Origin of the sequence: Microbacterium sp. AISO3 (assembly GCF_002204305.1) — a bacterium.
GTDB lineage: Bacteria > Actinomycetota > Actinomycetes > Actinomycetales > Microbacteriaceae > Microbacterium > Microbacterium arborescens.
Window position 1 is genome coordinate 219,974 of sequence record NZ_NHRF01000003.1, and the last position, 56,196, is coordinate 276,169.

Below are 56,196 nucleotides of genomic sequence, written 5' to 3' on the forward strand. Positions count from 1 at the left end.
GCCGAGGTCGTCGATGCCGTCGTGATCCCCACGGGGGCTGCGCGGCAGGACTTCCAGCTCGCCTCGCCCGGCGACGCGATCGCGCGCATCGTGGTCGGGACCGGTCCGCAGCTGCGCGAGCAGGCCCCGCTGGCTCTCGCCCCCGACGCGGTCGACACGCTCGAGGTCAGTGCGCCGCAGGGCCGCTCAGATCTCGCGCGCGACGTGCAGGGAGACGTCAACGTGGTCTTCCTCATCCTCGGCGTGATCGTCCTGCTGGCCGGCGGGCTTGGGATCGCGAATGTGACGACCCTGTCTGTGCTCGAACGCACCGGCGAGATCGGCCTCCGTCGTGCCCTCGGGTCCACCGGGAGGCAGATCGCCGGCCAGTTCGTCGTCGAGTCGATCGTCATCGGACTGCTGGGCGGCCTGATCGGGTCGGCCCTGGGCGTCTTCGCCGTGCTGGGCGTCTCCATCGCGCAGCAGTGGTCACCGGTGCTCGATCCCTGGGTCGCTCTCGGCGGCACGGTGCTCGGAGCCATCATCGGCCTCGCGGCGGGCGGCATCCCGGCTCGACGGGCCTCGCGTATCGAACCGGTCGTGGCGCTGCGCGGCAATGCCTGACCGTTCTCGCGCATAGCGCGCACCGGGCGCGAGCGCCAGCCCTCTCCGCCGCGAATCGTGCGGGTCTACCGTTGCTGGCGGTGGGGACGGGCGAAGACGAGGACGCGGGATGATCGACGGTGTCGCGAACGATGATGCCGTGCTGCCGGGCGCCCTCCTGGCAGGCCGGTATCGGGTGGTCGAGCCGATCGGGTCGGGCGGCATGGCGCGGGTGTTCCTGGCTCGCGACGAAGCCCTCGGGCGCCCGGTCGCAGTGAAGGTCCTGCGGCCCGAACTGTCCGACAGCGCCGCGTCGGATCGGGCGGCGATCGAGACACGACTGCTCGCCTCGCTCAACCACCCCGGCCTGGTGACGCTGTTCGACGCGCACCTGAACGACGAGCCGCGGTTCCTCGTCATGGAGCACGTGGTCGGGATGACGCTGTCGCAGCGCATCGCGGCGGGCGTCCTCGATGACGGCGAGCTGACCGCGCTCGGCTCTCAGCTCGCCGATGCCCTCCATGTGGTCCACGACGCGGGGATCGTGCATCGCGATGTGAAGCCCTCGAACATCCTCCTCGCGCGGTCGACCGTGCCCGGGGTCCCTCTGCGCGCGAAGCTCGCCGACTTCGGCATCGCGCACCTGCTCGACAGCGACCGTGTCACCTCGCCGAGCCTGCTGATCGGCACGGCCGCCTACATCGCTCCGGAGCTGTTGCACGGGGCGGATCCGGCACCCCCATCCGATATCTACGCTCTCGGGCTGGTGCTGGTCGAGGCGGCGACGGGCGAGCGTGCGTTCGCCGGGTCCGACGGCAATCGCGGACAGCTGCTCGCGCGACTGTCGCGCGACCCCGACATGCCCATGCTTCTCGACCACCGCTGGCGCGATCTGCTGTGCGCGATGACGTCGCGCCGACCGGAGGACCGCCCGACCGCCCTCGAGGTGATGTCGAGCCTGAGCCGGCGCGCGCCCGGCACGCCGGTCGGCGTGGCGCTGGTTGCTGCCGCGGCGGAAATGAGCGGGCACGAGACGCAGGCCGCATCCCGTGCCGCTCAGGCCGATGTCGCGACGGCGACATGGCCCGTCACCGCCTCGCGAGCGATCGACGTCAGGGCCCTCGACGCGCCGGTCCCAGCGTCCGCCGCCGTGCAGGCGCGCGGCCCGAGCGTGGAATCGGGGACCGAGCCGATGTTCGTGGGCCCGAGTGTTCCGGCCGCTGCAGCACGGGCATCCGAGCGGCGGCCCCGGTCACGCCGTCGCCGACGTCAGCGGACGGCGATCACCGTCGGCGCCGTCTCGATCGGAGCGATCGGGGTGGCGCTCGCCGCGCACCTGATGCTGGCACCGCCGCCCACTCCTCCGACGACGGACGTCCCCGTGCCTGCGGTGGTCGAGACCCCCGCAGGCAGCCCGACGGAAGACACAGGTGGCGTCGAGTCGCCACCGGACGAGGTGACGACGGCGACCGAGACGGTCGTCTCGTCGGACACGGGCGACGTCGCCGGCACCACACCGCCCGCTGACACCACGCCTGCTGACACCACGCCTGCCGAGACCGCGCCTGCCGACACCACACCGTCCGAGACCATCCCGGCCGAGACCGTGCCCGTCGGGGTCACGACGGTCGACCCGCCCGCCGGCCCCGCCGAGAAGAACGGTTCGGCCCGGGGCTCCAACAGCGGCAACGGGAACGGGCCCGGTGCAAACAGCGGCAAGGGACCATCGTCGCCGGGCTCGGGCAAGCCGGAGAACCCGGGCGGCTGAGGCCTCAGCGACCGGAACCGGCGGCGAGCTCGGCTCCCGCATGCGCGAGCTCGGCAAGGGCGGCCGCGCTGGACTCCTCGGCGACACCGGCCACGAGGTCGGTGATGATGCGCACGCGGCGACCGTGGGCGATCGCGTCCAGCGCCGATGCACGCACGCAGTAGTCGGTGGCGATGCCGACGATGTCGACGTCGACGACGCCGTGACGGGTCAGCAGGTCGGCGACGACATCCCCCTCCTCGGTCGTCCCTTCGAAGAGCGAGTACGCGGGTACGCCCTGCCCCTTCTTGACGTGATGGGTCACGGCGGAGACGTCGAGCTCGGGGTCGTACTCGGCGCCCGCCGTGTCGGCGACGCAGTGCACCGGCCAGGTGTCGACGTAGTCGGGCTCGCCGTCGGCGAAGTGCCCGCCGTTGTCATGATCGCCGTGATGCCAGTCGCGCGAGGCGACGATGATCTCGTAGTCGCCGGCGTGCTCGCGGAGGTGACGCGTGATCGCCGCAGCGACCGCGTCACCCCCGGTCACACCGAGCGCTCCACCTTCGGTGAAGTCGTTCTGGACATCGACGATGAACAGGGCACGGGTCATGCGTCGAGGGTACGCTCCGTCTCAGCGGCCCGCACGGCCCTTTCGCGACGCCACTGCTTCGACGGCCACCAGATGGCGGGGCCGATGTCGTGGGCGAGGGCCGGCACGAGGAGCGAGCGCACGACGAAGGTGTCGAGCAGGACCCCGAACGCCACGATGAAGGCGATCTGGGCGAGGAACAAGATGGGGATGACGCCGAGGGCGGCGAACGTCGCGGCGAGCACGAGACCCGCCGACGTGATGACCCCTCCTGTGGCCACGAGGCCCCGCGCGATGCCCCGACGGGTGCCGTGCGCAAGCGTCTCCTCACGCACGCGCGACATGAGGAAGATGTTGTAGTCGACCCCGAGCGCCACGAGGAACACGAAGCCGTACAGCGGGACGGCGGGATCGCCTCCCGGGAAATCGAACACGTGGTTGAACACGAAAGCGCTCACGCCCAGCGCCGTGCCGAACGACAGGATCGTGCTCAGGATCAGCAGAACCGGCGCGAGAATCGAGCGCAGCAGCAGCATCAGGATGAGCAGGATCACGACCAGGATGACCGGGATGATGACGGTCCGGTCGCGGATCGAGGTGTCGTTGGTGTCGACGTTCGTCGCGGTCGTCCCGCCCACGAGGACGTCGGGGACCTCATCGGCGAAGGCGGCCCGCAGATCGCGCACGGTCTGCTCGGCCTCGAGCGAGTCGGCCGGATCGGCCAGCGTCACCGACAGCAGAACGTCGCCCTCCGAAACCGTCGGCTCGGGCGCCGGTGCGCCCGGCGGCCCGGCGGCGGCGAAGACCGGCGCGCCGTCCTCGAGCGCCACCGAGACCTGTCCCGTGGGCGAATCCGCTGCGACGGCGGCGACCGACGAGATGCCGGGATTCGCGTCGAGCACGGTGAGCGCGTCGGCGAGACGGTCCTGCGAAACGATGACGGACGCCGGGCTGCCCGAGCCCGCGGGGAAGTGTTCGGCGAGAGCCGCCTGACCGTCGCGTGCTTCCGAAGCGCCCAGCACGAGATCGCTCGAGGGGACGCCGTTCGCGTTGAGCTGCAGGACCCCCGCTGCACCGACGAGGAGGACGACCGTGCTGGCGATCCAGACCGACCGAGCGCGACGTGCGACGAAGCGCGCTTGGCGCGGCCAGAGACCGCGGACCGGTTCGCGCGGGTCGTCGGGAAGGTCGATCGCGCCGGTGCGCGGGATGAACGGCCAGAACGCGGCCCGACCGAACAGCGCCAGAAGCGCGGGCAGGAAGGTCAGCGCCGACAGCATCGAGAAGGCGATTCCGATCGAGGCGATGGGCCCGAGCGCCTTGTTGCTCGCGAGGTCGCTCAGCAGCAGGCAGAGCAGACCCGCGATCACGGTTCCTCCCGAGGCGAGGATCGGCTCGACCGCACCCTTCCAAGCGCGCCGCGTCGCCTCCCAGCGCGACGCGCCCGACCCGATCGCCTCGCGATATCGGGCCGTGTAGAGCAGGGCGTAGTCGGTCGCCGCGCCGATGACCAGGATGAACAGGATGCCTTGGACCTGCCCGTTGAGCACGACGATGTCGGCCTTCGCGAGCCACCAGACCGTCAGCAGCGCGACGCATAGCGCGAACACCGACGTGAGCAGGACCAGGATCGGCAGCAGCGGCGAACGGTAGACGACGACCAGGATGACGAACACAGCCGCGAGCGCGACGATCAGGAGCAATCCGTCGATACCGAGAAATCCCTCCGCGAGATCGGCCGTGAAGCCCGCCGGGCCGGTGACCCACGCCTCGACACCCGCGGGCAGGTCCTGCTGGACGAGCCCGCGGATCTCTTCGACGATGTCGCGCACCTCCCCCGAGGCGTCGATCGGCACGAAGACCTGCACGGCGAGACCGTCTTCGGATGGGATGGGCGGCGACACCTCGCCGACCCCCTCGAGCTGACTGATGGCGGTTCCGAGTTCGCCGAGCGCTGCGAGCTGCGTCTCGTCGAGCGGATCGGAAGCCGCGGCCACCACGACCGCCGGAATCTCATCGCCGCCGGTGAAGTCGGTCAGCCGCTCGCTGACCTTCGTCGCGTCGGCGCTGGCGGGAAGGAACGAGGACTGATCGTTCGTGGCCACCTCGCTGACGCGACCGAAGTACGGTCCGCCCACCGACCCGCCGACGAGCCACACGAGCACGAGCAGGGCGGGGATGCCGATGCGCAGCCAGCGCGGGACATTTCGTTCGCTCTTCACGTAGGTAGCTTATCTAGCTAAATGTGGATGCACCAGTCCGATGGCCGACGTTGGCGCGATTCAACCGCGGGCGAAGAGGACGATCCACGACGCGACGAGCGCGGCCACACCCACGGCGAGGAATCCGGACGACAGGCCGACCAGGAGGCGATGCGCGGGCGGTCGCCGGGTCAACCGCATCCTCCCCCGCCATCCGTGTCGATACCAGATGTCTGCCCGATCGCGGCCCGCGAGGAGCGTCGCCGTGTGGTCGTCGACCCGCGCGCTGTTCGCTTCACCCTCGTCGTCGTACCAGCGCACCCAGGTGCCGTCGGGCTCGTGGTCCACGAGCGCATCCGCCGGAAGCCAGGTGCCGTCGGCGGCCCACAGCACGAGGAGCGCGACCGCGAAGAGGGCGGCGCCGCCGAATCCCGCCCAGCTGAGGATCTCGAGCACCGCGTCGAGGATCGCGTTCACGCGCGCCGCCGACTCGGGACGCGGGTCGCTCGGGTCATGCACTCAGTATGGTTGACGCCGGGCGCGGATTCACGACGGACGCAGCAGCACGGCCAGCGAGGCGAGCGTACGCTCGAGCTCGATCGAGGGCTCGAGGAGCCACTGGATCTGCAGACCGTCGGAGGCCGCGATGAGCAGGGCCGCGAGTTGTTCGGCCGGGACGTCGTCGCGAACGGTTCCCGCCCGCTGCTCCAAATGCAGGCGCTCGGTCAGCTCACGACGGATGCGCTCGAAGCGGGCCGTGAAGAACCGCTTGCCGTGCTCGCTCCCCGCTTCGAGCGCTCCGGCGACGAGGATCGAGTAGAGCTCGACGAGACCCGGGACCTCGAGGTTGTCGACCGCGGCGCGCGTCATCACGCCGACCGCCGTCTCGGGCGGAACCGGATTGCGCCGGCCGCGCTGCGTCTCGGCGTGCTCGTAGACCGCGACGAGCAGCTGCTCTCGCGACTCGAAGTAGTGCAGCAGCGCGGCGTGCGAGACCCCGATGGCCTCGGCGATGCGCCGCAGCGAGGTTCCCTGCAGGCCACGTTCTTGGAAGACCTCGATCGCACGGTCGAGGATCTCCTGACGTCGCGCCACGCCCTTGGCGTAGGCGCCCGGACGCCCCATCTCCGCGCGATCGTCGTTGCTCACACCGCGACTGTAACAAAAAACCTCCACCTGGATGTATTACGTGTTAGCGTGACGTCGTGCCACCACAGGCACCCCGCACGATGACGTACGAAAGAAGGTCGACTGTGACTCAGGTCCAGGCATCCGTCCAGCTCTATTCGCTTGCGAAGGAGTTCTCCGCCGACATGTCCGGCTCGCTGGTGAAGCTCGCCGAGATCGGATTCGCACACGTCGAGGCGTTCGACTTCGTCTCGCGCCCGACCGAGATCCGCGCGGCCCTGGATGCCGCCGGCCTCACCTCCCCCACCGGTCACGCTCCCCTGCTGACCGACGAGCTCTGGACGCCGGACGGCTCGATCCCGACGCCCGCACCCGAGGTCGTCTACGAGGCCGCGGCCACGATCGGGATGAAGACGGTCATCGACCCGTTCGTCGCGCCCGACCGCTGGCTCACCGAGGACGGCGTCGACGACATCGCCGAGCGCCTCAACGCGCAGGCCGAGATCGCCGCCGGATTCGGCCTGAGCGTCGGTTACCACAACCACGCGCAGGAGTTCGTCGCGTCGTTCGACGGTCAGAGCGCCTACGAGCGCTTCGTCTCGCTCCTCGACGAGCGGGTCACCCTCGAGCTCGACCTCTTCTGGGCCCTCACCGGCGGGCAGGACGTCCCCGCCCTCGTGACGAGCCTCGGCGACCGGCTCATCGCCGTCCACGTCAAGGACGGCGTCGTGCCGGCATCCAACCCCTGGGCTCCGGGCGCCGAGCAGTTCGGCTCGGACAGCCTCGACCAGCGCCACGCAGGCACGGGCGATGTGCCCCTCGCCGAGTCGCTGCGCGCGGCCACCGCTCTGAAGTACGCCGTCGTCGAGTACGACAAGGCACCCGGTGACGTCTTCGCCGACGTCGCGGCCAGCCTGGCGTTCCTGCGCGAGAACGGTGTCAGCGCATGACCGGGCCCGTCGGAGTCGGTTTCGTCGGCGTCGGTGTCATCAGCGACACCTACCTCGAGAACCTGGGTTCCTTCCCCGATGTGCGCGTCGTCATCCTCGGCGACCTCGACGTCGATCGCGCGAAGGCTCAGGCCGAGAAGCACGGCGTCGCCGAATGGGGTACGACCGATGACGTCCTCGCGCACCCCGACGTCGACGTCATCGTCAACCTGACGATCCCCGCCGTTCACGTCGACATCTCCTCGCGCGCGATCGCCGCCGGCAAGCACGTCTGGACCGAGAAGCCGCTCGGCCTCGACCGCGAGAGCACGGCGGAGCTCCTGCGCCAGGCGGATGCCGCCGGCCTGCGCATCGGCTCGGCACCCGACACGCTCCTCGGCCCCGGCTTCCAGACCGCGAAGCGCGCGATCCAGAGCGGCGTCATCGGCGAGCCCATGTTCGCGTCGACGACGTTCCAGACCGTCGGTCCCGACCTCTGGCACCCGAGCCCCGCGTTCCTGTTCGCCCAGGGCGCCGGACCGCTGCTCGACATGGGTCCGTACTACTTCAGCGGTCTCGTCAGCCTGTTCGGGTCGGTCGACCGGGTCGCCGCCGTCGGACGCAAGAAGCTCGAGGAGCGCACCATTCAGGCCGGGCCCAACGCGGGCACCGTCTTCCCCGTCGAGGTGCCCACCACGATGCAGGTCATCACCGCCTTCGAGGCGGGCCAGCAGGCGGCGAGCCTGCTGAGCTTCGACTCGGCCCTCGAACGCCACGGCGTGTTCGAGGTGCACGGCACCGAGGGCTCCATCGTGCTCCCCGACCCCAACCAGTTCGAGGGGCGCATCGCCTACGTCAAGGCGCGGAAGTCGATCTCGGACGGCAACTGGGGCGAGCAGGAGTGGATCGAGATCGAGCAGGAAGGCAAGCTCACCGGCCGCGGCCTGGGCCTGCTCGACATGGTCCGCGCGATCGCGGAGGACCGGCCCCACGTCGCCACCGGCGAGCTCGGCTACCACGTGCTCGACGTCATGCTCTCGGCGCAGGAGTCGGCCGCCTCGGGCGAGTTCGTCAAGGTCGCGAGCACCGTGGCGCCCGTACCGACCGTTCCGGTCGACTTCGACCCGTTCGCCGCGACGCTGTAAGCAGCGCGGCGTCCCGCACAGCCGGTACGCGAAAGGCCCGGACTCTTCGGAGTCCGGGCCTTTCGTTGTGGAGCCGCCTAAGGGAATCGAACCCTTGACCTATTCATTACGAGTGAATCGCTCTGCCGTCTGAGCTAAGGCGGCGCGCGTCGCTGTGCGATGCACGATCAGCAATGTTACATGCTCGGAGACCCCGTCGCGAACCGGCGGCGCGGCCGACGCCCTTATATCGGGAGACGCCGTGTTACGCGACGATTACTCCCCGTCCACCCGTGGCGCTTACCGTCGGAGGGCACCGCGATGAGGCGAGCGCGACCCCGGTCGCGCACGGGCGGGTCACCGCCCCGCGGTGCCCGATCCGAGGAGCACCACTCATGTCCAAGCGACTTCTGACCGCGGCCGCCCTGGCCCTCCCCCTGACCCTGCTGCTCGGCGCCTGCGCGTCGGACGCCGGCTCCGGCGACGCCGGTGACGCCGCACAGGACGGCCCGGTGCGCATCGGCGTCGTCGGCGCGGGCGACCCCTACTGGGAGACCTACAAGGAGGCCGCGGCCGACGAGGGCATCGAGGTCGACATCGTCGACTTCACCGAGTACACCCAGCCCAACCCCGCGCTCTCGGCGGGCGAGCTGGACCTTAACCAGTTCCAGCACATCATCTACCTCGCGACCTACAACGTGAACGCCGGCGACGACCTCGTAGCCGTCGGCTCGACCGCGACCTACCCGCTGGGCCTGTACTCGACGCAGTACGACTCGGTCGACGACATCCCCGAAGGCGCCACCGTCGCCGTCCCCAACGACGAGAGCAACCAGGCCCGCGGCCTGCTCGTGCTGCAGGCCCAGGGCCTCATCGAGCTCAAGGACGGCGGCACCGTGTTCTCCACGACGGCGGACGTCGAGCCCGGCTCGAAGGTCAAGGTCGAGGCTCTCGACGCCGCCCTGACCGCGACGTCGCTGCCCGATGTCGCCGCCGCGATCATCAACAACGACTTCGTCGAGGATGCCGGACTGAAGTTCGACGACGCGCTCGCGACCGACGACCCCAGCGACCCGAGCGCGCAGCCGTACATCAACATCTTCGCCGCCAAGGCCGAGGATGCCGACAACCCGACCTACCAGAAGCTCGTCGAGATCTTCCAGGACACCCAGGCGGTCACCGACGGACTGCAGGAGGCGTCCGGCGGCTCGGCCGTGCTCGTGAAGACGCCGAAGGACGAGCTCGCCTCCGCCCTGAAGCAGGTCGAGGACGACATCCGCGCCAACCAGTGACATCATGCGTGTGCGGCCCGCCCCACCGGACGGGCCGCACACGCATGTCCCGTTCGAGGAGCCCCCGCATGACCCTCATCCGCCTGTCCGGCGTGACCAAGCGCTTCCCCCCGTCCACGAAGGGCGGTGACCCGGTCGTCGCGGTCGATGACGTCGACCTCGAGATCGAGGCCGGATCCGTATGCGGCATCGTCGGGTACTCCGGCGCGGGGAAGAGCACGGTCCTCCGGTTGGTCAACGCTCTGGAGACACCCACGAGCGGCAGCGTCGAGATCGATGGCCGCGACATCACCGCGCTCCGCGAGCGCGAGCTGCGTGCCCTCCGCGGCGACATCGGCATGATCTTCCAGCAGTTCAACCTGTTCGACTCGCGCAACGTCGCCGGCAACGTCGCGTATCCCCTCGAGGTCGCCGGACGCTCACGCACCGAGGTCAAGCAGCGCGTCGCCGAACTGCTGGAGTTCGTCGGGCTGTCGGGCAAGGCCAAGAACTACCCCGAGCAGCTGTCGGGCGGACAGCGGCAGCGCGTCGGCATCGCTCGAGCGCTCGCCACGAGTCCCCGCATCCTGCTGGCCGACGAGGCCACCAGCGCGCTCGACCCCGACACGACGCAGGAGGTGCTCGCCCTCCTGAAGCGCATCAACACCGAGCTCGGCGTGACGATCCTCGTCATCACCCACGAGATGGAGGTCGTCCGTGCGATCGCCGACCGTGTCGTCGTCATGGAGCACGGACGCGTCATCGAGAGCGGCGACGTCTTCGACGTGCTCTCGGCACCGTCGCATGCCGCGACTCGCCGGTTCGTGGCCAGCATCATCGACGAAGCGCCCACCGGCGAGAAGCTCGCGGCGCTGCGCGCGCGGCATCCCGGCCGCATCGTCACCTTCACCATCCGCGAGGGCGAGTCGCCGCAGGCAGACGTCTTCGCGGCGCTGTCGTCCCACGGGGTGCGGTTCGAGCTCATCCACGGCGGCATCAACGACATCCGTGGGCGCGTCTTCGGGCATCTGACGCTCGCTCTGTCGGGAGAGACGGATGCCGTCGATCGCGCCGTGGCCGCGGCATCCGCCCACGCACCGCTCATCGAGGAGGACTCCCGTGGATAGGCTCATCGAGCTGCTGCCCGACCTGTGGCCGGCGACGGCCGAGACGCTCTACATGATCACGCTGAGCCTGCTGTTCGGCGGCATCGCGGGCTTCTTGATCGGCCTCGCGCTGTACGCCACGCGGGCCGGCAGCCTGTTCCCCAACCGTGTCGTGTTCGGCATCGTCAACGTGATCGTCAACACGTTCCGGCCGATCCCGTTCATCATCTTCATGGCCGCGGTCCAGCCCCTCGCCCGCGCGTTCAGCATCCGCGGCATCGGCATCGAGTTCGCCGTCTTCGCGATCTCGATCGCATCGATGTTCGCCATCGGACGCATCGTCGAGCAGAACCTGCTGACGGTGCGCCCCGGCGTGATCGAGGCCGCCCGCGCCGCCGGCGCGAGCCGCTCGCGCATCCTGTTCCGGCTGGTCCCGCGCGAGTCGCTCGGCCCGCTCGTGCTCGGTTACACCTTCATCGTGGTCGCACTCGTCGACATGACCGCCGTCGCGGGCGCGATCGCCGCGGGTGGCCTCGGCCAGTTCGCGCTCGTGAACGGCTTCCGCCAGTTCAACCCCTGGGTCACCTGGGCCGCCGTGATCATCATCATCCTGCTCGTGCAGGGGGTGCAGTTCCTCGGCAACGCCCTCGCGCGCCGCATCCTGCGGCGCTGACGGCCCGCCGCGTCGAGGGGTCTCGACGCCCGCGGTCGAGGTCCCACTTGGGCCGGGCTCGTGCCCGCCGAGGTCCCAGTTCGGCCGGGTATGACGGCACCGTTCCCGGCCGAAGTGGGACCTCGCAGGGGGGCTAGCCTGGCGGCATGCTTTCGGACGGCGATCTGGTGCGAATCGCGCGCGATCTCGCGGCGACTCCCGGTGTCATCGCGGTGGCGCTGGGGGGCAGTCGAGCGCGCGGGACGCACTCCCCCGACTCGGACGTCGACCTGGGTGTGTACGTCGACGGGCGAACAATCGACCGCGATGCTCTCTCGGCGGCGGTGTCTCGCTGGGCAACGACCTCGGTCAGAATCGGACCAGCCGGAAGCTGGGGCCCGTGGGTGGACAGTGGCGCGTGGGCGACGATCGCCGGCATGCCCGTCGACGTCATCATCCGCGACGTGGACCGCGTTCGAGCTCAGGTCGAGAGGGCTCGTCGGGGCGAATTCGCCTTCCACTCGCAGCCGGGACATCCTCTCGGATTCCTGGATGTCGCGTACGCCGGCGAGGTCGCGCTCGCGAAGCCCCTCGTCGACGGCGCGGGTTTCCTGCGCGACCACGCCGACGCCGTCGCCCCCTACCCTGAGCCACTGCGGCGGGCCTTCCTCGACGACCTGTGGCAGGTGGACTTCCTCGTCGACGCCGCGGCCAAAGTCACCGATCGCGGCGACACCGCCTACGTCGGCCTCTGCCTCAGCAATGCAGCAGTGCGGCTGGCGTACGCCTGGCATGCCCAGGCCAGAACCTGGGCCATCAACGAGAAAGGCATCGTCAGCGGCGTGACGCGTCTCCCATACGCGCCCGCTGACTTCGACATCCAGGTCGCCGCGGCCCTCAGCGCGGTCGACGCGTCACCCGAGGGCGCTCGGACAGCGACCGACCTGCTGCGCGCCCTGCCTCGCCCGTCCTGAGCGCCGCCGAGGTCCCACTTGGGCCGGGTATGGCCTCAGCATTTCCGGCCAAAGTGGGACCTCGCGCGGGAGGCAGACGGGCAGGGGCCTAGCGGCAGACGAGGCCGTCCTCGGGCACCGTGTCGTCGATGAAGAAGGCCTCGACTGCGTCGTCCACGCACGAGTTGCCCTTCTGGAACCCCGTGTGCCCCTCACCCTCTCGCGTGACGAGCACACCCGAGGCAAGCTGATCGGCGAGCGACTCGGACCATTCGTATGGCGTGGCGGGATCGTTGGTCGTGCCCACCACGACGATCGGCGCGGCGCCGTCAGCCGTGATCTCGCCACGGGTACCGGTCGGCGGATAGGGCCAGACGGCGCACGCGTCGACGCCCTCCCAGTACGGCGCGACCGTCGGCGCTTCCACCGCGAGGCGGGCCTTCGACGCGGCCTCGGCTTCGGGGTCGTTCTCGACCGGGTAGTCCATGCAGTTGTACGCGCGGAACGCCTCGGACGAGTTGTCCGAGTACTGCCCGTCGGGAGTGCGCGCGTAGTAGAAGTCGGCGAGCAGGAACGCCGTCTGCGGGTCGCCCGCCAGCGTCTGCGAGAGAGCCTGCCTCAGGATCGGCCAGTTGTCCTGCGAGTACAGCGCGGCGATGATCGCGGTCATGAGCGAATCCGCGCCGAGGCGCCGGCCATCGGATGCCGGCAGCGGCGACGCATCGACGCTCGCGAGCAGCGTCCCGAGGTCGGTCATCGCGTCGTCGACGGATCCGCGGAACGGGCAGTCCTCCTCTTCGAGGCAGGCAGCCATGAACGCGCGCAGCGCCGACTCGAAGCCGACCGCCTGGGTGGCGCTGACGTCGAGCGACGACACGCTGGGGTCGATCGCGCCGTCGAGCACGAGCCGGCCGACGTTCTCGGGATAGAGCTTGGCGTAGGTCGCGCCGAGGAAGGTCCCGTAGGAGTAGCCGAGGTAGTTGAGCTTCTCGTCGCCGAGCACCGCGCGCAGCAGATCCATGTCGCGCGCGGCGAACTCGGTCGTGATGAAGGGCAGGATGCCGCCACTGTTCTCGTCGCACGCGGCAGCGAACTGCTCGTTGCGCGCCGTCAGCTCGGCCTCCCACTCCGGCGTTCCGCGAGGCGCCGCCGGGATGTCGAAGAAGTACGCGTCGGTGCCCGCGGCGTCGAAGCAGGCCACGGCGCTCGATCGGCCCACGCCGCGCGGGTCGAACCCGATGACGTCGTACGCGTCAGCCAGGACGGAACCCACCGCGAACCGGGCGCTGTCGGCGATGAGGTCGTATCCGCTCGCGCCGGGACCGCCGGGGTTGACCAGCAGCGATCCGAGCGCGTCTCCCGATCCCGCCGCCCGCCGCACGACCGCGAGCTCGATCTCGCCCGCGGACGGATCGTTCCAGTCGCGCGGTGCGCGCACCGTCGTGCAGTCGTACGAGCCGGAGTCGGCCCCCTTGCAGGACTCCCACTCGAGTTCCTGACCATAGAACGGCATCAGGTCTTCCGAGACGCCGTCGGTGACAGGTGTCCGGCTCGGCGCCGGCGAAGCCTGATCGGGGCCTCCCTTAAACACGCATCCGGTGAGAACCGTCACCGTGGCCGCGGCGATGGCGACGACGGTGATCAGACGACGAGGAGCTTTCACGGTGTCCTTCCGCTGGCGACGGTGATGAGCATGCTCTCGAGGGCGAGCAGGGGGGCAGCATTGCCTTCGAGGGCGCTGCGGGTGGCCGAGATGCGGTCGAGCACGACGAGCGTGCGGTCGGGCGTCCACGCCGACGCGAGAGCGGCGAGCTCGCTCGTCAGCTCACGATTGATCAGGTCACCCTCGCGGCCGAACTGCAGCATCAGCGTGTCGCGGTACATCGACTCGAGATCGGTGAGGACGCGATCGATGCCGTCGCGCAGGCTCCGCGTAGCGCGCCGCTTCTGCTCGTCCTCGAGCGCACTGAGCTGACCGCGCACGGCGGGCGGCACGGGTGCCCCCGGAGCGACCCCGAGCGTGCGCCGCAACGCCTCACGTTCGGACTCGTCGCGTTCGGCCGTCAGAGCCTTGGCATCTTCCGTCGCGGCGCTCACGATGCGGCCGGCCGTCTCGACGGCGTCGGACACGCCGCGCACCGCCAGCACGGCGCGCAGCGTCGCGTCGCGGCGCTCACGGGAGGCGGCATCCGTCGCGAGACGCTGGGCCATGCCGATGTGGCGCTGGGCGAGACGGGCGGATTGCTCGGCCACCGCCTCGTCGACCCCCGTGCGCGCGGAGATGAGGCGTGCGACATCCGCCACGTCGGGCTCACGCAGGCGCAGCGTCCGCACGCGGGAGCGGATCGTCGGCAGCAGATCGGCGTCGCTCGGCGCGCACAGCACCCAGACCGTCTGCTCCGGGGGCTCTTCGAGGGCCTTGAGCAGAACATTGCTCGTGCGCTCGACCATCCGGTCGGCGTCTTCGACGACGATGACGCGGTACCGCCCCAGTGAGGGCGAGAAGTACGACCGTTCGACGAGGGCCCGAGCATCGCGGATGGAGATGACGACGCCCTCGGTGCGGAGCGCCGTGAGATCGGGATGCGTGCCGGCGAGCACCTGCCGCATCGCGGCCTCGTCACCGGGCTCGGCGATCAGAGCGGCCGCGAAGGCGTGCGCGAGCGTCGAGCGCCCCGAGCCGGGCGGGCCCGTGATGAGCCAGGCGTGCGCGAGCTGCGCGGGATCGGAGGCCGCGGCCTGCAGCGCTGCGACGGCCGAGTCCTGACCCCAGACCTCGCCCCACGGTGGTGCGAGCGGAGCGGAGGCGGTCATGGGTCCAGCCTACGGGGAGCCTCCGACCTCGGTTACCCCGCGGGCGCACGGCCGAGTGGACCGGCGGCGACGCAGCTCAGCCGCGCAACGAACGCTCGACCCGCGCCCGGATCTCGACGGACAGGTCGACGGGCGGACGGGACGCGTCGAGCACGAGGAACCGCTCGGGCTCTGCGGCGGCGAGCCCGAGGAAAGCGGTGCGGACGCGCTCGTGGAAGTCGGCCTTCTCGGCCTCGAGCCGATCGAACGGTTTGTCGTCGGCGTCGAGCCGTGCCCGAGCCGCGGCGGGGTCGAGGTCGAGCAGCACGGTGATGTCGGGCAGCGCGCCGTCGGTGGCCCACAGCGACAGGTCGCGCACCTCGCCGGCGTCCAGCACGCGTCCGGCGCCCTGATAGGCGACGGATGAGTCGAGGTACCGGTCCTGCACGACGACGGCGCCGCGCTCGAGGGCCGGACGGACCACGGTCGCGACGTGGTGAGCGCGGTCGGCGGCGTACAGCAGGGCCTCGGCACGCGGAGCGATATCGCCACGGTGGTGCAGAACGATGTCACGGATGAGCACGCCCACGTCGCTGCCGCCCGGCTCGCGCGTGCGCACGACCTCTCGGCCGCTCTCGCGGAGCCAGGCCTCGAGGGCGGTCGCCTGCGTCGTCTTCCCCGACCCGTCGCCGCCCTCGAGGGTGATCCAGAGCCCGCGGTCCGCGGTGCCGGTCACTTCTTCTTTGCCGCGGGCTTGGGCGTCGTCGTGGTCTTGCGTGCCGCCGTCTTGCGCTTGGGCGCGGGGCCCTTGGCGCGCTTGTCGGCGAGCAGCTGAACGGCGCGTTCGAACGTGACCTCTTCGGCGTTCTCACCGCGCGGGATCGTCGCGTTGGTCTCACCGTCGGTGACATAGGGCCCGAAGCGGCCGTCCTTCAGCTTGATCGGCTTGCCGCTGGTGGGGTCGGCCTCGAACTCCTTGAGCGCGCTCGATGCGGCGCGAGCCCCGTACTTGGGCTGCGCGTAGACGGCGAGGGCCTCCTCGAGCGTGATGTCGAACAGCTGCTGCTCACTCGCGAGGGTGCGCGAGTCGGTGCCCTTCTTCAGGTACGGACCGTAGCGGCCGTTCTGGGCCGTGATCTCGTTGCCCGACTCGGGGTCGACGCCCACGACGCGGGGAAGCGACAGCAGCTTGAGCGCCTGCTCGAGGTCGACCGTGTCGACGCTCATCGACTTGAACAGCGACGCGGTGCGCGGCTTGGGAGCCGCTTCCTTCTTCTTCGTCGTCTTCTTCTTGGCGGGGGCGACCTCGCCGGTCGCCTCGTCGACGGTCTCCTCGGGCTCGGGCTCGAGCTCCTGCACGTAGGGACCGAAGCGTCCGTCCTTGACGACGATGAGCTTGCCGTTCTCGGGGTTCTCGCCGAGAACGCGGTCGCCGGCGACGGGGGCATCGATGAGCTCCTGCGCCTTCTCGGGCGTCAGCTCGTCGGGCGCGAGGTCGTCGGGCACGTTGACGATGCGCGTCTCGCCGTCACCGACCGGAACGTCGAGGTACGGGCCGTATTTGCCGAACCGCAGCGTCGCGACGTCGCCGATGGGCGTCGCGTTCAGCTCGCGGGCGTCGATGTCGCCGAGGTTCTCGACGATGTTGCGCAGGCCCACGTGGTTGTCGGAGCCGAAGTAGAACTCCTTCAGCCACGCCTCGCGCGCCTGCTCGCCCCGGGCGATGGCGTCGAGGTCGTCCTCGAGCGCGGCCGTGAAGTCGTAGTCGACGAGGTCGGAGAAGTGCTGCTCGAGCAGCCGGACGACACTGAACGAGAGCCAGCTGGGCACGAGCGCCTGGCCCCGCTTGGTGACGTAGCCGCGCTCGAGGATGACGTCGATGATGCTCGCGAAGGTCGACGGACGGCCGATGCCCTTCTCCTCGAGCGCCTTGACGAGGCTCGCCTCGGTGTAGCGGGGCTTCGGGCTCGTCGCGTGGCCCTTGGGCTCGACATCCGACAGCGCGAGTGCGTCGCCCACGGCGACGGGTGGCAGCGACTGGTCTGCGGAGCGGTCGTTGTCGCCGCGCTTCTCGTCGTTGCCCTCTTCGTACGCCTCGAGGAAGCCCTTGAAGGTGTAGACGGTGCCGGATGCCGTGAACGCTGCGCGCTTGCCGCCGGCATCGACCTCGAGCGTGACGGTCGTGGTCTCGTACTTCGCGTCCGACATCTGGCTGGCGACGGTGCGCTTCCAGATGAGGTCGTACAGGCGCTGCTCGTCGCGGTCGAGACCGGAGGCGACGGATGCGGGCGTGCGGAACTCCTCGCCCGAGGGGCGGATCGCCTCGTGGGCCTCCTGGGCGTTCTTGGCGTTGTTGCGGTACGAGCGCGGGCTCGCGGGAACCGCGCGGTCGCCATAGAGCGCGACCGCCTGCGTGCGCGCCGCCGTCACGGCCTGCGCCGAGAGCGCGGTCGAGTCGGTGCGCATATAGGTGATGTAGCCCTTCTCGTAGAGACGCTGGGCGACGCTCATCGCATGCTTGGCGCTCATCGAGAGCTTGCGGCCGGCCTCCTGCTGCATGGTGGAGGTCGTGAACGGAGGCTTGGGGCTGCGGGTTCCGGGCTTGGCCTCGACCGCGGTGACGGCTGCGGTGGCCGCCTTCTCGATCGCGGTCGCGAGCTCGCGGGCGTCCTTCTCGCTGAGGACGACGACCGCCTTCTTCAGCGCGCCGGCGTCGTCGAAGTCGGTGCCCCGGGCCAGCGGAGCACCGTCGAGCCGCGCCAGGCGCGTCGAGAACGAGCCGCCGTCCTTCGCCGCGTGGGCCTCGATGTCCCAGTACGACGCCGAGACGAACGACATCCGCTCGCGCTCACGCTCGACGACCATGCGGGTCGCGGCGGACTGCACGCGGCCGGCGCTCAGCGCCTGACCGTCGCGGCCGGAACCGATCTTGCGCCAGAGCACGGGCGAGACATCCCACCCGTAGAGCCGGTCGAGGACGCGGCGGGTCTCCTGCGCGTTGACGAGCGCGAGGTCGAGCTCGCGGGTGTTGTCGGCGGCCGCGCGGATGGCGTCCTTGGTGATCTCGTGGAAGACCATGCGCTTGACGGGGACCTTGGGCTTGAGCACCTCGAGCAGGTGCCAGGCGATCGCCTCGCCCTCGCGGTCTTCATCGGTGGCGAGCAGGACTTCGTCGGCGTCCTTCAGGGCGCGCTTGAGCTCGGCAACGGTCTTGGTCTTGCGATCGCTGACCACGTAATACGCATCGAAGCCGTTCTCGACGTCGATGGAGTACTTGCCGTACGCCTGCTTCTTGTCGGCCGGGATGTCCTCTTTCTTAGCGAGATCCCGGATGTGCCCGACCGAGCTGAGCACTTCGTACTCGTCGCCCAGGTAGCCCTGGATCGACTTCATCTTGGTCGGGGACTCGACGATGACGAGTTTCTTGCCGCCTGCCACGAGTCTTCCTTTCTCCAGCGCACACCATACACGCGCCACACGATGGAGGACGCTGGGAACGGCGCGCCATATCCTTCCGTCGGCATGCCAGGCCGCGAGGGCCGCGCGGGCGCGCGCACGCACGCGGAATACACCCTCCACAGGCCCGTCTGCGACGACGCGATGCGACGCGGTGCAGCGGTCGATCACGCATTGCGGACGACCGGCACGCGCGGGATGCCGGGCGCCCCCTTACGATCGCAGCAAGCCGGGGTTCCTGATCAGTCCCACTCGGCCAGGGTCGGTGGCTGAGGCGACCGAGCCGCTCCCCGGGGTAGTAGATCGGCGAGGGTGACTCGCCACCCCTGAGTCACTCCGGCGGACCTGCTCGAGAGCGCGCCTGAACGGTGAACACACCGGCCGGCGAGGCGACGACGACGGTCACGGTCACGCCGTCCACCTCGCACGCGGCGAACGCCAGCCCGGCGCGCGCGACGACCTGGCCGGCTCGTTCGCACGGCGCTCCCCCGACGAACCCGAGCGCAGCATCGGCCGCCGCAAGCGCCGCGGTGTCGGCGGCCGCAGACACCCGCGCCGACTGGATCGCCGCAGCTCCCGCCAGCACGCAGCCTGCGGAGACCGTCGCCGTCACCGCGAGAACACCGATGGCCGTCGCGACGCCGGCCATCAGAGCCCTCCGGAGAGCGCGCAGGACTCCGCCCGCAGCGCTGGCAACGGCAACGGGATGCCGTGATGGGCCGTCACGATCGCACAGGTGAGATCCGCGTCGGACCGGAGCTCGAGCGCCGCGCCCCCGACCGCTGTCTGCACGACCGCTGATGCCCTCCCGGCGTCCTCGCCCCGCGCGACGAGCCGTGCCGCCTGAGCCGCCGCGTGCTCGAGACGAATCTGCGTGCCCGCCGCCGCCAGCGCGGCGACGGCGAGCAGCACCAGAAGCATCGCCGCCGGCACGACGACCGCGAACTCGGCGGCGGCCGAGCCGCGATCGTCACGGCGGAACCTCATTCGACGGTCAACGCCCGTCGTACGAGATCGGTGAGGATGCCGCGCACCTCGTCGCTGCGCATGATCACCACCAGCAAACCGGCGAAGGCCACGGCGGCCATCGTCGCGATGGCGTATTCCGCCGTCGCGGCGCCGGACTCGTCGGCGAACAGCTTGGCGGCGCGCGCCCGCGTCAATCGAGGAAGGGATCGGTTCATGTCTGCTCCGTTCTGTGGATGCGTGTTCGGATCGGGCACGGTGGGCACGGTCTGGGTCTGGTCGGACGCGATCGAGCTCGCGCAGGGGTGGCCGCGTCACAGCGTCACCGAGGCTCTCGTCATCGCGCTGAGGAGCATCGGTGCGACGCCGATCAGGAGGAACGCGGGCAGGGTGCAGACCCCGAGCGGCAGCAGCAGCCGCGATGTCAGCTGCGCCGCACGCATCCGCCCCTCGATCCGGGCGCGGTGGCGCTCGAGCTCCGCGGTGGCGCGCAGAAGGTCCACTGCGGGCACTCCTGCGGATGCCGAGAGGTCGAGCACCTCGCGGTCTGCAGCCGCAGCCGCGACGTCGACGGAGGCCAGCACCTCCTCCGCCCGGCCGATCGAGACGCCGCTCGACAGGGCGATCGCAAGCAGTTCGGCCGACATACCGGGAACACCGTCGACCGATCGGGCGCGCGCTACGAGCCGACGCGTCCACACCTGCGCTCCCACCATCAGCAGCGCCCCGACGACGAGGCATGCCGCACCCACGGGATGCCGCAGGGTGGCGAGCACGTCGAAACCGAGCAACAGTGCGAGCGCCACGGCGACGAGCGGGAGCCACCCGACAAGCCGGGCCGTCGCCGTGGGCTCGGCGAGCGCGACACGGATGTCATCGCGAGCCTGTTGGGCGTCACGCAGAGCCTCGGCCATCCCGCGCAGCGTGCGCGCCAGCGGAGCGCCCACGGTCGTCGCGACATGCCAGGCCGCCGCGACCTCGCGCCACGCGCCGGGTTCCGCAGCGATGGCGTCGGTGAGGGGTTCACCCGCCCGTCGTCGTTCGTGCACCCGCCGGGATGCGGAGTCTCCCGAGGCGGCCAGGTGCTCCCAAGCCGCATCGGGTGCGATCCCGGCTTCGAGCAGCACGGCGAGACGGTGCAGGACGGGCGCCGCCTCCGCTGCCGCGGCATCCGTCTCCACCGGAGGACGGCGCGAGGGCCACGGGAATCTCATTCCGGCTCCTCGATCCCGAGGCGCCCGTCTCGCAGGACCGGGCGGGCGATTCCCTCGACCCGGCGAACGCCGTCGACGTTCCCGACATGGACGATCGCGCCGATCGCGCTCACCACCTGGCGGGCGACGCCGTGATCGTCGAGGCCCGCCAGCGCACCCAGCGCCTCGAGCCGCGCCGGCACGTCGGCGAGACCGCTGGCATGCACGGTGCCGGCGCCGCCGTGGTGCCCCGTGTTCAGGGCGGTGAGCAGCTCGCGAACCTCCTCGCCGCGGCACTCCCCCACCACGAGCCGATCGGGTCGCATGCGCAGCGCCTCTCGCACCAGACGGGCCAGCGGTACCGCCCCGGCCCCCTCGAGATTCGGCTGACGGGCTTCGAGTCGCACGTGATGGGGGTGATCGAGCCTCAGCTCGGCGACATCCTCGATCGTGACGATCCGGTCAGTCGGGCTCGCGGCGGACAGGAGCGCTGCGAGGAGCGTCGTCTTCCCGGCGCCCGTGGCCCCCGTGACGAGGAGATTGGTGCGGTCCGCGACGAGCCGACGAAGGTCTGTCGCGACCGCGGCGTCGAACATCCCGCGCTGCTCGAGATCGGCAAGACTCAGCTGCTCGATTGCCGGGAGCCGGATCGAGATCACCGAACCCCCGCAGGCCACCGGCGAAAGCACGGCGTGCACCCGGATGCCGCCGGCCCAACGCACGTCGGCACAGGGTGTCGCATCGTCGATATGTCGTCCGCCGAGGGCGATCAGCGCGACAGCAAGAGCGCGGACCTCGCCATCGCTGGGCCGCCACCGGCCCACGTGCTCGGCGCCGCGCCCGCGGTCGACGAAGACGCCGCGCTCTCCGTTGACGAAGACGTCCGTGACGGCCGGGTCGATCAGATGCTCGCGCAGTGGATCGAGCGCAGCATCGTCGGGAAGCTTGCGCTGCGGCGCCGGAGTCGGCGCCGTTTGGCCGCGTGAGGCTGCGGCGGAGCCCGGGCGGGGAACGACGACGAATGCTGATGCCATGCCCCGACATTAGGAAGCGCCCGTGCCCGCGTTCGCGGGCCACCGCCATTCCTGGCACAGGCCGTGTCCTGCCAACGCTGGGGAGGAACCGGAACGAGAGACTGACATGGTGATTCAGGACGAGTCGATCGGTTCGGTTCACCGCAACAGAGATTTCCGATGGTTGTGGGCGTCGAATGCCCTGCAGGAGACCGGACGCCAGTTCGCGACACTCGCCCTGTCGGTGACCGCGGTGGCCGTCCTCGGCGCCGAGGCGTGGCAGGTCGGTGTCATCTCCGCCCTGGGTCTGAGCGCGTACCTCGTCATCGGTCTTCCGGCCGGCGTATGGGTCGATCGGTGGCCTAAGAGGCCCGTCCTCGTTGGCGCCGAGCTCATCCGGGCTGTCGTTGCGGCGAGCGTCGCGGTCGCGTACATCGCGGGCTGGCTCTCGGTGTGGCAGCTCATGGTGGTCGCCGCGATCATCAGCGTGACCTCGGTATTCTCCGACACGGCGCAGACGGCGTTCACCCCGGCCATCGTCGGGCCGTCACGGGTGTCCGAAGCCACGGCTCGAATCCAGTCGACCGACACCTCGATGCAGGTCGTCGGCCCCGCGCTGGCAGCGGCCGTGCTCACACGCCTGGCGGCTCCGCTCCTCTACGTCGTCACGTCGGTCACCGGCATCCTGGCCGCCGTCGCGGCCTCGCTCATCCGCGCACCGGAGCCCCGCGAGAAGGGTGTCACTCCTCCCCCGTTCTGGGCGTCGCTGATCGAGGGGATCGCGTTCGTCCGGCGGCATCGCGTTCTTCGGACCATGCTCGTCACGAACGCCCTCATCAACGCCGGCGCCGGCGTCTTCGCAACGCTGATCGTTCTCGTCGCGCTCGACGACCTCGGGATGACCGCGAGCGGCTACGCGCTCGCGAGCGGCATCGGAGCGACCGGCGCCATCATCGGTTCGCTCGTCGCCATGCGGATCCGCAACCGCCTCGGCCCCATCCGGACGATGCTCGTCGGATACTGCCTGCTTCCCGTGGCCGCGCTGATCCTGCCATCCGCGTACGTGGTGCCGCTTCCTTCGGTCGTGTTCGTCGCGGGGTCGAGCTTCGCCTTCGGCCTGATCGTCGTGACGACGATGATCAGCTCCGCCGGCCTGCGCGCCGAGGTGACTCCGCCTCAGCTGATGGGACGCGCCACCGCCGCGAACCGATTCGTCACGCAGGGCGCCATGCCCCTCGGGGCACTCGTCGCGGGCATCGTCGGCAGCGCGGCATCGAACGGTGTCGCCCTGTTGCTGTCGCCTCTGCTGCTGACACTCGCAGCGGCCGCGTTCGCCCTGTCGCCGCTGCGGCCCCACCGTGCGCTGCCGGACGAGTGGAAGCACCACCTCGCCGCGTGAAACCCGGGAGAAAAGAAGAAGGACGGCACCCCACATTGGGGGATAGGGGTGCCGTCCACGCAACGTCCCGCCGCTTGGGGGGTAGGTCGGGCCGCCACGGGCGCGATCGATGTCGCAGCCACGGATCAGCTTACGCTGTCGAACCCGCTGCGACCCAATCACCGCACCGCCGCGCCACTCTCGGCACGACCACCCACTATCGGCGGTAGTCTCCTGATCTCGCCGCGGTCTAGATTGACCGCACGCCGCCGTGCGCGGCGCCATCGACCGCGAAGGAGCGCGCCGTATGAGCAGCCAGATCGACCACCTGCTGACCGAGACCCGGCGTTTCGCGCCGTCGCCGGAGTTCGCCGCATCCGCCGTCGGCACCGCCGAGCTCTACGAGCGCGCGGCAGCCGACCGCGAGGGCTTCTGGGCCGACCAGGCCCGGGAGCTGCACTGGCACAAGCCCTTCACGCAGGTGCTCGACTGGTCCAACCCCCCGTTCGCGGAGTGGTTCGCCGACGGTGAGCTGAATGTCGCGTACAACTGCCTCGACCGCCACGTCGAGGCGGGTCTCGGCGACCGTGTGGCGCTGCTGTGGGAGGGCGAGCCGGGTGATGACCGCGCCGTGACCTACGGCGAGCTCACCGACGAGGTGAAGCGCCTCGCCAACGTCCTGACCGGGCTCGGGATCGAGCAGGGCGACCGTGTCGCGATCTACATGCCGATGATCCCCGAGGCCGTCGCCGCGATGCTCGCCGTCGCCCGCGTCGGCGCCGTCCACTCCGTCGTCTTCGGCGGGTTCTCGGCCGACAGCCTGCGGACCCGCATCGACGACGCCGGCGCCAAGCTGGTGATCACCGCCGACGGCGGCTATCGCAAGGGCAAGGTCTCGCCGCTCAAGCCCGCCGTCGACCAGGCGCTGGCCGACCGGGGCGCCGGCCCGCAGCTCACCGTCGAGCACGTCATCGTCGTGCGGCGCGGCGGCAACGACATCGAGTGGAATGACGAGCGCGACCTGTGGTGGCACGACGTCGTGCCCGCAGCCTCCCCCGATCACGAAGCGCAGGCGTTCCCCGCCGAGAACCCGCTGTTCATCCTGTACACCTCGGGCACGACCGGAAAGCCGAAGGGCATCCTGCACACCTCGGGCGGCTACCTGACGCAGGCCGCGTTCACCAACCGCGTCGTGCACGACCTGCACGCCGAGACGGACGTCTACTGGTGCACCGCCGACATCGGGTGGGTCACCGGCCACAGCTACGTCACGTACGGCCCGCTCGCCAACGGCGCGACGCAGGTGCTCTACGAGGGAACCCCCGACACGCCCCACTCGGGCCGCTCGTGGGAGATCATCCAGAAGTACGGCGTGACGATCTACTACACCGCCCCCACCGCGATCCGGTCCTTCATGAAGGTCGGCCGCCAGGTTCCGGCGCAGTACGACCTGTCGAGCATCCGCCTGCTCGGTTCGGTGGGCGAGCCCATCAATCCCGAGGCGTGGATGTGGTACCGCAAGGTCATCGGCGGCAAGAAGGCCCCGATCGTCGACACGTGGTGGCAGACCGAGACCGGCGCGATCATGATCTCCGCGCTGCCGGGGGTCACCGAGACCAAGCCCGGATCGGCGCAGGTCGCACTGCCCGGCATCTCGATCGACGTCGTCGACGAGGAGGGCAACCGCGTGGGCGAGGGCAACGGCGGGCTGCTCGTCATCACCGAGCCCTGGCCGAGCATGCTGCGCGGCATCTGGGGCGACCCTGACCGCTTCGTCGAGACCTACTGGGAGAAGTTCCAGAAGCAGGGCTACTACTTCGCCGGCGACGGTGCCCGCCTCGACGACGACGGCGACATCTGGCTCATGGGCCGCGTCGACGACGTCATGAACGTCTCGGGGCACCGCCTGTCGACCACCGAGATCGAATCCGCGCTCGTCGCGCACGAGTCGACCGCCGAGGCCGCGGTCGTCGGAGCATCGGACGAGACCACGGGCCAGGCCGTCGTAGCCTTCGTCATCATCAAGCAGAGCTACCTCGACGCGCACTCCCCCGACGGTCTAGCGACGTCGCTCCGGCAGTGGGTCGGCGAGCAGATCGGCCCCATTGCACGGCCCCGCGACGTCTACATCGTCGGCGAGCTGCCGAAGACCCGCTCGGGCAAGATCATGCGTCGTCTGCTGCGGGATGTCGCCGAGGGCCGTGAGGTCGGCGACACCACGACGCTGGCCGACACTGCGGTGATGTCGGTCATCAGCGCGCAGCTGAAGTAGCCCGCGACCGGCCTCGATCGCGTCACTCGGCGTCGCGGTCGAGGCCGCGCGCCCGGATCTCCTCGATGTCGAGGTCGGCGAGGATGCGCCTCGCCACGAGGTCGTCGATCGTGCCGTCGCGCCGCAGGCGCAGCAGCACCTCGCGCTTGCGGTCGAGCATCGCCAGCCGCAGCCGCGTCGCCTCCCGGTGCCGGATGAGCGGCGAGCGCTGCGTCAGGTCGATGTCGTCGCTGACGGCGAGCATCTCGAGCTGCGGCGCAGGCCGGTGCCCGTCCCCGTCCGATGGCCCGGGCGGCACCGGGCCCATGCGCGAGGCATCCTCGTCGGACGAGTCGTCGTCGATGTCGGCATCCGAATCGCGTTCCTCGGCCGCCCGCTGACGCGCGACGGCGCGGGCGTTCGCGAGCTCGAGGCGTTCGTAGCCCTCGTGACGGGCACGGTCGCGAACACGATCGCTGACCCCGTGCTCTGCGGCGAGGTCGTCGAGAGCTGCGAGGGCGGCGCCCGAAATGGCCCGCTGGGCGAGCTCGTACTCCTCGATCGCCGCATCGTCGGCGGGCAGCTTCGCCCAGCGGATGACGACGGGGAGCAGCGGCCCCTGCACGAGCAGCGTGAGCACGATGACGCCCGCCGTGACGAACACGATCGAGTCGCGCCCCTCGACCGGCTCACCCGACGCCGTCGTGATCGGCACCGACAGTGCGATGGCGAGCGAGACGGCCCCGCGGAACCCCGACACGGTGCTGACGACGCGCGAACGGTGCCGGAGCGACCTGCTCGACCCGGCCGCCGGACGCGAGAAGGGCGAGAACAGCCACTGGAACAGGTAGCGCACGACGAACAGCGCCACCCATGCCGCGACGGTGACGAGAAGCAGGATGCCGATCTCCGACGGCGAGATCTCGTGCAGAACCAGCTGCACCTCGAGGCCGATCAGCACGAACAGCGCACCGTTGAGCAGATACACCCCGAACGGCCAGGTGGCATCGGCGGCCCGGCGCGACATCGCCGTCGTGATGCGCGGCGACACCCAGGCGACGATGAGCCCCGCGAAGACGACGGCGAGCACCCCGGACGCCTCGATCAGCTCGGCGACCAGGAAGGCGACGAACGGGACGAGCAGCAGCGTCAGGTTGATCGTCAGGGTCGACTGCATCCGTCGCAGGGCGAGGAAGGCGAGGGCTGCGACCGCGATGCCGGCCGCCGCCCCGCCGAGGTACGACAGCAGCACCATGCCCGTGATCGAGAGCGCGCTCACCTGGTCGCCGAGGAGGAGCGAGACCGCGATGGCGTAGAGGACGAGGGCGGTGCCGTCGTTCGTGAGGCTCTCCGCTTTGAGCTTCATGAAGGTGCGGGCGGGCAGCAGCCGGCCGAGGGCGGCCACGGCGGTGGCGTCGGGCGGCGCGACGGCCGCGCCGAGCACGAGGGCGGCCTCCCACGGCACACCCAGCCACGTCGCGACGGCCGCGACGGCGAATGCCGAGGCGACGACGAGCAGGGTGCTCATCGGCACGATGTAGCGGAGCGACCGGCGGACCGAACGCAGCGACGTCGTCCACGCCTCGCGGAACAGCAGCACCGGCAGGAACAGCAGCAGCACCGTCTCCGGCGGCAGCTCGATGGCACGCAGCTCGGGGATGAACCCGAGCAGCAGACCGATCACGAGCAGCACCAGCGGCGTCGCGACGCGCAACCGCGGCGCCAGGACGGTTCCGACGAGAAGGGCGATGCCCAGCAGAACCGTGACCTCGAGTCCCTGCATCCCTACCGCCCTTCCGCGTGGTCCACACCAGAGCGTAGGGCCGCGAGCCACGGCACGGGCGGTGTTCCGCCCGAGGTTCGCGGCGGGCGGAGCGCCCGGCGATCAGACCAGGGCGAAGACGACCTCGACCTCGACCGGCGAGTCGAGCGGCAGCACCGGCACCCCGACCGCCGACCGTGCGTGACGACCGGCCTCGCCGAAGATCTCGCCCAGCACTTCGCTCGCGCCGTTGATGACGCCGGGCTGGCCGGTGAACTCGGGGACGGAGGCGACGAATCCGGTCACCTTCACGACCCGAGCGAGGTTGTCGACGCCGCCGGCCACATCCGCTGCGGCGGCGACGGCGTTGAGCGCGCACTGGCGAGCGAGGTCCTTGGCCGTCACGGGCGCGACGAGGCCATCGCCCTCGCCGACCTTGCCGGTCGCGGGCAGCGAGCCGTCGACCATGGGCAGCTGCCCCGACGTGTAGACGAGTCCGTCGTGCTCGGTCGCGGGGATGTATGCCGCGACGGGCGGAACGACGGGCGGAAGCTGGATGCCGAGCTCCGTCAGCCGTGCAGAGACGCTCATGCGCCCGTCCCCTCGAACTGCTGAGCGGCCTGCTGGGCGGCGCCGAGACCGGCGTTGGCCGCTCCGCCGCCGACCGGACGCTTGAAGTACGCGACGAGACCGCCCTCGGGGCCCGGCACGACCTGCACGAGCTCCCACCCCTGCTTGCCCCAGTTGTTGAGGATCGCCGCGGTGTTGTGGATCAGCAGGGGCGTGGTGAGGTACTCCCACGTCGTCATCGGGGCTCCGATCTTCGGCTTTCGCTCGCGCGCCGGCATGCGCGGAGGCACGCGCGCAAGGGGTGGTCCTGAGGCGGATGCCCAGGTATCTCGCTTACGATCACCCTATGCCTCACAAGAAACGCACGGCCACCGGTGTGCTCGGCGGTCTCGCCGGCCTGGTCGGCCTGAGCGCTGTGGCCGGGATCCTCGTCACCGCGACCGTGACCCCCGCCATCGCCGTGTCGGGTTACGCAGCGACCAGCGCGATCGACGTCTTCGACAACATGCCGAGCTACCTCGAAGTCGACGAGCTCATGCTGCCGACCGAGTTCTACCGTAAGGACGCAGACGGCAACGACGTCCTCATGACGCAGTTCTACGACCAGAACCGCATCCCCGTCACGTGGGACGAGGTCGCGCCGGTCATGTTCGACGCGATCACCTCGAGCGAGGACAAGAACTACTACACGCACGGCGGCGTCGACCTCGTCGGCACGGCCAGCGCGGTGCTCGGCAACCTCCGCGGCAGCGACACGCGCGGTGGCTCGTCGATCACGCAGCAGTACGTCAAGAACGTGCTGCAGCAGGCCTGTGAGAAGGAGGCCAAGTCGCAGGAGGAGGTCGAGGCGTGCTTCCGCTCGACGACGGTCGCCTCCGGCACCGACGGCATCGAGCGCAAGCTGCAGGAGATGCGCTACGCGATCCAGCTCGAGAAGCGGTATCCCAAGAACGAGATCCTGCTCGGCTATCTCAACATCGCGCACTTCGGTGGCACCGTCTACGGCATCGGGGCGGCGTCGCAGTACTACTTCGGCGTGCCCGCGTCGCAGCTCACGATCGGCCAGGCCGCCGCGATCGCCGGCATGGTGCAGGAGCCGAACACCTACCGTCTCGATCGGCCCGACAGCGAGTCGAACGGCGCCGCCAACGGCTACGAGCTGACGAAGGATCGCCAGATCTACGTCCTCAATCGCATGTTCTCGGACGGCAAGATCACGCAGGAAGAGCGGGATGCCGCCATCGCGGAGCCCATCACCCCCAACATCCAGGAGCGCCCGCAGGGCTGCCAGCTCGCCGCCGGCGCCGAGTTCTTCTGCGAGTACGTGCGCAACATCGTCCTCGATGATCCCGCCTTCGGCGAGTCGCTCGAGGAGCGCCAGCAGAACCTGCGCCGCGGCGGCATGAAGATCTACACGACCCTCGACCCGCAGCTCCAGGATGCCGCGCTCGACGCGATGTCCGTCGTGCCCGCGACCGACGACCGTCTGAACCTCGGCGCCTCCGGCGTCCAGGTCGAGGTCGGCACCGGCCGCGTGCTCTCCATGGTGCAGAACCGTCCGTTCGCGCCCACGGGGGACGAAGCGGGCACAGTGACCCCGGTCAACTACAACGTGCGCAACCAGGACGGCGGCGGCGGTCACTCCGCCGGCTCGACCTACAAGGTGTTCAGCCTCATCAACTGGCTCGAGCAGGGTCACTCCGTCAATGAGGTGCTCAACGGCCGCGTCGGGAACAAGCGGGTGCTCACGAGCTGCGACGGCGCGACGCAGAACGTCCGCACCGGCAACAGCGGCCGCGCGAACGAGATCGGCAACTTCCAGAGCAGCAACGGCTACTCCGGCACGATCAAGAAGTTCACCGAGGACTCGCTGAACTCGGGCTTCCTCGCGATGGCCGAGCGCATCTCGGTCTGCTCGACCAACCAGGTCGCGATGAAGATGGGCGTCATGCAGTCCAACGGCGAGCCGCTGGACATCAACAACAACCCTTACGACGTGCTGGGGTCCGCCGCGGTCGCTCCCATCGACATGGCGGAGGCGTACGCCGCGATCGCCGGCGGTGGCATGCGGTGCGAGCCGAAGGTCATCGACCGCGCCGTGAACTCCGCGGGCGAGGACATCACGCCGCAGACGAGCTGCGACCAGGCCATCTCGGCCAACGTCGCCGCCACAGCCGCGTTCGCGCTCGAGGGCGTCATGAACGCGACGGGTCAGGGCGCCCGAATCTTCGACGGTGTGCCGGTGTTCGGAAAGACCGGTATCCACGAGTACGAACACACCTGGATGGACGGCGCGAGCACCAAGGTCGCCACCGTGGTCTGGGTCGGCAACGTCGACGGCTTCGCGAAGCTCAACGAGTACCGCGTGAACGGCTGGCGCCTGGATCAGATCCGAAACGCGATCTGGCCGAAGATGCAGGGCGCGGCGAACGCCAAGTTCGGCGGAGACCGCTTCCCGACTCCGGACACGAACCTCACGAAGAACGTTCTGACCGATCTGCCGAACGTGGTGGGGCAGAACGTCGATGAGGCACGCGGCACCCTCGAGGCGGCCGGCTTCGCCGTGAACGTCGCGGACCCCACCGACTCGACCGAACCCGAAGGGCGGATCGTGTCGCAGGATCCGGGCGCGGGCCGCGCTCCGGGCGGCACCACGGTGACCATCACCCCGAGCAACGGCCAGGGCGCAACGGTGCCGCCGGTGACGGGCAACCCGCAGGAGGCGGAACGCCAACTGCGAGCGGCAGGCTTCACCAGCGTGACGACGGCGTGCACCGAGAAGGACGATTCGCCGCAACCGACGGTGACGGGCACCAGTCCCGCCGCGGGCGAGGCGGTCGGCCGCGGGACGCAGATCACCATCGAGTACACCGCGAAGACCTGCTGATGGCCGGCGTCCGCAGGACGCTCTCCACGATCGCCACCGCCGGCGCCTTGGGCGCCGGCGGTGCGGTCGTGTGGGGGGTCGGAATCGAGCGCTATCTGTTCACCGCCCGGCGTCACGAGGTTTCCGTGCTGCCGGCCGGTAGCCCGAGTATCACCGTGCTGCACCTCTCCGACGCCCACATGGCGCCGTGGCAGCAGCGCAAGCAGCGGTGGATCGCAGACCTCGCCGAGCAGACGCAGCCCGATCTGGTGGTCAACACGGGCGACAACCTCGGCCACACCCGAGGCCTCGACGGCATCCGCCGGGCCTTCGCTCCCCTGCGCGGCGTGCCCGGATTCTTCGTCCACGGTTCGAACGACGTGTACGAGCCGAGCGGACGGAACCCCCTGCGGTACTTCACGGGCCCGTCGCAGCACGCCAAAGCGGCGCCGAAGCTCGATACGGCGGCGATGGACTCGTTCTTCGCAGGCGACCTCGGCTGGTCCGAGCTCGACAACGCCGCCGCCACGGTGCGCGTGGCCGGCCTGCGGATCGACGGTATCGGCGTCGACGACGCTCACCGCGACTGGGACGACCTCGACGCGCTCCCCGGCGCTCTGGCAGCCCTGGAAGGCCGCAAGCGCGCCGACCTGACCCTCGGGGTCACCCATGCCCCCTATCGCCGCGTGCTCGACCGTTTCGTCGATCTGGGAGCCGACATGATCTTCGGCGGGCACACCCACGGCGGGCAGGTGCGGATCCCCTTCGCCTCCCGCGCCCTCGTCGCCAACTGCGACATCCCCCTCGACCAGGCGCGCGGACTGAGCTCGTGGGGCCCGACGTCTGTGCCGCTGAACGTCAGTGCGGGTCTCGGACACTCCATCTACGCGCCCGTGCGGTTCGGATGCCGCCCGGAGGCATCCGTCATCGTCCTCCGCGCCCGGGCGTGAGCCGATTCGTCTTCCGAGCGAGATCGGGGTAAGCTTGGAGGGTTGCCACGGGGTGTGGCGCAGCTTGGTAGCGCGCGTCGTTCGGGACGACGAGGCCGCAGGTTCAAATCCTGTCACCCCGACAGCGAAGAGGCTCCGCCGCGAGGCGGGGCCTCTTTCATGCCACCGGAGAACGGAGCACGGATGCCCATCCCCCGCCTGGTCGCCTTCGACCTCGACGACACGCTCGCTCCCTCGAAGAGCGCCATCGACCCGCGCATCGGACGCCAGCTGCTCGAGCTCGCGGCCCGCGTCGAGGTCGCGATCATCTCCGGCGGACAGCTCGCGCAGTTCACCGCTCAGGTCGTCGACCAGCTGCCCGAGACGGATGCCGAACTGCTGTCGCACTTCCACCTGCTTCCGACCTGCGGCACCCAGTACTACCGCCTCTCCCCCGCCGGCATCGAGACGATCTACGCCCGCTCGCTGACCGACGACCAGAAGACCCGCGCCCTCGCCGCTGTCGAGGAGGAGGCGCGTCGCCTCGGGCTGTGGGAGACCGAGACCTGGGGTCCCATCCTCGAAGACCGCGGATCGCAGATCACCTTCTCGGCGCTCGGTCAGCAGGCTCCCGTCGACGCGAAGATGGCGTGGGACCCGACCGGCGAGAAGAAGAACGCGCTGCGCGCGGCGGTCGCGGACCGCATCCCCGACCTCGAGGTGCGCGCCGGCGGCTCGACGTCGGTCGACATCACCGAGCGCGGCATCGACAAGGCATACGGCATGACCCGTCTCATCGAGCAGAGCGGCATCCCCCAGGACGACATCCTGTTCGTCGGCGACCGTCTCGACGAGAACGGCAACGACTACCCCGTGCTCGCGATGGGCGTGGCCTGCCACGCGGTCGAAGGCTGGGAGGACACCGCCGACTTCCTCGACCGGCTCATCCCCACGCTTCCGCTGCGCTGATGCGCTGAAGCGGACGACCCCGCACGACACGTGCTCGGGCCCCGGGCCGGCCAGCCGATCGGCTGCCGGCACCGGGGCCCGCTGCTTTGCGTCCCGTCGTCAGGCTCGGGATGCGGTTTTGGCGCGCGACGGGGCGCGACGCGGGGCTGAGCCTGCGATCGGCACGAGCCGCTGGAGCTGAGTGACGTGACGGGGCTCGAGCTCCTCGAGGCTCGAGACGCCGAGCAGCTGCATCGTTCGCTCGATCTCGCTGCGGAGGATCGCGATCGTACGGTCGACGCCCTGGCGACCGCCGGCCATGAGCCCGTAGAGGTATGCGCGCCCGATCAGCGTGAACTTCGCACCCTGCGCGATCGAGGCGACGATGTCGGCGCCGTTCATGATGCCGGTGTCGACCATGACGGTCGCGTCCTTGCCCACCTCGCGCACGACCTGCGGCAGGAGATGGAACGGCACGGGGGCGCGGTCGAGCTGGCGACCGCCGTGGTTCGAGAGCACGATGCCGTCGACCCCGAGGTCGATGAGCCGCTTGGAGTCCTCGACGTTCTGGACGCCCTTGACCACGATCTTCCCGGGCCACATGCCACGGATGACCTCGAGGTCGTCGTAGCTGATGGTGGGATCCATCGCGGCGTTGAGCAGCTCGCCGACGGTGCCCCCGGTGGTCGTGAGCGACGCGAACTCGAGCTTGGGCGTCGTCAGGAAGTCGATCCACCACCAGGGGCGCGGGATGGCGTTGACGATCGTGCCGACGGTCAGGGCGGGCGGGATCGAGAATCCGTTCCGCTTGTCGCGCAGGCGGGCACCCGCGACGGGGGTGTCGACGGTGAACATCAGGGTGTCGAAGCCCGCCTCGGCGGCCCGCTTGACGAGGCCGTACGAGATCTCTCGGTCGCGCATGACGTAGAGCTGGAACCAGTTGCGGCCATGGGGGTTCGCGGCGCGCACACCCTCGATCGAGGTCGTTCCGAGCGTCGAGAGGGTGAACGGGATGCCGGCCGCGCCCGCGGCGGACGCTCCGGCGCTCTCGCCCTCGGTCTGCATGAGGCGGGTGAATCCCGTCGGGGCGATTCCGAACGGCAGGGCCGAGCGCCCGCCGAGGATCTCCGTGGACATGTCGACCGACTCTGCCGGACGCAGGATGTCGGGGTGGAACTCGATGTCCTGGAACGCCTGGCGCGCTCGCGCGAGCGAGATCTCACCCTCGGCAGCGCCGTCGGTGTAGTCGAAGGCCGCCTTGGGCGTCCGGCGCTTCGCGATGGTCCGCAGGTCGTCGATCGTGAGGGCCGACGTGAGCCGGCGGCGACGACCGTTCAGATCCGGGGCCTTGAACTGCATCAGTTCGAGCAGCTCGGGGATCTTGGGCAGCTGACGGGTGACCATGTCTCTCCTCTGTTCCGGCCGGGGCCGAAGGGGTCGGGTCGGATGGATTCAGGTGGATTCGGGGCGGACGGGGTTCGCTGACGCGTAGTACCCCGTGATGTGGTCGTGGACGGCGGTGCGGGCATCCGCGACCCGCCGCTCGTCGATCGCGGCCACGATCGCGTTGTGCTCGTCGCGCAGGCGGTCGACCGCGCTGTTCCAGTCGGGAATGCGCGCGGCACCCTCGAGCACGTAGTCCTCGATCGAGGAGCGGAGGCCGGCCATCATCGCGGCGACGACCTCGTTTCCCGACGCCTCGGCCAGGGCGACGTGGAACTGGGCGTCCAGCGCCAGGAAGTCGGCGGGACTGAGGTCGGCGGCATCCATCGCGCGGAGCGCTTCGCGGGCCCGTTCGAGATCCACGTCGGACGAGCCGGCGAGCTCGCCGGCGACCCACTCCTCGAGCAGGAGACGCGTGTTCACGACATCCGAGATGGCGAAACCCTGCGCCGCGACCTGCAGGCGCAGCAGAGCCTGCATGCCGCCGGTCGGCCGCGCGACCACGATCGCGCCGGCGCTGGGACCCGAACCGGTCGCCGTGCGGATGAGGCCCATGACCTCGAGCACGCGCAACGCCTCTCGGACGCTCGAACGCCCGACGCCGAGCTGCGCGACGAGGTCGCGTTCGGACGGCAGCCGGTCGCCGGGACCGAGCTTGCCGGCGAGCAGATCGGACTCGATCTTCTCCAGTACGACGCGCCAGGCGCGCGCCGGGGTTCCGTCGGCCATGACGCCCCTCTCGTTGGTGGCCGGACCACGATACATCTTGTGGTCTGACCGCGCAAAGCGCTGGACGGGCGCGTCGTGAAACGTATCAGGCGCGTGTCGCGTCAGGCGAGGCGACCACCCGACTCGCGGAGGTAGCACTCGGCGCACATCGACTCGTAGGTGACACGATCGAGAGCGAGCTCGTCGATCGCGACCTGGTCGCCCTCGAACACGAAGCGTCCACCGACCAGACGGGCGTTGAAGAGCGCCTTGCGTCCGCAGCGACAGATCGTCTTGAGCTCCTCGAGGCTGTGCGCCAGCTCCATCAGCCGAGCGGAACCGGGAAAGGCCCGGGTCTGGAAATCGGTACGGATGCCGTAGGCCAGCACCGGGACGTTCTCCTCGACGACGGTCCGCAGCAGATCATCGACCTGGTCGGATGTCAGGAACTGCGCTTCGTCGATCAGGAGGCAGGCGACATCCGAACCGGTCTCGGCACGGACGCGCTCGCGATGAACGCCGAAGACGGCCCGCAGGTCATCGTCCGCGCCGACGAGGAAGTCGACGTCGCGCTCGACTCCCAGCCGACTGGCGATCTGCCCCGCGCCCTTCGTGTCGATCTCGGGCTTGGCGAGGAGAACGTGCTGGCCGCGCTCTTCGTAGTTGTAAGCCGCCTGCAGAAGAGCCGTCGACTTGCCGGAGTTCATCGCTCCGTAACGGAAGTAGAGCTTGGCCATGCCCGTCAGGGATTGATCGCGAGCGCTTCGGCGGTCGCCTCGATCGACGAGCGCGCAGCCTCGGCCCGCGGGTTGAGCGGCTGACCGTAGCTGGGGATGAGCTTCTTCAGCTCGGGCTCCCAGCCCGCGATGCGCTCGGGGAAGCACGTCTTGAGAAGTCCGAGCATGATGGATGCCGCCGTCGAAGCGCCCGGCGAAGCGCCCAGCAGACCGGCGATCGATCCGTCCGCGGAGGTCACGACCTCGGTGCCGAACTGCAGCACGCCGCCCTTCTTCGGGTCCTTCTTCATGACCTGAGCACGCTGGCCGGCCTGGATCAGCTCCCAGTCCTCGTCCTTCGCGGTCGGCATGAAGACGCGGAGCGATTCCACCTTCTTGCGGTGGTTCTTCAGCAGCTCGCCGACCAGGTACGAGATGAGGCTCGGATTGTCGACCGCGACCTTCAGCATCGGCAGCAGGTTGTGCGGACGCACCTGGGCGACGATGTCGGTGATGCGCCCGTTCTTGAGGAACTTCGGGCTGAAGGTCGCGAACGGACCGAACAGCAGCGACGCCTCGCCGTCGACCACACGCGTGTCGAGGTGGGGAACCGACATCGGCGGGGCACCGACGGAGGCCTGCGAGTACACCTTGGCCTTGTGCTGCGAGACGACGGCGGGGTTGGTGGTCTTGAGGAACTGCCCGCCGATCGGGAAGACGCCGTACCCCTTGATCTCGGGGATGCCCGACTTCTGCAGCAGCTTCAGCGCCCAGCCTCCCGCACCGACGAACACGAAGCGCGCGTCGGTGTGGCCGGGGGTCTTGCCGAGGCGATTGCGCCAGAAGACCCGCCACGAGCCGTCCTTCTGGCGGCGCAGGGTGCGCACCTCGCGGTCGGTGATGACCTCGACGCCCTGCTCCTGCAGGTGCGAGAACAGCTGACGGGTCAGCGATCCGAAGTCGACATCCGTGCCCGCGGGAACCCGCGTCGCGGCGAACGGCTCGCCCTTGCGGCGCTCCTGCATCAGCAGCGGCGCCCACTGGTTGATGACGCGCGAGTCCTCGGAATACTCGATGCCCGCGAAGAGGGGCTGGTCCTTGAGGGCCTCGTAGCGGCGCTTGAGGAAGGCGACGTCCTTCTCACCGCGGACGAAGGTCATGTGGGGGGTCGCGTTGATGAACGTCGAGGGCTCGTCCAGGATGCCGCGCTCGATGAGCGAGGCCCAGAGCTGCCGGCTCTGCTGGAACTGCTCGTTGATCGTGATCGCCTTGCCGGGATCGACCGAGCCGTCGGGCGCCTCGGGCGTGTAGTTCAGCTCGCAGAGCGCAGCGTGGCCCGTGCCCGCGTTGTTCCACGGGTTCGAGCTCTCCTGCGCCAGATCCGACAGGCGCTCGTGCACCTCGATCTTCCAATCGGGCTGGAGCTGCTTCAGCAGCACACCGAGCGTGGCACTCATGATGCCCCCGCCGATCAGGACGACGTCGACCTTTTCACTCACGATGCACCAGTCTATCCCGGTGGCGGCGCGCGGCATCCCGCCGCCACCGTGGTCGGGTCAGAGGCGCTCGGCGACGATCTCCGCGATCTGCACGGCGTTCAGCGCGGCGCCCTTGCGCAGGTTGTCGTTGCTGATGAACAGGACGAGCCCCTTGCCCTCGGGTGCGGACTGATCGGCACGGATGCGGCCGACGTAGCTCGGGTCGTTGCCGGCGGCCTGCAGGGGCGTCGGTACCTCCTCGAGCACGACGCCGGGCGCCGCGGCCAGAACCTCCCGCGCCCGCTCGGGCGTGATGTCGCGCGCGAACTCGGCGTGGATCGACAGCGAGTGGCCCGTGAAGACCGGGACGCGCACGCAGGTCCCGGCCACCCGCAGGTCGGGCAGCTCGAGGATCTTGCGGCTCTCGTTGCGGAGCTTCTTCTCTTCGTCGGTCTCGTTGTCGCCGTCGTCCACGAGGTTGCCGGCGAACGGGATGACGTCGAACGCGATCGGGGCGACGTACTTCTCGGGCTGCGGGAAGTCGACCGCCGAGCCGTCATGCACGAGATCGAGCGTGTGCCCCTGAGCGAGGACACCCTCGACCTGACCGAGGAGCTCCTCCGCACCCGCGAGACCCGAGCCCGAGACCGCCTGGTACGTCGAGACGATGAGGCGCTCGAGACCGGCCTCGGTGTCGAGCACCTTCAGCACCGGCATCGCGGCCATCGTGGTGCAGTTCGGGTTCGCGATGATGCCCTTGGGGGGGTTCACGGTCGCGTGGGGGTTGACCTCGCTCACGACGAGCGGGACCTCGGGGTCCATGCGCCAGGCGCTGGAGTTGTCGATGACGACGGCGCCCGCCTCGGCGAAGCGCGGGGCGTGCGCACGCGATCCGGTCGCACCGGCCGAGAAGAGGGCGATGTCGATGCCGGCGGGATCGGCCGTGGCGACATCCTCGACGATCACGTCGTGGCCGGCGAACTCGATCGAGGTTCCCGCCGAGCGAGCGGTCGCGAACAGGCGCAGCTCGCGGATCGGGAAGTTCCGCTCGATGAGAATCTCGCGCATCACCTTTCCGACCTGGCCGGTGGCGCCGACGACGGCGACGGAGAGTCCGGAATCGGAGATGCGGGTCATAGCTGTTCCTTGCGTGAAGCGGGATCGGGTTTCCGCGATTCTATCGGCGCGGCGATACCGCCCCGACGCACGTGACAGCCGATGACCGTGCGAATCACGCCATCTCGGGACGGTTCCACTCCCCCGGCACGGCCAGCGCGCCGTAAGCCACGTCGACCCCGTCCGTGCCGACCGACGCCGTGCAGACGAGCAGCGACAGGGTCGGCACGCCGTACGGACGGTTGTCGCGGATGATGGCCGCGTCGTCGGTCGCCGGGGTGACCGCGGTGTCCTGGAGCACGTCGAGCCAGGGCTGCAGCCCGTTCGCGTGATCGAGCTCGGGCGCGGCCGAAGCGAAGGCGCCGAGCCAGCGACGGATGCGGGCCGTGCGTGGATCGTCGACATCGTCGTGAGCGATCATGTGGGTTCCGGGAGCCAGGTCGACGGTGCGCAGGGTCGCGGCATCCCACATCGTCACGCGGACCCCCGCGGCGGAGACATCGACGAGGTTGAAGCCGTGGGTGGGCGGGGCTCCCACCGGAGGCTGTCCGGCGACCGCGTCGAGCACGATGCCGCCGCGCGAGAGCGCCGGCGCATCGTCGGGCAGCACGTCGGCGCGATTGAGGATGACCGCGAGGCGGCGCGCGGCGGGGTCTGCGGCCAGCCAGGCACCGCCCGCCCGACGGTCGCGCACGCCGATGACACCGGGGTACGCGTCGGGCCACCACGGACCGACCGGATCCCATGCGCGGGCCGGATCCTCGTCGCGCACGGCCAGCAGCCGAACCGGACGGCTCGGATCGGCGGGCACCTGGATGACGACGGTGCACATGGGATCACTCGCTCTCGGCACCCGACGGTCGCTCCGCGCACCCGCCCGGGGCCGTGGGAGGATCGGGGGCATGTTCATCGTAGTCGGGGTCACCGGAGGCATCGCCGCCTACAAGAGCGTCCACCTCGTACGGCTGCTCGTGCAGCAGGGACACGAGGTCCACGTCATCCCGACGGACGACTCGCTGCGCTTCATCGGCCTGACGACGTGGGAGGCGATCAGCCGCAATCCCGTCACGACCTCGGTGCACGACGACGTGGCCCGTGTGCGGCACGTAGCCCTGGGGCAGAGCGCGGACCTCGTGATCGTCGCGCCCGGGACGGCCAACACGATCGCGTCGATGACGGCGGGGCTGGCATCCGATCTTCTCGGCACCACGCTTCTCGCCACGACGGCGCCCGTCGTGGTCGCCCCGGCGATGCACACCGAGATGTGGCGGCACCCGGCGACCACCGCCAACGTCGCCACGCTCCGCGAGCGCGGTGTGCTGATCGTCGGTCCCGCGGACGGCCCACTGACCGGCGGCGACAGCGGCCCGGGTCGCATGTCCGAGCCGGAGGACATCGTCGCCGCGGCCCTCGCGCTCGTGTCCCCGGCACCGCCCGACCTCGACGGCCTGCACGTCGCGGTCTCGACCGGCGGAACGCGAGAACCGCTCGACCCCGTGCGCTTCCTCGGCAACCGGTCGAGCGGCCGCCAGGGAGCGGAGATCGCCGTCGAGGCGGCGCGGCGCGGCGCGGCCGTGACCCTCGTCGCGGCATCCGTCGACGCCGGCGTCCTCGACGCCGCCGCCGCGCACCCGCGCATCACGATCCAGCATGTCGAGACGGCGGCTGAGCTCGGCGAGGCGATGTCGGATGCCGCCGCCGCGGCCGAGGTCGTCATCATGGTCGCGGCCGTCGCCGACTACCGCGCCGCGCAGGTATCGGATCACAAGCTGCGGAAGGAAGACGGTCCGCTCGAGACGATCGAGCTCGTGCCGAACGACGACATCCTCGCGAGGCTCGCCGCCGCTCGCCGCGACGGTCAGACCGTCGTCGGGTTCGCCGCCGAGACCGCCGACGACGACCTGCTCGGGCGTGCTCGGCGCAAGCGTGAGCGCAAGGGCGTCGACCTCCTCGTCGTCAACGAGGTCGGGTGGGACGCCGGTTTCGGCTCGGGCGAGAACGCCGTCGCCGTGATCGGTGAGGGCGGGACGGTGGTCGCCGAGGCCGCGGGCGCGAAGAGCGCAGTCGCCCGTGCGGTCTGGGACGCGATCGTCGCCACCCGCTCCGCGCACTGACCGCTCGGCAGGGGACGCCCGCCCGAGCCCGATACATCCGTCGGACGCGTGGTGCCCCTGAGCACTCGCCGCGGTGCGTGGGCCTCACCAGCCCCACCGGTCCGACCGATGTATCACCATGCGGGGTGTCAGCGGAGCGCGCGCTCCCGGATGAAGGCCGTAAGTGCGGCGGCGTCGTCGGGCAGATCGACGACGTGCTGGGGCGCGTCGAGCATGGCCTGCAGATCGTCGGAGTAGGTCAGCTCGACGCCGATGGCCTCGCGGATCGTCTCGGCGAACTTCTCGGGCTTGGCCGTCTCGAGGACGAGCATGACCTCGCCGGACTCGACGTAATCGCGCGCCACCGTGACGCCGTCCGCGGTGTGCGGGTCGATGATCTCGCCCGTCCCCTCGTGGACCGAGCGGATGGTGGCGAGACGGTCGGCGTGGGTCGAGGTCCCGCTGACGATGCCGAACTCGGCCGTGAAGCGCGCGAGATCGGCGGAGAAGTCGGCGAAGCCCTGAGTCTCGAGCTCGCGCCACGCCGCGACGACGCGCTGGGGGTCGCGACCGACGAGCTCGAAGATGAAGCGCTCGAGGTTCGACGCCTTGGAGATGTCCATCGACGGGCTCGAGGTCTGCAGCGTCTGCGCCGCCGAACGCGGGCGGTAGATCCCCGTGCGGAAGAACTCGTCGAGAACGTTGTTCTCGTTCGCCGCCAGCACGAGCCGGCGGATCGGCAGGCCCATCTCGCGGGCGTAGAACCCCGACAGGATGTTGCCGAAGTTGCCCGACGGCACCGTGATCGAGACCTCGGCGTGGCCGTCGGCATCGGTGGCTCGCAGCCACGCCCAGAAGTAGTAGACGACCTGGGCGGTGATACGGGCGAGGTTGATCGAGTTGACGGCGCCGAGGTGCAGCTCGCGCTTCACCTCGAGGTCGCCCGCGAGCTCCTTGACGAGGTTCTGGCAGTCGTCGAAGACGCCCGCGACGGCGATGTTGTGGATGTTGGGCTCGTCGAGCGAGAACATCTGCGCTCGCTGGAACGGGCTCATGCGCCCCTGCGGCGAGAGCATGAAGACCGCGATGCGCTCCTTGCCGCGCAGCGCGTACTCCGCCGCCGAGCCGGTGTCACCCGATGTCGCACCGAGCACGTTGAGCACCGAACCGGTGCGCTCCAGCGCATGCTCGACGACCTGCCCGAGGAACTGCATCGCGAGGTCCTTGAAGGCGAGCGTCGGACCCTCGGAGAGCCCGACGAGCGTCATCTCGCCGCCGATCGGGCGCAGCGGGACGACTGCGTCAGGGAAGGGGGCGTACGCGGCCTCGGTCATGCGCGCGAGGTCATCGCGCTCGATGTCGGTCGCGAAGAGCGCGAGCACCTCGGTGGCCAGCTGCGGGTACGTCAGCACCCGCCAGCGCTCGAGCGTCTCGGGTGAGACGGTCGGCATCTCCTGCGGCACGGCGAGGCCGCCGTCGGTCGCGAGACCTTCGAGGAGCGCGTCGCAGTACGGCAGCGGCTCAGCGCCGCCTCGGGTCGAGATGTACAGCACGCGGGCTCCTCGGTGACGGGTCGGGGACGGCTTTCGATTCTCGCAGGTGCCGCGCCTGCCCGGCGACGGCGGGGGGCCGACGATCGGAGGGGGTCAGCGACCGGTGCCGGCGTAGACGACGGCTTCGGTGTCGCCGTCGAGCCCGTAGGCGGTGTGCACGACGCGCGCGGCCTCGGCCAGCTCGTCGCCGCGGACCACGACCGAGATGCGGATCTCGGAGGTCGAGATCATCTCGAGGTTGACGCCGGCGTTCGACAGCGCCTCGAAGAGCGTCGCGGAGACACCCGAGTGCGTGCGCATGCCCGCTCCCACGACCGACAGCTTGCCGATCTGGTCGTCGTGCACGAGGCTCTCGAACCCGACCTCGTTCTGCTCCCCCGCGAGGGCGCGGAGCGCGAGCGTCGCATCCGTCTTGGGCAGCGTGAACGAGATGTCGGTGCGTCCCGTCGCAGCGGCCGACACGTTCTGGACGATCATGTCGACGTTCGCACCCGACTTCGCCACGATCTTGAAGATCTCGGCGGCCTTGCCCGGGACGTCGGGCACGCCGATGACGGTGATCTTGGCCTGGCTGAGGTCGGTGGCGACGCCCGCGACGATCGGCTCTTCCATCTCTTCTTCCTTTCGGCCTTCGGGCAGCGTCATGCCGGGACCGAGCACGAACGTACCGGTTCCCGAGCTGAACGTCGACCGGGCGTTGATCATGACGCCGTGACGGCGGGCGTACTCCACCGCACGGATGTAGAGGACCTTGGCGCCGTTCGCGGCGAGCTCGAGCATCTCCTCCGCCGAGACGACGCCGAGCTTGCGAGCCTTGGGCACGACGCGCGGGTCGGCGGTGTAGATGCCGTCGACGTCGCTGTAGATCTCGCAGACGTCGGCCGAGAGGGCGGCGGCGAGCGCCACGGCCGTGGTGTCGGATCCGCCGCGACCGAGCGTCGTGATGTCGCGGGTGTCGCGGTTGAATCCCTGGAACCCCGCGACGATGACGATCGCTCCCTCGTCGAGGGCCTCGCGCAGACGCACCGGGGTGACGTCGACGATGCGCGCCGCGCCGTGCGTGGCGTCTGTGATCATGCCCGCCTGGCTGCCGGTGAACGACCGGGCTTCGAAGCCCATCGAGTGGATCGCCATCGCCAGGAGCGCCATCGAGATGCGCTCGCCCGAGCTGAGGAGCATGTCGAGCTCGCGGGGAGCCGGAATCGGGGCGACCTCGTTCGCGAGATCGAGCAGCTCGTCGGTCGTGTCGCCCATCGCGCTCACCGCGACGACGACGTCGTGACCGGCGCGACGGGTGTCGACGATGCGCTTCGCGACCCGCTTGATGCTCTCCGCGTCGGCGACGGACGACCCGCCGTACTTCTGCACGATCAATGCCATGTGGGACTCCCGGATGCCGGTGCCGGCGCGATTGCTACGGGCGCCCGGATGCCGCGCCCACCGGACCATCTTACGGAGCGTCCCATGCGCGCAGCGCCATGTGACGACCCCACCCGGGGGCGAGGCTGCGGGCGCACGGACCTAGGCTGGAAGGCATGGGACGCCGCTCGCTCTTCACGGCGCTGAACGCGCTCGTCCACACCTCCGATCCGGCCGGCGGCCCGGCGACGGAGATGCTTCCGGTCATCGACGACGCCTTCGCCGTACGGGTCCTCGATCTCGCGATCCGGCTCGGGGAGACGATGCTCGTCGCAGGTTCGCCCGCGAGCGAGGTGACGCTGACGATCGTGCGGGTCGCGGGTGTGTACGGACTCGACCCCGTGCACGTCGACGTCACGTACAACTCGATCACCGTCGCGCACCATCGCAGCGGTGAGGACCGGCCCATCACGCTCATGCGCGTGGTCCGCGGCGCGGCGCCCGACCATGCGCGTCTGCAGCGATTGCAGGCGCTCGTGACCGAGATCCGCTCGGGACTCCCCCTGGATGCCGCAGCCCTGCGCTTCCGCGGCATCCGTCGCACACCGTTCCGGTACCACCAGCCCGTCGCCGTCTCGGCGCAGGCGCTGCTGGCGGTCGGGGTCGCGGTGATGTTCGGCGCGAACTGGCTCGTCATCGTGCTCTCGTTCCTCGCCGCCGGGTCTGCGGCCGTCACGCAGTTCCTGCTGGGCCGGGCGCGCGTGCCGTTCTTCTTCAGCCAGATCGCCGGGGCGTTCGTGCTCACGATCGTCGCAGCGGCGTCCCCACTCCTGCGCGCAACGGGGTGGGAGGCCGCGATGACCATGCGGCCCTCCGTCATCGTTGCCTCGGGCATCGTGCTCATGCTCGCGGGCCTCACGGTGGTCGGTGCCGCCCAGGACGCCATCGACGGGTTCGCGTTGACAGCCATGGGCCGCATCCTCGAGCTCGTGACCCAGACTCTCGGCGTCGTGCTCGGCATCCTCGCCGGCATCGAGACCGCCCGGGTCATCGGGCTGGGCCTCGAGGCGCCGACGGAGGCGCTGCCCCTCGGCCCCGTGCCGCTGCAGTTCCTCGGCGCGGGCCTGATCGCCCTTGCGGTCGCCGTCATCAACGGAGCCGGGCTCCGCATCATCGTCGTCAGCGTCGCTCTCAGCGTGGTCGCGTGGCTCGGCTACGTGGCGGCGGCGGCGATCGGCTTCGAGACGGCTGCGGCGAGCGGCGTCGGGGCGTTCGTCGGCAGCCTCGTCGGCATCCTGGCCGCCTATCGTCTGCACGTGCCCTCCGTCGCGATCACGACGGCGGCGATCCTGCCCATGGTCCCCGGCGCCGCGGTGTTCCGCGGACTCCTCGGAGTCGTCGAGTCGGGCGACAGTCCCGCGACCCTGCTCACCGGGTTCAGCACGCTCGCAGCGGCAGCGACCGTCGGCATCGCCCTGGCGGTAGGCGCGTCGCTCGGCATCTACCTGGGTCAGCCGCTCCGCGCGTCGCTGGGGTCGGTCATCCGTGCTCGCGCACGGGTGCGCTGACACCGGCAGAAGCGGAACGGCCGCGCCGCGCGCAGGCTGTGAGCCTGCCGCGGACGCGGCCGAGATGACGCGAGCGCGAGGTCAGCCGAACAGTGCGGCGGCCTCCTCGTAGCGGTACAGCGGAACGGTGTTCAGCTCGCCGAGGGCCTCGTCGAACGAGACGCGGACGATATCGGTGCCCTTGAGCGAGACCATCTGGCCCCATGCACCGTCGACGAGCGCGTCGGCCGCCGCGAGCCCGAGGCGCGTCGCGAGAACACGGTCGAACGCGGACGGCGAGCCGCCGCGCTGGATGTGGCCGAGCACGGTGGCGCGCGTCTCGATGCCGGTCAGGCGCTCGATCTCGGGGGCCAGCACCTCGCTGATGCCGCCGAGGCGGGGACGGTTGAACGCGTCGAGCCCCTTGTCGCTGTAGGCCTCGTCCTGGCCCTTGAGCTTGAAGCCCTCCGACACGACGACGAGCGGCGCGCGGCCACGGTCGAAGGCCTTGGTGACCTGGGCCGTGATCTCCTCGATCGACATCGGCACCTCGGGGATGCAGATGACGTGGGCGCCTGCGGCGATGCCGGCGTGCAGGGCGATCCACCCGACGTGACGGCCCATGACCTCGGCGACCATGCAGCGCTGGTGCGAGTCGCCGGTCGTGCGCAGCCGGTCCATCGCGTCGGTCGCGATGTTGACGGCGGTGTCGAAGCCGAACGAGTAGTCGGTCGCCTTCAGGTCGTTGTCGATCGTCTTGGGCACACCGAGCACGTTGATGCCGTCGTTGGCGAGACGGTTGGCCGCAGCGAGCGTGCCTTCGCCGCCGATGGCGATGATGCCGTCGATGCGGTGCTTGTCGAGGGTCGCCGCGATATTCTCGGCGCCGCCGCGGGGGCCCTCGTACGGGTTCGTGCGGCTCGTGCCCAGGATCGTTCCGCCGACCTTCGACAGCCCCTTCACCTCGTGGCGCGTGAGCGGGAAGAAGTCGCCGTCGACGACGCCGCGCCAGCCGTCGCGGATGCCGACGAACTCGATGTTGTACGAGGTGGTGCCCTTGAGCACGACGCCTCGGATGACAGCGTTGAGTCCGGGGCAGTCGCCGCCGCTGGTGAGGATGCCGATCTTCATGGGGAGATCCTTCGTTGTTGCTCAAGGTGGAGTGTGGCGACGCTGCCTCAGGTCGAGACTATCGTCGCGGCGCGGGTGCTGCCAGGCGAGCCCACCGGGAGAACTCGCCGGGCCCGGGCGCGCGCATCCGACATCCTGCTCGAACGAGCTTGGCACGGAAGCTGCGGCTGCGACACGATCGGATGATGCGCAGAATCATCGACCGCCTCGCTGCGGCCTTCGGAGGCGCCGAACCCGACTACGTCGCCGAGATCGCCGCGGGTAGCTACGACCCGTCCTACCGCTTCATCCGCCCGTCGGACGAGTTCTGGTCGGTCGCGAAGACCTATCCCGCGGCGCCCTGACGAACGACGGCCGGGCGCCGGTTCGATGACCGGGCCCGGCCGTCGCCGAAGAACGCTGCTCAGTCGGCGCCGAGCGCCTGGCGGAGCAGGTGCATGAGGGCCGACAGCTGCACCGAGTCGCTCGAGGTCGGGTCCACGGCCTCTCCGTCGAGCGCGCGGGCGGCGAGGCCCTGCTTCGAGTCGATCAGCTCGGCGATCTTCGTGTCGATCGTGTGGGCGGCGATGATCCGCCAGGCGGTGACCGGCTCCTCCTGACCGATCCGGTGCACGCGGTCGATCGCCTGCGTCTGCTCGGCTGCGGTCCACGACAGCTCGGCGAGGACGACGTTGGAGGCGGCCTGCATGTTCACGCCGACACCTGCCGCCGTCAGCGAGCACACCGCGATGGCGACATCCGGGTCGCTGTTGAAGGCGTCGATGGCCTCCTGGCGGGCGGTCGCGCTCTGATCGCCGCGCAGCGAGACGGTCCGCAGCCCGGCGGCCGCGAAGTGGGCCTCCGCGGCGTCCATGACGTCGATGTGCTTGGCGAAGAACACGACTTTGCCCACCGACCGCTGCAGCTGAGCGGCGTAGTCGGCGGCGAGCACGGCCTTGGCCTGGCCGATGCGGCGGACCATCGTGAAGACGTTCTCCGCGCCGGCACCGGCGGCCTTCGATTCCTCGAGCTCCTGCGTCGCGACGAGGCGCACGATGTCGGAGTCGGCTTCGCCGATGAGCACGCGGTCGCCGCGCGCCTCGATGATGCGACGGTACCGGGCGGCCAGACGCTCACCGAGCTCGTGCTCGGCCTGGCGGATCGACCGGCCGTACTCGTCGTCGAGCTGCACGGGCAGGTCGGCGATCAGCTTGTCGGGAAGGTCGGCGGCGACGTCCTTCTTCTTCCGGCGCACGATGCCCATCGAGATGACGGCGTCGCGAGCAGCGGGATAGAACGCCTTGTCGGCCGGCGTGAGGCCGGTCTCGTCCAGACGCTCCATGAGCGCAGGCCCCGGCTTCTCGCCGTTGGTCCAGCCGAGGAACCGCCAGATCGCGTCGAAGTCCTCGACGTCGTTGATCAGCGGCGTTCCCGTCAGCGCGAGCATGAGCGGGTCGCGCACCTGCTCGCGGATGCGGCCCGCGAGGGCGAGCACGTTCTGCGAACGCTGCGAGCTGAGGTTCTTGATGAAGTGCGCCTCGTCCACGACCATGCCGCGCAGGCCGATCGATCCGAGCCACGAGAGGTGGCGGTCGAGCACCTCGTAATTGACGATGAAGACGTCGGCGAACGCGTCGATCTGGTCGCCGTCGCCCGAGATCACGGTCGCGCGGCGCTGGGGCGTCCAGCGCTCGACCTCGCGGGCCCAGTTCATCTTGACGACGTTCGGCACGACGGCCAGCAGCGGATAGGCACCGGCGACGGATGCCGCGAGCACCGACTGCGCCGTCTTTCCCAGACCCGGCTCGTCGGCGAGCAGGAACGAGCGGTGACCGGCTCGCACCGACTCGAGGAACCGCGACTGGTGCGGCATGATCTCGAGGCCCTTGGGCGACAGACGATCGAACTCGGGCACGGGAGGAAGGTCCATCGAGGCAGCCGCCCCGCCTGCGCCGGACTCGAACGCCTTGTAGAGCGGCCCCATCAGCTCCCAGCCGTCGAGTCGACGACGCGGTGTGTCGTGCGGGGCGTGCAGGTCGGGATCGGGTGCGAGGAACGGGTTCGCCTCGCGGCGAGCCACGACCTGCGGAGGCGTGACCTGCCGGTCGGCGAGGGCCGGAGGCACGACGGGGGCCTGCACCGGGACGACGTCGGTGATGATCAGCTCGTCCTCGGGCAGCTCGGCGCCTGACTCGAGCAGCCAGTCGCGCCGCATCCGCTTGGCGACCGGCGATGTCGCCTGGTCGACCTCGAGCAGCTGGATGAGGGATGTGTCTCGCGCCGCGGTCTTGGCGAGGATGGTGGCGACGCCGTCGAGCCGCTTGAGCAGCTCTGCGCGGGCGGCGGCGGAGACGTTCTCGTCTGCCTTCACCCGCGCGCGCTCTTCGCGCACCAGGAAGGCGATGACCTGGAACTTCACGCGATTGGTCGGTCCGAGCTTGCCTCGCTGCGCCTTCGCCTCGACCTCGCGCACCTTGCGGGCGAGGATCGGGATGAGCGGGGCGTCGTCGTCGCGTCGGGCGGACGAAGACTTCCGTCGGCGGTTGGCGGTCGCTGCGGCGGTGGCCATGGTCGGCATGCTCCTCCTGAGCCTGAGTGCCGGAGTTCCGTCGTGACGGAAACGTACGGGTGCCGCTCGAACGGACGCCGAAGCGTCATGCGAGCGAAGGGCGAATCGCGCCGGCCGGCCGCGGGCACTCGCTTCAGCGAGCTGCGGCGTCGAACCCGACGATGTCCCCGGCGACCATTCTATGCCACGACCGGCGCGGCCCGCGAGGTGGGCGCGCTCGGGCCGACCTCAGGGCCAGAGCTGGGCGACGATGCCGGGTGTGTACGCATCCGGGCCGTAGTTGACCCATCGCGTCGCAACCCACACGTTGCCGCGGAGGAAATGGGTCTCCCCCAGGTCGACGACTTCCTCGTCCATCGAGAGCATCCGCTGGGACGTGCGGAAGTACATCCCGCCCGAAGCCTCCTCCGAGCCGAACCCGGACGACGTCAGTGCGTCGACGATGAGCTCGGACTGAGCGGGCGAGACGATCGACACGGTGGTCGCGATTCCGCGGTCGGAGGGGGTACCCCACGTGCACCGCAAGCTCGGCACGCCGGACTCGAGCACCGTGAGCGCTTCTGCGTTCTCGGTCGAGTACATCGTCACCCCGGGGTCGTTCAGCGGTGCGATCTCCGCGTCGAGCGTCGCCCTCAGGTCGCCCGCGAACAGCTCGTCGCACGACGAAGGCAGACTGATCTCGTCGTCGGTCGCCTGGGACTCGATCGGGCTCGGCGTCGCTGACGGGGTCGGATCGAGCGAGGGCGATGCGGTCGACTCCGCGGGAGCGGGGGTCGCGGTGCCCCCCGCGGGCGTCGCGCATGCCGTCACCAGCAGCGCGACCGCGGCGACGACCGGGATGAAGCGGAGAGCGGTGCGGTGCGTGACGGCCATGTCGAGATCCTAACGAGCCGCTCGCCCTACGCGCTCCGGCGCGCGGGTCGCAGCGCCGATCGCAGCCGCAGGCTGTTGAGCACGACGAAGACGCTCGAGAACGCCATGGCGGCCGCGGCGACCATCGGGTTGAGCAGGCCGGCGACGGCGAGCGGGACGGCGGCGACGTTGTACGCGAACGCCCAGAAGAGGTTCCCGCGGATGATGCCGAGGGTACGACGGCTGAGTTCGATCGCCTCGGCCACCGCCCGGGGGCTGCCTGCGGTGAGCGTGATGTCACTGGCGTGCTTGGCGGCGTCCGTGCCGCCGCCCATCGCGATGCCGAGGTCGGCGGCGGCGAGGGCGGCCGCGTCGTTGACGCCGTCGCCGACCATGGCGACGCGCTCCCCCGCGGCCTGGCGACGTCGCACCTCGTCCAGCTTGCCCTCCGGGCGCACATCGGCGACGACCTCGTCGATGCCGAGCTCGCTGGCGACCGCTGCCGCGGCCCCGGCGTTGTCTCCGGTCACCAGGACAACCGAGGCTCCCGTGCGGTGCAGCCGCGTCACGGCTTCGCGGGCGTCGTGGCGGACACGGTCGGCGACCGCGATGACCGCTCGGGCGGCGCCGTCCCAGCCGACGGCGACGACGGACGCTCCGGATGCCGCGGCCTCGCGCGCCGCCGCATCGAGCTCGGCACTCAGCGCGCCCAGGCGCTGGGCGACGAAGGCGACGCTCCCTGCGGTGACCTCGCGCCCCTCGACGGACCCGCTGACGCCGCCGCCGGGAACCCCGGTGAAGTCAGTCACCGGAGGAACGGCGCCCGCTGCCGCGACGATCGCGCGGGCGATCGGGTGCTCGGAGGCCGACTCGACGGCGCCGGCCGCGCGCAACGCCTCGTCGCCGTCGATCCCGCCCGCGGTGACGACGGAGGCCACCGACATCCGCCCCTCGGTGAGGGTGCCGGTCTTGTCCATGAGCACGACATCGATGCGCTCGGCCGCTTCGAGGGCCTCGGGTCCGGTGATGAGGATACCGAGCTCGGCACCGCGACCGGTGCCGACGAGAACGGCGATGGGCGTGGCGAGACCGAGCGCGCAGGGGCAGGCGATGATGAGGACGGCGACGGCGGCCGTGAAGCCCGAGGCCACGGGCGCACCGGCGATGATCCATCCGACCAGGGTCAGCACGGCCACGACGATGACGACGGGGACGAACACCGCGGAGACGCGGTCGGCGAGTCGCTGCACACGGCTCTTGCCCGACTGGGCCTCGTCCACCAGACGCGCCAGGTGAGCGAGACGGGTCTCGTCGCCGACCGACGTGGCGCGCACGCGCAGGCGGCCGCCCGAGGCGATCGTCCCGCCGGTCACCTCGGAACCGGGGCCGACGTCGACGGGCACCGACTCGCCCGTGAGCATGCTCTCGTCGACGGCGGCCGCGCCGTCGACGACGACGCCGTCGGCCGCGATCTTCTCGCCGGGGCGCACCACGAACTCGTCGCCCACGCGGAGCGCCTCGATGCCGACGCGGCGACCGTCCGCGAGCTCGACATCGGTGGCCCCCAGCTCGAGCAGGGAGCGCAGGGCGGCTCCCGCGCGTCGCCGCGAGCGCTGCTCGATGTAACGGCCGAGCAGGATGAGCACGGTGACGGCCGCGGCGACCTCGAAGTAGACGAGCGACGTCGGATCGTGCACGGGGCCGAAGAGGACGACATCGTGACGGATGCCGATGCGCCCGGCAGATCCGAACAGCACCGCCCACAGGCTCCAGGCGAAAGCGGCGAAGGTGCCGAGCGTGACGAGGGTGTCCATCGTCAGGGCGCCGTGGCGCGCGTTGGCGAACGTCGCGCGGTGGAAGGGCCAGCCGGCCCAGAACACCACCGGCGCGGTGAGGACGAGCGACACCCACTGCCATCCGGGGAACTGCCATGCCGGCACCATGCCGAGCACCACGACGGGCGCCGCGAGCACGATGCCCCAGATCAGCCGGGTGCGCAGGGTGGTCCGGCCCGGCACGTCCTCGACGTCGTGCTGATGACCCGTCCCGTGGTCGTGCGCTGCGCCGTGGTCGTCGTGCTCCTCGGGTGCGTCGTGCGCGCCCGAGGGGTGCGCCTGCGGGCGCCCCCGCGGCGCGCGGACCCGAGCGCTGTACCCCGCTTCACCGACGGCCTGGACCAGGTCGTCGACCGAGACCGCGGCGGGATGCTCCACGCGCGCGGATTCGGTCGCGAGGTTCACCGTCGCGTGGACACCGTCCAGGCGCTGCAGCCGCTTCTCGACCCGGGCGACACAGCTCGCGCACGTCATCCCCTCGATGTCGAGGACGGCGTGGCTGCTCTCCCGCCCGGCGGTGTCCGCGCTCATCAGCGTCGTCCGGTGACGGTGTAACCGGCCTCGGCCACAGCGGCCGAGACGACGTCGTCGTCGGGCGGCTGCACGGCCGTGACCGCGACGGTGCCGGCGTCGACGTCGACGGCGACGTCGGAGACACCCGGAACGAGCCCGAGCTCGCGGGTCACCGCTGCGGCGCAATGCCCGCAGGTCATGCCTTCGACGGTGTAGGTCTGAGTCGTCATGATGCTCCTTCTTCGTTCGAGGACGCCAACAGGATACCCCCTAGGGGTATTCCCGTCGATGCCTGGACATCCGAACGGCGTACGCTGAAACCATGTCCACGATCTCCGAGCGCGAGCTCGCCGCGACCCTCGACCACGCCATCCTCAAGCCCGAGCTGACCCGCGAGCAGGTCGACGCCGAGCTCGACATCGCCGCCGAATGGCGGGTCTTCTCGGTGTGCGTGCGCCCCTCCGACATCGCGCACGCCGTCGCGCGACTCGACGGCACCGGCGTCGCCGTCGGCACGGTCATCGGCTTCCCGCACGGCACGACGTCCACGGCGGCGAAGGTCGCCGAGGTCCGCCAGGCCGCCGCCGACGGTGCCTCCGAGTTCGACATGGTCGTCAACATCGCCGCGCTGCGTTCGGGCTTCGACGACGTCGTCGTCGACGACATCCGTGCCGTGGTCGAGGCGGCCGAGGGCAAGATCGTCAAGGTGATCCTCGAGACCAGCCTGCTCGACGACGAGCAGATCGCCCGCGGCAGCCGCCTGACCGAGGCCGGCGGAGCCGACTTCGTCAAGACCTCGACCGGCTTCGCCGGGGGCGGCGCCACCGTGCCCCACGTCCGCCTGATGCGCGAGAACGTCGGCGAGGCCGTTCAGGTCAAGGCCTCCGGCGGCGTGCGCAGCTTCGCCGACGCGGTCGCCATGCTCGACGCGGGCGCCACGCGCCTCGGCACGAGCGGCAGCGCGACGATCCTCGGCGAGGCGCGCCGGCTCGAGGCCGGCGGCGAGGCCACCGGCGCCGTCGACGAGTCGTCGTACTGACCACGCGGGCCGCGGCCCGCTCCGGCGCGCGAGGCGCCGGCCTCAGGCGAGGGCCTCGCGCACCCGGACGACGTCGTCGTCCATCTGCTCGATGAGCGCCGGAATGCCCGCGAAGGCCACCATCCCGCGGATGCGGGCCGTGAAACGGACCTCGACGCGGTGACCGTAGAGGTCGAGGTCGGTCTCGTCGAGCACATAGGCCTCGACCTGCCGCTGCGGGACGTCGTCGAACGTGGGATTCGTGCCCACCGAGATCGCCGCCGGATAACGGATGACGCTTGCCGGCAGCATCCCGTCGGCACCGGGCATCCCGAGGTCGATGAGCCATCCGGCGTACACGCCATCGGCCGGGATGAACCCCGCGGCATCGGTCGCGAGGTTCGCGGTCGGGTAACCGAGCTCGCGCCCGCGCTTGAGTCCGTGCACGACCTCGGCCTCGACCGCGTGAGGGCGGCCGAGCAGGCGGGCGGCCCCCGCGACGTCGCCGGCCGCGAGCAGATCGCGCACCCAGGTCGATGAGACGCGCCGTCCGGCGTCGCGGGCACGGACGTCCGTGACGACGTCGACGTCGAACCCGTGCTCGCGCCCGAGTGCGGCGAGTACCTCGGGATCACCCTCGCCGCCGCGACCGAACCGGAAGTCGTCGCCGACGAGGACCCCGACGGCGCCGAGCGCGCGAACGAGGATGCTCTCGACGAAGTCGCGTGCCGAGAGCGCGGCGAGCTCCGCGTCGAATCGCAGCACGAGGACGGCATCCACCCCCGCCGCCGCGAGGAGGCCGATCTTCTGATCGAGCGCGACGAGCGGCTCGGGGCACAGCTCCGGACGCAGCAGGCTCAGCGGGTTGCGGTCGAAGGTGACCGCGACGACGCGCGCGCCGCGGGCGGCGGCATCGACCCGGGCCCGGTCGATGACCGCCCGGTGCCCCGAGTGCACGCCGTCGAACTTGCCGATGGCCACGACGCTCGGGCCGAAGTCTGCGGGAACCTCGGCGGGGTCTCGATAGACGGTCACCATGACGATCCCTCCAGGACGGCCGGACGCTCGCGGCTGTCCTCAGCGCCGTTGCGGTGCGACACGAGCCACCAGATGCCCACGAACGGCAGGGCGAGCGGAACCCAGAAGTAGCCGAAGCCGTAGCCCGACCAGACGGTCGCGTCGTGCGAGAACAGGTCGGGAAGCACGAGGCTGAGCGTGCCGACGACGAGGACACCCACCAGCTCGAAGCAGATCGCGACCCACGCGATCGCGTACCAGGTGCGCGATCCGGACTTCACCAGTGCGACGGTGGCGAGCACGTACACGAGGGCCGCGGCCGCCGACAGCGAGTACGCCAGCGGTGCGTTCGAGAAGTCCTCCACGATCTGGACGAACGAGCGTCCCGTCGCGGCGAGCGCCATGACGGCGTACACGACCACCAGAACGCGGCCGATGCCGGTCATTCGAGGGCGGGGATGATCCATGACCTCACCAATGATAGGTGGCACGCGGGCGGCTTCAGACGACCTGAACCGTCCAGATCACCTGCATCCGCCAGACCATGATCGCGACCGACAGTGCGGCCACCCCGAGGATGACGGTGCTCCAGCGACTGCGTTCGACGAGCGCCCAGAACACGGCAGCGGGCGGCAGCAGCACAGCGGAGACGAGATACACCCAGAACTCCAGGAGACTTCCCGACGGGGCGTTCCCCGCGAGCGGCGCGATGATCGCGACGACGACCTGCGCGATCAGGAGCACCTCGACGAGAGCGAGCGACCCGACCGAGAGATCGCTCGGGCGGCGGTTGGCGAGGCCGAGGACGGTGCAGAGCAGGCCCGCGGCGACCGCCACCGCCACCTGCACGATGGTGAAGACCGTGATCATGCGTCCTCCGCCATGTTCATGAGGCTCTTGACGTCGGCACCGCGACGCTCGACGATGCCGACGAGTCGTCCGTCGGGATCGATGGCCGCCGGATGCGGCGCCGACAGGCGCGCCGCCGCTCCGAGGAGTCGCTTGCCGTGGCGCAGGTCGCGCGCCTCCTCGGCGCTCACGTCGAAGGCGCCGAGCACCGCGGCCGCGACATCCGCGTCGCGCAGCAGCTGCGTGTCGGGGGCGATCTCGGTCGCGGCATCCGAGACCGCGAACGGTCCGATGCGGGTGCGGCGCAGGGCCGTGAGGTGTCCCCCGACGCCGAGGTCGGCACCGAGATCGCGAGCCAGCGCCCGGATGTACGTGCCGCTCGTGCAGTCGACGACGACATCGACGTCGACGGCGCGGGATGGTCCACCCTCGGCGGCGCCGGGGTCGGCCTCGAGCGCGACCTCGCGCACGTCGCGCACGTCGAAGCGCGAGACGGTGACGCGACGTGGCTTCAGCTCGACCTCTTCGCCCGCGCGCGCGAGGTCGTACGCCCGCTTGCCGCCGACCTTGATCGCCGACACCCGGCTGGGCACCTGGTCGATCTCGCCGGTGAGCGCCGCGATGCCGCGATCGATGCCGGCGCGGTCGACCGCGGCGAGTGCCTCGTTCGTCGCATGGTCCGTCACGGTGCCGTCTGCGTCGTCGGAATCGGTCGAGACGCCGAGGCGAATGGTCGCCTCGTAGGTCTTGTCGAGCCCCACGATGTAGGTCAGCAGGCGAGTCGCCGGCCCCACACCGAGGACGAGCAACCCCGTCGCCATCGGGTCCAGCGTTCCGGCGTGACCGATCTTGCGGGTGCCGAGGGCTCGGCGGGCACGGGCGACGACGTCATGACTGGTCATCCCGCCCGCCTTGTCGACGAGCAGGATGCCGCGGGGCGCGGTTTCGGGCATGCCTCCCAGCCTACGGCGGCACCCCGCCGGCCCCGGACGCGGTCAGTCCAGCGCCAGCTCCACGGTCGCGAAGGAATGCGGCGGCATCGTCACGACGAGCTCACCGCCCTCGAAGGCGGTCGTGAGGGGCCGCGGCTCGACACGGTCGGGCACGTCGGCGTCGTTGTACGTCGTCGCGCTGTCCGCCCCCAGCACACGGGCACGCGTGACGCGCGCGCCGCGGCCTCGGAGGTCGATGCGCACCTCGCACTCGTCGTCCGTCGAGAGGTGGGTGAGCGAGATGAGCGCCGCCCCCTCCTTCGTCGAGGCGGACATCGACACCAGCGGCAGTTCTCCCCCGCGCGCCGTCGTCGCGGGCGCGTCGAGCACGTGGGCGGCGAGCGCACGGGCGTCCTGGTGCCCCTTGTTCATCTCGAACACGTGATACGTCGGGGTGAGGACGAGCTTGTCACCGTCGGTGAGGATCATCGCCTGCAAGACATTCACCGTCTGGGCGATGTTGGCCATCGAGATGCGCCGCGCGTAGCGGTGGAAGATATCGAAATGGATGCCGGCGACGAGGGCGTCGCGAATCGTGTTCTGCTGGAACAGGAACCCCGGGTTGGTCCCCTTCTCGGCGTTCCACCACGTGCCCCACTCGTCGCAGACGAGGCTCACCCGGTTCTCGGGGTCGTACGAGTCCATGACCGCGACGTGTCCGCGGACGACGCGCTCGAAGTCGCGAGCGTACGCCATCGTGTCGTAGAACTGCTCGTCGGTGAACGTCGTCGCGTCCTCGCGATTGATGCCCGATCCGGTGTGCGTGTAGTAGTGGAACGAGATCGCCTGGTACGGATGCTTGTCGTACAGGTTCGCGGCGTGCGACTCGACGAGTGTCTTCACGAGCACCCGCGTCCACTCGAAGTCATCCTCGTTGGCGCCGGCAGCGATGAGCGTCAGCCGGTTCTCGCCGTGATCATGGCAATAGGTCGCGTACCGCCGTGCTTCTTCCGCGTAGAACTCGGGAGACAGGTTGCCGCCGCACCCCCAGGGCTCGTTGCCGATGCCCCAGAACGGCACA

Annotated in this window: 51 protein-coding genes and 2 tRNA genes (2 of these 53 only partly in view); 18 read left to right on the plus strand and 35 right to left on the minus strand. The window is 70.3% G+C overall.

Annotation, left to right across the window (positions count from 1 at the left end):
* Both CBF90_RS06245 and CBF90_RS06250 read left to right on the plus strand, forming a co-directional pair.
* Positions 1-603: the 3' portion of an ABC transporter permease gene (locus CBF90_RS06245; RefSeq protein ID WP_088380170.1), read on the plus strand. It extends 717 nt beyond the left edge of the window; 603 of the gene's 1,320 nt are visible here — the last part of the coding sequence; its start codon lies off the left edge, out of view; its stop codon occupies positions 601-603.
* A gap of 109 nt (positions 604-712) precedes the next feature.
* Entirely contained in the window at positions 713-2,350 is a 1,638-nt protein-coding gene (locus CBF90_RS06250) for a serine/threonine-protein kinase (protein ID WP_088380171.1), read from the plus strand.
* Between the two features lie 4 nt (positions 2,351-2,354).
* Here CBF90_RS06250 and CBF90_RS06255 read toward each other — a convergent pair whose 3' ends face one another.
* Genes CBF90_RS06255 through CBF90_RS06270 form a run of 4 tightly spaced genes read right to left on the minus strand, consistent with a single transcriptional unit; the run spans position 2,355 to position 6,244 of the window.
* The gene (locus CBF90_RS06255; RefSeq protein WP_088380172.1) at positions 2,355-2,939 is read right to left on the minus strand and encodes an isochorismatase family protein; all 585 of its coding nucleotides are present in this window, start codon (positions 2,937-2,939) and stop codon (positions 2,355-2,357) included.
* A complete protein-coding gene (locus CBF90_RS06260; RefSeq protein WP_242435602.1) occupies positions 2,936-5,140 on the minus strand; it encodes an efflux RND transporter permease subunit in 2,205 nt (734 codons plus the stop codon). The genes CBF90_RS06255 and CBF90_RS06260 overlap by 4 nt, the downstream gene beginning before the upstream one ends.
* Positions 5,141-5,200: 60 nt before the next feature.
* Positions 5,201-5,638 carry a hypothetical protein gene (locus CBF90_RS06265; protein ID WP_023955005.1) on the minus strand — a complete coding sequence of 146 codons (438 nt, stop codon included), beginning with the start codon at positions 5,636-5,638 and terminating at the stop codon, positions 5,201-5,203.
* A gap of 27 nt (positions 5,639-5,665) precedes the next feature.
* Positions 5,666-6,244 carry a TetR/AcrR family transcriptional regulator gene (locus tag CBF90_RS06270; RefSeq protein ID WP_036306088.1) on the minus strand — a complete coding sequence of 193 codons (579 nt, stop codon included), beginning with the start codon at positions 6,242-6,244 and terminating at the stop codon, positions 5,666-5,668.
* Positions 6,245-6,372: 128 nt separating this feature from the next.
* Between CBF90_RS06270 and CBF90_RS06275 the strand changes: the two genes are divergently transcribed.
* On the plus strand, positions 6,373-7,197 hold the full coding sequence (locus CBF90_RS06275; protein ID WP_242435603.1) for a sugar phosphate isomerase/epimerase: 825 nt from the start codon (positions 6,373-6,375) through the stop codon (positions 7,195-7,197).
* Complete coding sequence (locus CBF90_RS06280; protein ID WP_064955044.1) at positions 7,194-8,321, plus strand: Gfo/Idh/MocA family protein; 1,128 nt, start codon at positions 7,194-7,196, stop codon at positions 8,319-8,321. The genes CBF90_RS06275 and CBF90_RS06280 overlap by 4 nt, the downstream gene beginning before the upstream one ends.
* A gap of 68 nt (positions 8,322-8,389) precedes the next feature.
* Here CBF90_RS06280 and CBF90_RS06285 read toward each other — a convergent pair.
* Positions 8,390-8,465: transfer RNA gene (locus tag CBF90_RS06285), tRNA-Thr, on the minus strand.
* 230 nt (positions 8,466-8,695) lie between these two features.
* Between CBF90_RS06285 and CBF90_RS06290 the strand changes: the two genes are divergently transcribed.
* The 4 genes from CBF90_RS06290 (at position 8,696) to CBF90_RS06305 (ending at position 12,303) form a co-directional block, all read left to right on the plus strand.
* Positions 8,696-9,592, plus strand: a complete 897-nt coding sequence (locus CBF90_RS06290; protein ID WP_023955012.1) for a MetQ/NlpA family ABC transporter substrate-binding protein — start codon at positions 8,696-8,698, stop codon at positions 9,590-9,592.
* A gap of 68 nt (positions 9,593-9,660) precedes the next feature.
* Positions 9,661-10,698, plus strand: a complete 1,038-nt coding sequence (locus tag CBF90_RS06295; RefSeq protein WP_023955014.1) for a methionine ABC transporter ATP-binding protein — start codon at positions 9,661-9,663, stop codon at positions 10,696-10,698.
* A complete protein-coding gene (locus tag CBF90_RS06300) occupies positions 10,691-11,350 on the plus strand; it encodes a methionine ABC transporter permease (RefSeq protein WP_023955016.1) in 660 nt (219 codons plus the stop codon). Before CBF90_RS06295 ends, CBF90_RS06300 begins: the two co-directional genes overlap by 8 nt.
* Before the next feature lie 146 nt (positions 11,351-11,496).
* A complete protein-coding gene (locus CBF90_RS06305) occupies positions 11,497-12,303 on the plus strand; it encodes a nucleotidyltransferase domain-containing protein (protein WP_088380174.1) in 807 nt (268 codons plus the stop codon).
* 88 nt (positions 12,304-12,391) lie between these two features.
* Here CBF90_RS06305 and CBF90_RS06310 read toward each other — a convergent pair whose 3' ends face one another.
* The 9 genes from CBF90_RS06310 to CBF90_RS06350 all read right to left on the minus strand — a co-directional run bounded on the left by CBF90_RS06310 (position 12,392) and on the right by CBF90_RS06350 (position 21,724).
* Positions 12,392-13,945: an alpha/beta hydrolase gene (locus CBF90_RS06310; protein WP_023955020.1), complete on the minus strand. Its 1,554-nt coding sequence runs from the start codon at positions 13,943-13,945 to the stop codon at positions 12,392-12,394.
* The gene (locus CBF90_RS06315; RefSeq protein WP_071917843.1) at positions 13,942-15,096 is read right to left on the minus strand and encodes a DNA polymerase III subunit delta'; all 1,155 of its coding nucleotides are present in this window, start codon (positions 15,094-15,096) and stop codon (positions 13,942-13,944) included. Before CBF90_RS06315 ends, CBF90_RS06310 begins: the two co-directional genes overlap by 4 nt.
* A 76-nt stretch (positions 15,097-15,172) precedes the next feature.
* Positions 15,173-15,811: a dTMP kinase gene (gene tmk / locus CBF90_RS06320; protein WP_064955050.1), complete on the minus strand. Its 639-nt coding sequence runs from the start codon at positions 15,809-15,811 to the stop codon at positions 15,173-15,175.
* Positions 15,808-18,513 (minus strand): type I DNA topoisomerase, encoded by a 2,706-nt coding sequence (topA, locus tag CBF90_RS06325; protein WP_088380175.1) that lies wholly within the window; start codon positions 18,511-18,513, stop codon positions 15,808-15,810. Before topA ends, tmk begins: the two co-directional genes overlap by 4 nt.
* A 349-nt stretch (positions 18,514-18,862) precedes the next feature.
* On the minus strand, positions 18,863-19,180 hold the full coding sequence (locus CBF90_RS06330) for a helicase (RefSeq protein WP_071917842.1): 318 nt from the start codon (positions 19,178-19,180) through the stop codon (positions 18,863-18,865).
* On the minus strand, positions 19,180-19,518 hold the full coding sequence (locus CBF90_RS06335) for a TadE family type IV pilus minor pilin (protein WP_064955052.1): 339 nt from the start codon (positions 19,516-19,518) through the stop codon (positions 19,180-19,182). Before CBF90_RS06335 ends, CBF90_RS06330 begins: the two co-directional genes overlap by 1 nt.
* Positions 19,515-19,715, minus strand: coding sequence for a DUF4244 domain-containing protein (locus CBF90_RS06340; protein WP_064955053.1), 201 nt, complete (start codon positions 19,713-19,715; stop codon positions 19,515-19,517). The genes CBF90_RS06335 and CBF90_RS06340 overlap by 4 nt, the downstream gene beginning before the upstream one ends.
* A gap of 96 nt (positions 19,716-19,811) precedes the next feature.
* Entirely contained in the window at positions 19,812-20,711 is a 900-nt protein-coding gene (locus tag CBF90_RS06345) for a type II secretion system F family protein (RefSeq protein WP_088380176.1), read from the minus strand.
* Positions 20,708-21,724, minus strand: coding sequence for a TadA family conjugal transfer-associated ATPase (locus tag CBF90_RS06350; protein WP_084670255.1), 1,017 nt, complete (start codon positions 21,722-21,724; stop codon positions 20,708-20,710). The genes CBF90_RS06345 and CBF90_RS06350 overlap by 4 nt, the downstream gene beginning before the upstream one ends.
* A 106-nt stretch (positions 21,725-21,830) precedes the next feature.
* Here CBF90_RS06350 and CBF90_RS06355 point away from each other — a divergent pair, with 106 nt between their 5' ends.
* Complete coding sequence (locus CBF90_RS06355; protein WP_088380177.1) at positions 21,831-23,102, plus strand: MFS transporter; 1,272 nt, start codon at positions 21,831-21,833, stop codon at positions 23,100-23,102.
* A gap of 286 nt (positions 23,103-23,388) precedes the next feature.
* The gene (gene acs / locus CBF90_RS06360; RefSeq protein WP_023955038.1) at positions 23,389-25,353 is read left to right on the plus strand and encodes an acetate--CoA ligase; all 1,965 of its coding nucleotides are present in this window, start codon (positions 23,389-23,391) and stop codon (positions 25,351-25,353) included.
* Positions 25,354-25,375: 22 nt separating this feature from the next.
* On the opposite strand, the gene CBF90_RS06365 is transcribed toward acs, so the two are convergent.
* The 3 genes from CBF90_RS06365 to CBF90_RS06375 all read right to left on the minus strand — a co-directional run bounded on the left by CBF90_RS06365 (position 25,376) and on the right by CBF90_RS06375 (position 27,903).
* The gene (locus CBF90_RS06365) at positions 25,376-27,115 is read right to left on the minus strand and encodes a Na+/H+ antiporter (RefSeq protein WP_023955040.1); all 1,740 of its coding nucleotides are present in this window, start codon (positions 27,113-27,115) and stop codon (positions 25,376-25,378) included.
* Between the two features lie 102 nt (positions 27,116-27,217).
* Positions 27,218-27,685, minus strand: a complete 468-nt coding sequence (locus CBF90_RS06370) for a RidA family protein (protein ID WP_064955059.1) — start codon at positions 27,683-27,685, stop codon at positions 27,218-27,220.
* On the minus strand, positions 27,682-27,903 hold the full coding sequence (locus CBF90_RS06375; RefSeq protein ID WP_023955044.1) for a DUF4177 domain-containing protein: 222 nt from the start codon (positions 27,901-27,903) through the stop codon (positions 27,682-27,684). The genes CBF90_RS06370 and CBF90_RS06375 overlap by 4 nt, the downstream gene beginning before the upstream one ends.
* A 107-nt stretch (positions 27,904-28,010) precedes the next feature.
* On the opposite strand from CBF90_RS06375, the gene CBF90_RS06380 reads away from it, so the two are divergent.
* The 4 genes from CBF90_RS06380 (at position 28,011) to CBF90_RS06395 (ending at position 32,428) form a co-directional block, all read left to right on the plus strand.
* A complete protein-coding gene (locus CBF90_RS06380) occupies positions 28,011-30,551 on the plus strand; it encodes a transglycosylase domain-containing protein (RefSeq protein ID WP_064955060.1) in 2,541 nt (846 codons plus the stop codon).
* The gene (locus tag CBF90_RS06385) at positions 30,551-31,480 is read left to right on the plus strand and encodes a metallophosphoesterase (RefSeq protein WP_064955061.1); all 930 of its coding nucleotides are present in this window, start codon (positions 30,551-30,553) and stop codon (positions 31,478-31,480) included. Before CBF90_RS06380 ends, CBF90_RS06385 begins: the two co-directional genes overlap by 1 nt.
* 48 nt (positions 31,481-31,528) lie before the next feature.
* Positions 31,529-31,602, plus strand: a tRNA-Pro gene (locus CBF90_RS06390).
* Between the two features lie 61 nt (positions 31,603-31,663).
* Positions 31,664-32,428, plus strand: a complete 765-nt coding sequence (locus CBF90_RS06395) for an HAD-IIB family hydrolase (protein ID WP_023955050.1) — start codon at positions 31,664-31,666, stop codon at positions 32,426-32,428.
* Between the two features lie 99 nt (positions 32,429-32,527).
* On the opposite strand, the gene CBF90_RS06400 is transcribed toward CBF90_RS06395, so the two are convergent.
* From CBF90_RS06400 to CBF90_RS06425, 6 genes are all read right to left on the minus strand, one after another.
* Positions 32,528-33,811, minus strand: coding sequence for an alpha-hydroxy acid oxidase (locus tag CBF90_RS06400; RefSeq protein WP_023955052.1), 1,284 nt, complete (start codon positions 33,809-33,811; stop codon positions 32,528-32,530).
* Positions 33,812-33,859: 48 nt separating this feature from the next.
* Positions 33,860-34,579 (minus strand): FadR/GntR family transcriptional regulator, encoded by a 720-nt coding sequence (locus CBF90_RS06405; protein ID WP_071917837.1) that lies wholly within the window; start codon positions 34,577-34,579, stop codon positions 33,860-33,862.
* A 101-nt stretch (positions 34,580-34,680) separates the two neighbouring features.
* Positions 34,681-35,295, minus strand: a complete 615-nt coding sequence (locus CBF90_RS06410) for a thymidine kinase (protein WP_064955064.1) — start codon at positions 35,293-35,295, stop codon at positions 34,681-34,683.
* Positions 35,296-35,300: 5 nt separating this feature from the next.
* Positions 35,301-36,809: a malate:quinone oxidoreductase gene (locus CBF90_RS06415; protein WP_023955058.1), complete on the minus strand. Its 1,509-nt coding sequence runs from the start codon at positions 36,807-36,809 to the stop codon at positions 35,301-35,303.
* Between the two features lie 21 nt (positions 36,810-36,830).
* Positions 36,831-37,889 carry an aspartate-semialdehyde dehydrogenase gene (locus CBF90_RS06420; protein ID WP_023955060.1) on the minus strand — a complete coding sequence of 353 codons (1,059 nt, stop codon included), beginning with the start codon at positions 37,887-37,889 and terminating at the stop codon, positions 36,831-36,833.
* A gap of 94 nt (positions 37,890-37,983) precedes the next feature.
* Complete coding sequence (locus tag CBF90_RS06425; protein ID WP_023955062.1) at positions 37,984-38,700, minus strand: NRDE family protein; 717 nt, start codon at positions 38,698-38,700, stop codon at positions 37,984-37,986.
* Between the two features lie 70 nt (positions 38,701-38,770).
* Between CBF90_RS06425 and coaBC the strand changes: the two genes are divergently transcribed.
* Positions 38,771-39,982, plus strand: a complete 1,212-nt coding sequence (gene coaBC, locus CBF90_RS06430; RefSeq protein ID WP_088380178.1) for a bifunctional phosphopantothenoylcysteine decarboxylase/phosphopantothenate--cysteine ligase CoaBC — start codon at positions 38,771-38,773, stop codon at positions 39,980-39,982.
* A gap of 128 nt (positions 39,983-40,110) precedes the next feature.
* Here the strand turns inward: coaBC and thrC are convergent, their stop codons facing one another.
* Positions 40,111-41,514 carry a threonine synthase gene (gene thrC, locus CBF90_RS06435; protein ID WP_088380179.1) on the minus strand — a complete coding sequence of 468 codons (1,404 nt, stop codon included), beginning with the start codon at positions 41,512-41,514 and terminating at the stop codon, positions 40,111-40,113.
* Between the two features lie 93 nt (positions 41,515-41,607).
* Positions 41,608-42,894 (minus strand): aspartate kinase, encoded by a 1,287-nt coding sequence (locus CBF90_RS06440; RefSeq protein WP_036305893.1) that lies wholly within the window; start codon positions 42,892-42,894, stop codon positions 41,608-41,610.
* A gap of 155 nt (positions 42,895-43,049) precedes the next feature.
* On the opposite strand from CBF90_RS06440, the gene CBF90_RS06445 reads away from it, so the two are divergent.
* Positions 43,050-44,441, plus strand: a complete 1,392-nt coding sequence (locus tag CBF90_RS06445; protein WP_023955070.1) for a threonine/serine exporter ThrE family protein — start codon at positions 43,050-43,052, stop codon at positions 44,439-44,441.
* An 81-nt stretch (positions 44,442-44,522) separates the two neighbouring features.
* On the opposite strand, the gene CBF90_RS06450 is transcribed toward CBF90_RS06445, so the two are convergent.
* Complete coding sequence (locus CBF90_RS06450) at positions 44,523-45,551, minus strand: 6-phosphofructokinase (RefSeq protein ID WP_023955073.1); 1,029 nt, start codon at positions 45,549-45,551, stop codon at positions 44,523-44,525.
* Between the two features lie 185 nt (positions 45,552-45,736).
* Here CBF90_RS06450 and CBF90_RS18385 point away from each other — a divergent pair, with 185 nt between their 5' ends.
* Complete coding sequence (locus tag CBF90_RS18385; protein WP_172407794.1) at positions 45,737-45,895, plus strand: hypothetical protein; 159 nt, start codon at positions 45,737-45,739, stop codon at positions 45,893-45,895.
* A 59-nt stretch (positions 45,896-45,954) separates the two neighbouring features.
* On the opposite strand, the gene CBF90_RS06455 is transcribed toward CBF90_RS18385, so the two are convergent.
* The 4 genes from CBF90_RS06455 to CBF90_RS06470 all read right to left on the minus strand — a co-directional run bounded on the left by CBF90_RS06455 (position 45,955) and on the right by CBF90_RS06470 (position 51,529).
* Positions 45,955-48,108, minus strand: a complete 2,154-nt coding sequence (locus tag CBF90_RS06455) for a DEAD/DEAH box helicase (protein ID WP_023955077.1) — start codon at positions 48,106-48,108, stop codon at positions 45,955-45,957.
* 219 nt (positions 48,109-48,327) lie between these two features.
* Positions 48,328-48,972, minus strand: coding sequence for a hypothetical protein (locus CBF90_RS06460; RefSeq protein ID WP_023955079.1), 645 nt, complete (start codon positions 48,970-48,972; stop codon positions 48,328-48,330).
* A 26-nt stretch (positions 48,973-48,998) separates the two neighbouring features.
* Positions 48,999-51,317 carry a cation-translocating P-type ATPase gene (locus CBF90_RS06465; protein WP_088380180.1) on the minus strand — a complete coding sequence of 773 codons (2,319 nt, stop codon included), beginning with the start codon at positions 51,315-51,317 and terminating at the stop codon, positions 48,999-49,001.
* The gene (locus CBF90_RS06470) at positions 51,317-51,529 is read right to left on the minus strand and encodes a heavy-metal-associated domain-containing protein (protein ID WP_023955083.1); all 213 of its coding nucleotides are present in this window, start codon (positions 51,527-51,529) and stop codon (positions 51,317-51,319) included. Before CBF90_RS06470 ends, CBF90_RS06465 begins: the two co-directional genes overlap by 1 nt.
* A gap of 92 nt (positions 51,530-51,621) precedes the next feature.
* Between CBF90_RS06470 and deoC the strand changes: the two genes are divergently transcribed.
* Positions 51,622-52,338 carry a deoxyribose-phosphate aldolase gene (gene deoC, locus CBF90_RS06475; protein ID WP_023955085.1) on the plus strand — a complete coding sequence of 239 codons (717 nt, stop codon included), beginning with the start codon at positions 51,622-51,624 and terminating at the stop codon, positions 52,336-52,338.
* Positions 52,339-52,380: 42 nt separating this feature from the next.
* Here the strand turns inward: deoC and CBF90_RS06480 are convergent, their stop codons facing one another.
* The 5 genes in view from CBF90_RS06480 to CBF90_RS06500 are tightly spaced (at most 42 nt apart) and all read right to left on the minus strand, a layout consistent with a single transcriptional unit that may run on beyond the window.
* Positions 52,381-53,352, minus strand: coding sequence for a bifunctional riboflavin kinase/FAD synthetase (locus CBF90_RS06480; protein ID WP_064955106.1), 972 nt, complete (start codon positions 53,350-53,352; stop codon positions 52,381-52,383).
* Complete coding sequence (locus CBF90_RS06485) at positions 53,349-53,801, minus strand: hypothetical protein (protein WP_052007890.1); 453 nt, start codon at positions 53,799-53,801, stop codon at positions 53,349-53,351. Before CBF90_RS06485 ends, CBF90_RS06480 begins: the two co-directional genes overlap by 4 nt.
* Before the next feature lie 34 nt (positions 53,802-53,835).
* Positions 53,836-54,204 carry a hypothetical protein gene (locus CBF90_RS06490; protein ID WP_023955091.1) on the minus strand — a complete coding sequence of 123 codons (369 nt, stop codon included), beginning with the start codon at positions 54,202-54,204 and terminating at the stop codon, positions 53,836-53,838.
* Positions 54,201-55,136, minus strand: a complete 936-nt coding sequence (truB, locus tag CBF90_RS06495) for a tRNA pseudouridine(55) synthase TruB (protein WP_023955093.1) — start codon at positions 55,134-55,136, stop codon at positions 54,201-54,203. The genes CBF90_RS06490 and truB overlap by 4 nt, the downstream gene beginning before the upstream one ends.
* 42 nt (positions 55,137-55,178) lie before the next feature.
* A protein-coding gene (locus CBF90_RS06500) for an alpha-N-arabinofuranosidase (protein WP_023955095.1) crosses the window boundary here: on the minus strand, positions 55,179-56,196 show its 3' portion. 500 nt of this gene lie beyond the right edge of the window; 1,018 of the gene's 1,518 nt are visible here — the last part of the coding sequence; its start codon lies beyond the right edge, outside the window — the gene reads right to left on this strand; the stop codon is at positions 55,179-55,181.

Excerpts from the sequence above, each read along its gene's own strand:
- CBF90_RS06295 (WP_023955014.1), top strand. The coding sequence starts at position 9,661 with ATGACCCTCATCCGCCTGTCCGGCGTGACCAAGCGCTTCCCCCCGTCC.
- CBF90_RS06345 (WP_088380176.1), bottom strand. The coding sequence starts at position 20,711 with ATGAGATTCCCGTGGCCCTCGCGCCGTCCTCCGGTGGAGACGGATGCC.
- deoC (WP_023955085.1), top strand. The coding sequence starts at position 51,622 with ATGTCCACGATCTCCGAGCGCGAGCTCGCCGCGACCCTCGACCACGCC.
- CBF90_RS06375 (WP_023955044.1), bottom strand. The coding sequence starts at position 27,903 with ATGACGACGTGGGAGTACCTCACCACGCCCCTGCTGATCCACAACACC.
- CBF90_RS06355 (WP_088380177.1), top strand. The coding sequence starts at position 21,831 with ATGGTGATTCAGGACGAGTCGATCGGTTCGGTTCACCGCAACAGAGAT.
- CBF90_RS06420 (WP_023955060.1), bottom strand. The coding sequence starts at position 37,889 with ATGACCCGCATCTCCGATTCCGGACTCTCCGTCGCCGTCGTCGGCGCC.
- CBF90_RS06425 (WP_023955062.1), bottom strand. The coding sequence starts at position 38,700 with ATGTGCACCGTCGTCATCCAGGTGCCCGCCGATCCGAGCCGTCCGGTT.
- CBF90_RS06490 (WP_023955091.1), bottom strand. The coding sequence starts at position 54,204 with ATGATCACGGTCTTCACCATCGTGCAGGTGGCGGTGGCGGTCGCCGCG.
- CBF90_RS06280 (WP_064955044.1), top strand. The coding sequence starts at position 7,194 with ATGACCGGGCCCGTCGGAGTCGGTTTCGTCGGCGTCGGTGTCATCAGC.
- CBF90_RS06470 (WP_023955083.1), bottom strand. The coding sequence starts at position 51,529 with ATGACGACTCAGACCTACACCGTCGAAGGCATGACCTGCGGGCATTGC.
- CBF90_RS06365 (WP_023955040.1), bottom strand. The coding sequence starts at position 27,115 with ATGCAGGGACTCGAGGTCACGGTTCTGCTGGGCATCGCCCTTCTCGTC.
- CBF90_RS06380 (WP_064955060.1), top strand. The coding sequence starts at position 28,011 with ATGCCTCACAAGAAACGCACGGCCACCGGTGTGCTCGGCGGTCTCGCC.
- CBF90_RS06410 (WP_064955064.1), bottom strand. The coding sequence starts at position 35,295 with ATGGCCAAGCTCTACTTCCGTTACGGAGCGATGAACTCCGGCAAGTCG.
- CBF90_RS06450 (WP_023955073.1), bottom strand. The coding sequence starts at position 45,551 with ATGAAGATCGGCATCCTCACCAGCGGCGGCGACTGCCCCGGACTCAAC.
- CBF90_RS06305 (WP_088380174.1), top strand. The coding sequence starts at position 11,497 with ATGCTTTCGGACGGCGATCTGGTGCGAATCGCGCGCGATCTCGCGGCG.
- acs (WP_023955038.1), top strand. The coding sequence starts at position 23,389 with ATGAGCAGCCAGATCGACCACCTGCTGACCGAGACCCGGCGTTTCGCG.
- CBF90_RS18385 (WP_172407794.1), top strand. The coding sequence starts at position 45,737 with ATGCGCAGAATCATCGACCGCCTCGCTGCGGCCTTCGGAGGCGCCGAA.
- CBF90_RS06370 (WP_064955059.1), bottom strand. The coding sequence starts at position 27,685 with ATGAGCGTCTCTGCACGGCTGACGGAGCTCGGCATCCAGCTTCCGCCC.
- CBF90_RS06290 (WP_023955012.1), top strand. The coding sequence starts at position 8,696 with ATGTCCAAGCGACTTCTGACCGCGGCCGCCCTGGCCCTCCCCCTGACC.
- CBF90_RS06350 (WP_084670255.1), bottom strand. The coding sequence starts at position 21,724 with ATGGCATCAGCATTCGTCGTCGTTCCCCGCCCGGGCTCCGCCGCAGCC.
- CBF90_RS06255 (WP_088380172.1), bottom strand. The coding sequence starts at position 2,939 with ATGACCCGTGCCCTGTTCATCGTCGATGTCCAGAACGACTTCACCGAA.
- CBF90_RS06395 (WP_023955050.1), top strand. The coding sequence starts at position 31,664 with ATGCCCATCCCCCGCCTGGTCGCCTTCGACCTCGACGACACGCTCGCT.
- CBF90_RS06340 (WP_064955053.1), bottom strand. The coding sequence starts at position 19,715 with ATGAACCGATCCCTTCCTCGATTGACGCGGGCGCGCGCCGCCAAGCTG.
- truB (WP_023955093.1), bottom strand. The coding sequence starts at position 55,136 with ATGCCCGAAACCGCGCCCCGCGGCATCCTGCTCGTCGACAAGGCGGGC.
- CBF90_RS06270 (WP_036306088.1), bottom strand. The coding sequence starts at position 6,244 with ATGGGGCGTCCGGGCGCCTACGCCAAGGGCGTGGCGCGACGTCAGGAG.
- CBF90_RS06485 (WP_052007890.1), bottom strand. The coding sequence starts at position 53,801 with ATGGATCATCCCCGCCCTCGAATGACCGGCATCGGCCGCGTTCTGGTG.
- CBF90_RS06250 (WP_088380171.1), top strand. The coding sequence starts at position 713 with ATGATCGACGGTGTCGCGAACGATGATGCCGTGCTGCCGGGCGCCCTC.
- CBF90_RS06460 (WP_023955079.1), bottom strand. The coding sequence starts at position 48,972 with ATGGCCGTCACGCACCGCACCGCTCTCCGCTTCATCCCGGTCGTCGCC.
- CBF90_RS06385 (WP_064955061.1), top strand. The coding sequence starts at position 30,551 with ATGGCCGGCGTCCGCAGGACGCTCTCCACGATCGCCACCGCCGGCGCC.
- CBF90_RS06400 (WP_023955052.1), bottom strand. The coding sequence starts at position 33,811 with ATGGTCACCCGTCAGCTGCCCAAGATCCCCGAGCTGCTCGAACTGATG.
- CBF90_RS06465 (WP_088380180.1), bottom strand. The coding sequence starts at position 51,317 with ATGAGCGCGGACACCGCCGGGCGGGAGAGCAGCCACGCCGTCCTCGAC.
- CBF90_RS06405 (WP_071917837.1), bottom strand. The coding sequence starts at position 34,579 with ATGGCCGACGGAACCCCGGCGCGCGCCTGGCGCGTCGTACTGGAGAAG.
- CBF90_RS06445 (WP_023955070.1), top strand. The coding sequence starts at position 43,050 with ATGGGACGCCGCTCGCTCTTCACGGCGCTGAACGCGCTCGTCCACACC.
- CBF90_RS06315 (WP_071917843.1), bottom strand. The coding sequence starts at position 15,096 with ATGACCGCCTCCGCTCCGCTCGCACCACCGTGGGGCGAGGTCTGGGGT.
- CBF90_RS06440 (WP_036305893.1), bottom strand. The coding sequence starts at position 42,894 with ATGGCATTGATCGTGCAGAAGTACGGCGGGTCGTCCGTCGCCGACGCG.
- CBF90_RS06330 (WP_071917842.1), bottom strand. The coding sequence starts at position 19,180 with ATGGCCGGCGTCGCGACGGCCATCGGTGTTCTCGCGGTGACGGCGACG.
- coaBC (WP_088380178.1), top strand. The coding sequence starts at position 38,771 with ATGTTCATCGTAGTCGGGGTCACCGGAGGCATCGCCGCCTACAAGAGC.
- CBF90_RS06415 (WP_023955058.1), bottom strand. The coding sequence starts at position 36,809 with ATGCCGCGCGCCGCCACCGGGATAGACTGGTGCATCGTGAGTGAAAAG.
- CBF90_RS06455 (WP_023955077.1), bottom strand. The coding sequence starts at position 48,108 with ATGCCGACCATGGCCACCGCCGCAGCGACCGCCAACCGCCGACGGAAG.
- CBF90_RS06335 (WP_064955052.1), bottom strand. The coding sequence starts at position 19,518 with ATGAGGTTCCGCCGTGACGATCGCGGCTCGGCCGCCGCCGAGTTCGCG.